Below are 55,953 nucleotides of genomic sequence, written 5' to 3'. Positions count from 1 at the left end.
GGACTTCATCGGGGCGTTTCAACTGGACCCCACGCGGCAGCTGATCGGCTCCATCTGCGGCGGCGCCTTCATCCTGGCGCAACTGGGCTTGCTGCCGGGGCGGCGGGCCACCACCCATCCCGATGCGCGCAACGCACTGCGCGCGGCCGGAGTGGAGCCGGACGAGCGGCCGTTCATGAGCGTGGGAAACGTGGCGACGGCGGGCGGTTGCCTGGCCGCGCTGTACCTGGTCGGCTGGGTGGTCGAACGGCTGTTCGGAGCCGGAAAAAGCCTGGAAACGCTGCGGCCGGTGTTGCCAGCCGGCCAGTATGAGCTGTACGAAAAAATCATCGTATCGAGCATTCGGCAGGGCCGGGAAGAGACCGGCGGCTAAGCCAGGCCGGCCAGCAAATGATCCCACAGCCGCGTGGCGACCGGGCCGTGGGCGATGTCGCGGCGGCGCGCGATTACCAGCTCCAGCTCGCTTTCGCGGAAATGATTTCCGGCGATCGACAACAGCCGTCCCTGCGCCAGGTCCTCGTCCACCAGGTAGCCGGGCATGTGGCCCCAGCCCATGCCCTGCAGGATCACTTCGCGCTTCATGAACTGGTCGGCGACGGTGCAGCGGCGCGCGCCGTCCACCACGAAGTAGTCGCGCGGTGGGCTGTCGCGCGCGCTGTCGCGGATGATGCATTGCACGTAAGGCCGCATCATCTCCGGCGTGATGCCGGCGTGCAGCGGGAAATCCAGGAAGCCGGGCGCGACCACCGGCACCAGCTTGACGCGCTGCCACGGCCGCGCCTCGAAGCGCATGTCGGCCTGATCGATGTGGTGGAAGATCAGGTCGGCCTCGCCGTTGGCCAGACGCTCCCACGGTCCGGACAGGGCTTCGAAATGCAGGTCCAGGCGGGTCGCCGGGCACTGGGCAAAAAACTGCCGCAGCAGGCGCAAGGTGGCCGGCAAGGGGCAGAGGTCGCCGATCACCACGGCCAGCCTGACCTCCTCGCCCAGCGCGATCTGCCGTGCCTGCATTTCCATCTGCCTGGCGCTGTCGAGCAGCTGCCGGGCCTGCTCGACAAAGGCCTGCCCGGCGGCGGACACGGCAACGCGATAGCCGCTGCGGTCCAGCAGCGCCAGCCCCATTTGCCGCTCCAGGCTGGCAATCGCGGCAAACACGCTGGGATGGGAGCGATGCAGGCGCACCGCCGCCTTTTGGAAGCTGCCCAGCTCGGCCACCGCCAGGAAACATGCCAACTCGTGCAGGGTAAAACCGACAGAGTTCATAAATCCTACAAAGATAGACGGAATTATTCAATTTTATCCGAATGTGTTCTTCCCTACAGTGAGGCTTCGATCATCAACAGGAGAACCCTCATGCGCGCCATCCACATCGCCCAGTTCGGCGGTCCAGAACAGTTGCAACAGATTCAGCTGCCCACGCCGGTGCCGGCCAGCGGCCAGGTGCTCATCCGCGTCCGGGCGTTTGGCCTCAACCGAGCGGAGAGCTATATGCGGCGGGGCTTGTGGGGCGAGGTCGCCAGGGTGACAGGCATCGAATGCGTCGGCGAGGTGGCCAGCGCGCCGGGCACCGATTTGCGACCGGGCCAGAAGGTCGCCGCCATCATGGGCGGCATGGGGCGCAGCATCAACGGCAGCTATGCCGAGTATGTCTGCGTTCCCGCCACCAATGTGGTGCCGCTGCGTTCGTCGTTGCCGTGGGCGGAGCTGGCCGCCATCCCGGAATCGTATGCGACCGCCTGGGCCTGCCTGCACGACAACCTGGAACTGCGGCCCGGACAGACCTTGCTGATACGCGGCGCCAGCTCCGCGCTGGGCCAGGCGGCCAGCAATATCGCGGCGCACATGGGCGCGCAGGTGATCGCCACGACGCGACGCCCGGTGGAGCTCGAAAACGTACTGAAGCAAAATGGCGCGCGCGACATCATCGAGGAGCAGCCCAGCGTGACCGGCGCCGTGCGCGCCATTGCCCCCGCCGGCGTCGACGCGGTGCTGGACCTGATCGGCAACACCACCCTGCTCGACTCGCTGGCCGTCGCGGCGCGGCCGGGGCGGGTTTGCCAGGCGGGATTTCTCGGCGGGCTGGAAGCGCTCGGCAATTTCCTGCCGCTGCAGCACTTGCCGCCGCGCGTGCAGCTGAGCTTTTTCGGCAGCTTCGCGTTCGGCACGGCCGGGTTCGAGCTGGACCGCTTGCCCTTGCAGGACATCGTTGAACGGGTGGAACAAGGGCTGTACCACGCCCGTCCGGCTGAAGTGTTTGCCTTTGACGACATCGTGCAAGCCCACCGCTACCTCGACGCCGGAGCGGGACTGGGCAAGGCGGTAGTGCAACTCGACCAGTAGCCTGACCTTCCATTCCATGCTAACATGTGAACACCTATTCACTTGTTAGCATTATGAGCTGCCAACACGACTATTCCGTTTGCGATCCCGCGATTGCCCAACTGGCCGATTTGTTCCATCTGCTGGGCGATCCGACACGCCTGCGCATCGTGCTGGCCTGCGTGACGGCGCCGATCGCCGTCAGCGACATCGCTTCCTCGCTGGAGCTGAGCAGTTCGCTGGTCAGCCACCACTTGCGTTTGCTACGCGCAGCGCGCATTGTCAAGTCTGAGCGCCAGGGCAAACAAGTGTTCTATTCCGCCGCCGACGCCCATATCAGCGGCGTACTCAACGATATGCTCGAACATATCGCAGAACCTTCCAACGGGAACGAAGCATGAGCAAGCACCACGATCACCACGACCACGACCACGATCACGACCACCACGATCACGGCCATGACCACGCGCCGGCCAAGGGCAAAGCCAAGGCCTGCAGCCACGATCACGGGCACGACCATGGCCACGGCGGCCACCATCACCACCACGGCGATCCGAACACCATGGGCCGCGCCTTCGCCATCGCCATCGTGCTCAACACGGTGTTCGTGGCGATCGAATTCTTCTACGGTTTCCTGGCCAACTCCACCGCGCTGATGGCCGACGCCGGCCACAACCTGTCCGACGTGCTGGGCCTGATGCTGGCCTGGGGCGCGGCCATCCTGGCCAAGCGCATGCCGAACGGCCGCTATACCTACGGCCTGCGCAGCACCTCGATGCTGGCGGCGCTGTTCAATTCCATGCTGCTGATGGCGGCCTGCGGCGGCATTGCGTGGGAAGCGGTGCAACAACTGGTGCGCCCCGAACCCGTGGCCGGCCTGACCGTCTCGGTGGTGGCTGGCGTGGGCATCCTGGTCAACGGCTTCTCGGCGTGGTTGTTCATGTCCGGCAGCAAGGACGACATCAATATCCGCGGCGCCTACCTGCACATGGCGGCCGACGCCGCGATCTCGCTGGGCGTGCTGGTGGCTGGCGTGATCGTCCGCTACTCCGGCTGGAACTGGCTGGACCCGCTGGTCAGCGTGGCCATCGTCGCCATCATCGTCTACAGCACCTGGTCGTTGCTGAAGCAATCGATGCGCATGATGCTAGCCGCCGTGCCGGACAACCTGGACCACGCCGACGTCGAACAATTCCTGCGCGCCCAGCCCGGCGTGACCGACGTGCACGACCTGCACATCTGGTCGATGAGCACCACCGAGAACGCACTGACGGCGCAGCTGGTGACGCCCGGAGGCCATCCGGGCGACGCCGCGATGGACGCCATCAGCGCGCAGCTGAAGGAAGAATTCTCCATCGACCACAGCACGCTGCAAGTACGGCTAGGCACCACCGCGCACGAGTGCAGCCTGCAAGAGCAGCCGCACTAAGGCAGTTTAGTCCGCCAGATTGGCGTACAGCGCCGTGCTCAGATAGCGCTCGCCAAAGGACGGGATGATCGTCACGATGATCTTGTCCGCATTCTCCGGCCGCCGCGCCACCTGCAGCGCCGCCCACAGCGCGGCGCCGGAGGAAATCCCCACCAGCAGCCCCTCCTGGCTGGCTGCCAGCCGCGCGGTCGCGAACGCATCGTCGTTCTTCACGCCGATGATCTCGTCGTACACCTTGGTATTGAGCACGGCCGGCACGAAGCCCGCGCCTATGCCCTGGATCGGGTGCGGCCCCTTGGTGCCCTTGGCCAGCATCGGCGAGGCTTCCGGCTCCACCGCGATGCAGCGGAACTCCGGCTTGCGCGCCTTGATCACCTCACCCACGCCGGTAATCGTGCCGCCGGTGCCGACGCCGGCCACCAGGATGTCGACGCGGCCGTCGGTGTCGGCCCAGATTTCTTCGGCCGTGGTGCGGCGGTGCACATCGGGATTGGCGGGATTGTTGAACTGCTGCGGCATCAGGTAACGCGGATCGCGTTCGGCCAGTTCCTCGGCGGTGCGGATCGCGCCCAGCATGCCCTCGGCGCCGGGCGTGAGCACCAGCTCGGCGCCGTAGGCGCGCAGCAGCATGCGGCGCTCGCGGCTCATGGTGTCCGGCATGACCAGCGTGCAGCGGTAGCCGCGCGCGGCGCACACCATCGCCAGCGCGATGCCGGTGTTGCCGCTGGTCGGTTCGAGGATGATGGTGTCGGGACGGATCTGGCCGGCCGCTTCGGCCGCTTCGATCATGGACAGGCCGATGCGGTCTTTCACGCTATGGGCCGGGTTGCAGTATTCCAGCTTGGCCAGTACTTGGGCGGTGCTGCCCTTGGCCAGCCGGTTCAGCCGCACCAGCGGGGTGCGGCCTATCAGTTCGGTTACGTCGTTGGCTATCTTCATCAGGAACCTCCGAATGGGACGGAGGTTCCAGTCTACGCCTTTATTTTACGTCCACCAGCTCGACATCGAAGATCAGCGCGGAATTCGGCGGAATGCCGCTACCCGGCGTCGGCCGTGAGCCGTAAGCCAGTTCCGACGGAATAATCAGCGTGCGTTTGCCGCCCACTTTCATGCCCTGGATGCCCTGGTCCCAGCCCTTGATGACGCGGCCGGCGCCCAGCACGAAGTCCAGCGGCTCGCCGCGCGGAATCGACGAATCGAACAGCTTGCCGTGCATGGCCTTGGCCAGCGGACGATACAGCCAGCCCGAGTAGTGCATGTAGACGGTGGCGCCGGTGGTCGCTTCCTTGCCGGTGCCAAGCTTGGTGTCGGTGACGATCAGCTGCTCGGCGGCCGGGCCGGGCGTGGCCGAACCCACCACCATCGGTGGCGGCGGCGGCACATCGGCTGGAGCGACCGGCGCGGTCGGGGTCTGCGCCTGGGCCACGGAGGCCGCCAGCGCGCACAGCATTGCTACTAATACGGAACTACGCGTCATGGTTTTATTCTTTCGATGTGGTCTGTGGATAGCACGGTCCCCGTGCCAGCGCGCACCATGATAGCAAACCCGCATCGCCAGCTGCATAAAATCTAAATCAATCTAAATCGTTTCGACCGGCGCTACCGCAGGTTGCGCGCTGTCGGCCAGCTTGCGCAACACTTGGCTGGCGGCCACCATGCCGAAGGTGGCGGTGACCACCATGGCCGAACCGAAGCCGGCGCAATTGAGGCCGGTGACGCCGGCGGCGCGCTCGTCGCCGTCCACCGCGCACACTTCGCCCGACTCCGGGAACTTCAGCGGCTCCATCGAGAACACGGCGTCGACGTGGAACTTGGTCTTTTCGCCGCGCGGGTAGCCGTACTGGCTGCGCAGCACCTTGCGCACCTTCTTCAGCAGCGGCTCCTGCTCGGTTCGGGCCAGGTCGCGCACGGCGATCTGGGTCGGGTCGGTCTGGCCGCCGGCGCTGCCGATCAGTATCATCGGCATAGTGTGCTGGCGGCACCAGGCGATCATCGCGGCCTTGGCCTTGACGTCGTCGATGGCGTCGACCACGAAATCGTAGTTGCCGGCGCCCAGCATCTGCTCCAGGTTGTCCGGCGTGACGAACTCCTCGATCTGGTTGACCACGCAGAACGGGTTGATGTCGGCGATGCGCTCGGCCAGCGCGGTGATCTTGGCCTGGCCGACGGTGCTGCCCAGGGCCTGGATCTGGCGGTTGATATTGGACTCGGCGACGTTGTCCAGATCAATCAGGGTCAGCTGGCCGATGGCGCTGCGGGCCAGCGCCTCGACGATCCAGGAGCCGACGCCGCCGGTGCCGACCACGCACACGTGGGCGGTGCGGAAGCGCGCCAGCGCGCGTTCGCCATAGAGGCGGGCGATGCCGCCGAAGCGGCGTTCGAAGTCGACATCGTCGAATTGAGTAGGTGTTATGGAGTTCATGCCGACATTTTAACGGACGCCGCCGCGAAAATTATTTTAGAATGACTTTCCCACCCAGCCAGAGCGTCCTCCCATGAGCATTTCCCTGCACGACACCGCCCCCGACTTCAGCCAGCCGATAGCAGTCTTGAAACATTGCCACGACCGCATACGCAAGCAGCTGGAGACCCTGCAAAAACTGCTGGCCCACCTGCCCAAGCACGGCGCCGACGCCGAGGCGCAGAAAGCCGCCCAGGCGGTGCAGAAATATTTCAACAAGGCGGCGCCGCTGCACCACGACGACGAGGAACAAAACCTGGTGCCGATGCTGCAGGCGACCGCGCGCGACGCCGACGCCGCGCTGCTGGCCGAACTGGTGCCCGGCATTCTGGCCGACCACCAGCAGATGGATAAAGACTGGCATATAATTAATTCGCAACTTGAACAAATTGCCAACGGACAAGGTAGCGCCCTGTCGGCCGAGCAGGTGCAGCGCTTCTGCGACAGCTACGCCGCCCACATGGTCACCGAGGAAACCAATATCGCGCCGATGGCCAAGCGTTTGTTCAGCCCCGAGCAGATGGCGCAGTTGGGCAGCGCGATGCAGGTACGGCGCGGCATCACGCCCGACCTGCCGCAAAGCCAGGTGCCGGAGCAGCAGCAGGTGGTGGTGGCCGATGCGGTGGCCGACGGCGTGGTACTGGCCGACCTGCGCCTCGATTACGGCCGCGCCAGTTTGACGGAGCAGGACGTGCTGGACGATCCGATCGCCCAGTTCGGCAAGTGGTTTGAAGAAGCCATGCGCGCCAAGGTCAATGAACCGAACGCGATGAGCGTGGCCACGGTGGACGCGGAAGGCAAGCCCAGTTCGCGCATCGTGCTGATCAAGCAGTACGACGCGCGCGGCTTCACCTGGTACACCAACTACGGCAGCCAGAAGGGCCGCCAACTGGGCGACAACCCGCACGCCGCGCTGCTATTCTTTTGGAGCGAGTTGGAACGCCAGGTACGGATAGAAGGCAAGGTCGTCAAGACCTCCGCCGACGAAAGCGACAAATACTTTTACAGCCGGCCGGTGAAGAGCCAGATCGCGGCGATCGCCTCGCAGCAAAGCGCGCGCATCGCCAGCCGGGAACAGATGGAAGCCAATTACGATGCGGCCGCGGCAGTCGGCGGCGAGCATCCGGTGCGGCCGGAAAACTGGGGCGGCTATCGCCTCGAGCCGGTGCGCATCGAGTTCTGGCAGGGACGCCGTTCGCGCTTCCATGACCGGATCGTGTATGTGAAACAGGCAGATGGAAGCTGGGTGAAGGAGCGCCTGCAGCCGTAAGCAGACCGCCTCGTCGCAGAACACCAGACCATCGCTTGCGGTGGTCTTTTTATTTCTGGACTCGGAGGTGTGACTGTGTTCGTACAAAACCGTCTCAGTAGCTGGATCGCCGGCATCCGCCAGCAAATCGCGCTGCCGCTGCGCATCGAATTGTGGAACGGCCAGCAGGTCGACTTTTCCAGCGAGGCGCCGCGCGTGACGATACGCCTGCCCAATGTGTCGGCGGCGCGCTACCTGCTGACGCCGTCGCTGTCCAACCTGGGCGCGGCCTATGTCGAGGGCGCGATCGAGGTCAAGGGCCGCGCGCACGACATGATCGCCATCGTCAACGCGCTGGCGCGCACCACGCTCAAGGCCGAGGGAAAGTTCGCCCGCATCGTGCGCAGCATGGGCCACAGCAAGCAGCAGGATGCCGAGGCGATCCGCTACCACTACGATGTATCCAACGAGTTCTACCAGCAGTTCCTCGATCCGGCCATGGTGTATTCCTGCGCCTACTTCGAGGACGGCGACGAGGACCTGGCCAGCGCCCAGGCCAAGAAGATCGACCACATCCTGCGCAAGATCGAGCTCCGGCCCAACCAGACGCTGCTCGACATCGGCTGCGGCTGGGGCGCGCTGGTGATACGCGCGGCGCAGCAGTACAAGGCGCGCTGCATCGGCATCACGCTGTCGGAAAACCAGTACGAGCTGGCCAAGGAGCGCGTGCGGCGCGCCGGGCTGGAGCAGCTGGTCGAGATCCGCCTGCAGGATTACCGCGACGTGCGCGGCCAGTTCGACCGCATCACCAGCGTCGGCATGTTCGAGCATGTGGGCGTCAAGCATTTGCCCGAGTACTTCGCCGCCATCCACAAGCTGCTGGCGCCGGACGGCGTGGTGATGAACCACGGCATCACCACCACCGATCCGGACAACGGCGAGACGCCCTACGGCGGCGGAGCCTTCATCGACAAATACGTGTTCCCGCAAGGCGAGCTGGCGCACATCGGCCATGTGCTGAAGACTATGCAGCAGGGCAAGCTGGAAGTGTCCGACGTGGAAAACCTGCGCCGCCACTACGCCCGCACCTGCGCCATCTGGACCGACAATTTCGAGGCCAACACGGAACGCGTGCAGGCGCTGGCGGGCGACAAGCGCTATCGCATCTGGCACGTCTACCTGGCCGGGTGCAGCTATGCGTTCGAGCAGGACTGGATCAGCCTGTACCAGATCGTCGGCCGCAAGGCGGGCCAGCGCAGCGCGGCGCTGCCGTGGTCGCGCCGGCATATGTATCCACAGCCGGTCACCGTCGGCGCGCACTATGCGCTGACCGACGACGGCCTGCCGGCGTTCACCGTGCTTCAGGAGGATGGCGGCGTGGACATGGCGTCGATGCCGCCGGCGATCAAGTCCTTCAGCGCCACGTAGACTTGCTGCAAGGCCGGCTCCAGCCGGCCGGACGCCAGCTGCCATGGCTGGCCGGCGTGCAGCGCGGCCGACAGCTGCTCTGCCAGCGCCACCGCGCGCGCCGCGCCGAAGTTGACCAACACGCCCTTCAGGCTGTGCACCGCGCGCGTGCTGCGCTGCATGTCGCCCGAGGCCAGCGCCGCGCACAGGTCCTGCCACAGCTGCGGGCCGTCGTGCAGGAACAGCGCGGCCAGTTCCAGCAGCAGTTCGGCGTCGCCATCCAGCCTTTGCAAGGCGCCGCGCCAGTCCAGCAGTTGCTGGCCGCTGTCCGGCTGGTAGCGCAGCAGCATCTCGCGCAGTTGCTGGCTGTCGACCGGCTTGGCCAGGTAGTCGTCCATGCCGGCGTCCAGGCAGCGCTCGCGGTCGCCGCTCATGGCGCGCGCGGTCATCGCGATGATCGGCACGTGGCCGCCATGCGCCGATTCGCGCAGGCGGATCTGGCGGGTGGCGGCCAGGCCGTCCAGGCCCGGCATCTGCACGTCCATCAGGATCAGGTCGTAGCCGCCCTGGCCGGCGCGCTCCAGCACGGCCAGGCCGCTGTCGACCAGCGTGACGCGGTGGCCCAGCTTTTCCAGCAACCGCATCGCCAGCCGCTGGTTGACCGGGTTGTCCTCGGCCAGCAGCACGCGCAGGCCGCCGCGGGCGGATGCAGGCGCAGGCGCGGCTGGCGGAAGATCGCCTTCGCCGACCAGCAAGCCGTTGTCGTGGGCGCTGCGGTTCAGGTTTTGTCCCGGCGCCAGCACGGCCAGCGGCGGCAAGGGCGCGGCCTGCGCCACGCCGGTATGCAGCAAGGGCACGGTAAAACTGAACACACTGCCCCGCCCCGGCGCGCTGTGGACGTCGATGCGGCCCTGCATCAGGATCACCAGCCGGCGGCAGATCGCCAGCCCGAGGCCGGTGCCGCCGTACTCGCGCGTGGTCGAGCCGTCGACCTGGGCGAAGGCTTCGAAGATCATGTGCTGCTTTTCCGGCGGCACGCCGATGCCGGTGTCGCGCACGGCGAACACGATCTCGCTGCGGTCGTCGTGCTCGGCGGCGATCGACAGTTGCACCGTCACGCCGCCCTCGCCGGTGAACTTGATGGCGTTGCCGACCAGGTTGAGCAGCACCTGGCGCAGGCGGCCCGGATCGCCCTTCATGATGCGCGGCAGTTCCGGCGGAATCTCGGCCGCCAGCGCCAGCCCTTTCTGGCGCGCCCGCAGGCTCATGGCGCGCAGCGTGTCGCCGACCAGCTGGCGCAGGTCGAACGGCACTTCCTCGATGTCGAGCTTGCCCGCTTCGATCTTGGAAAAATCCAGGATGTCGTCGACGATGTGCAGCAGCGCGTCGGCCGAGGCTTTCACCAGCACCAGGTCGGCGCGCTGGTGGGCGTCGATGTCGGACTCCAGCACCAGCTCGGTCATGCCGAGGATGCCGTTCATCGGCGTGCGGATCTCGTGGCTCATATTGGCCAGGAATTCGCTCTTGGCGCGGCTGGCCGCCTCGGCCGATTCGACCGCGTGCTGCATGGCGGCGCGGGCGGCGCGCTGTTCGCTGATGTCGATGAAGTAGCCCAGCATGTAGGACAGCCCGCCGCTGTTGATGACCTTGCGGCTGACCAGCACGTCGAGCGGCGGATCGAAGGTGGCCATGCGGCGCTCGGTGGTGACCATGCGGCCGCTGGACCAGGCCAGCTCGTCCTCCTCGTGGGTGGCGGCGGCCCAGCGCGGTGTGGCGAATTCGTCGACCGTGCGGCCGAGGATTTCCGCCCGCGAGCGCTGGGTGAATTCCTCGAAGCGGCTGTTGAAGCGCAGGAAGCGGCCGTCGCGGTCCTTGAGGAAGATGGGGATGGGCAGCTGGTCGAGGATCTGCTCGGTCAGCTCCTGCTGGTCGCGGGCGGCCTGGTCTTCGGACGGCGCCCGCAGCTGCACCTGCAGGTCGGCGTGCAGCTCGCGCTGCAGGCCGGCCAGGCGCGCGGTGCGCTTGTCGCGCCAGGTGCCGACGTTGCCGCGCTGCTGGCGATTCTCCTTGCGCAACAGCGCGTTGGCCGAGCGCAGCTGGAGCACTTCCGCCTCCATCTCGGCCAGCGCGGCCAGTTGCGGCTCCAGCAGGCGCGCCAGTTCCTGGGCGTCCGAGTTGTGCAGCGCTTGCCGTATCAGGGCGACGTGGCGGTCCTGGTCCATGGCCGCGTCAGGCCGTCAGCGCGGCGGCGCCGGGCTCGTCGCGGAAGCGGGCACGGATGGCCTGCACGTCGTCCCAGCGCTGCAGCAATGCCTCCACGCAGCGCGGATCGAAATGGGTATTGCAGTTGTCCAGCAGGTGCTGGCGCGCGTCCTCCATGCTCCAGGCCAGCTTGTACGGGCGCACGCTGGTCAGCGCGTCGAACACGTCGGCCACGGCGACGATGCGGCCCACCAGCGGGATGGCCTCGCCGGCCAGGCCGCGCGGATAACCCTGGCCGTCGTAGCGTTCGTGGTGGGTCAGCGCGATCTCGGCCGCCAGCTTGAGCATGCGCGCCTGGCAATCCTTGAGGATGTTGTAGCCGATCTCGGCGTGCTGACGCATGACCACCATCTCTTCCGGGTTCAGACGGCCGGGCTTGAGCAGGATGTGGTCGGGCGTGCCGACCTTGCCGATGTCGTGCATCGGGGCGGCGTTCAGCACGTCCTGCTGCTGTTCCTCGGACTGGCCCAGCTGCTCGGCGATCAGCCGCGAGTAGTGCGCCATGCGCTGGATGTGGGCGCCGGTTTCGGGGTCGCGGTATTCGGAGGCGCGGCACAGCAGCATGATGGTTTCCTGCTCGCGCGCGCGCAGCTCGGCGGTGGCCTTGGCCACTTCCTCGGCCAGCCAGGTGGCGCGGTGCTGCAAGCCCAGCGTGGCGCTGCGCAGCGCCAGCATGTTGCGGGTGCGGGCCAGGAACTCGACCTTGTCGATCGGCTTGATGAGGAAATCGCTGGCGCCGTTTTCCAGCGCGCGGTGGCGCACGTCGACGTCGACGCTGGCGGTGACCATCAGCACCGGCGGGCGCTGGTCGGGCGGCGCTTCCAGCCGGGCGATCAGCTCCAGGCCGTTCAGGTCCGGCATCATGAAGTCGACGATCAGCAGGTCGTAGGGATGGGCATTGCACCAGGCCAGCGCCTCGCGCGCCGACTGGAAGCTGATCGTGCTCACGTCTTTCAGTTTATCGACCAGGCGCGACATCAGCACCAGGTTGATATGGGTATCGTCGACCAACACCACCTTCATGCATGTCCCCTTGTTTTATTTTAAGCGATGCGCATAGGTGCTCTTGAACTTGGCGACCTTGGGCGCGACCACGAAGGCGCAATAGCTTTGCAGCGGATGCTGGCTGAAGTAATCCTGATGATAGGCCTCGGCCGGATAGTAGGTCGAGGCCGGTGACAGTTCGGTGACGATGGGCGCGTCCCAGACCCCGGCCATTTGCGCGATCACCTGGCGCGCCGTGGCTTCCTGCTGCGGCGACTGGTAAAAAATCACCGAGCGGTACTGGGTGCCGACGTCGTTGCCCTGGCGGTTGACGGTGGTCGGGTCGTGGATGGTGAAGAAGATTTCCAGCAGGTCGCGAAAACAGATGACGGCGGGATCAAATTGCAATTTCACCACCTCGGCATGGCCGGTGTCGCCGGCGCAGATCTGCTCGTAGGTGGGGTCGGGCTGGTGGCCGCCCGTGTAGCCGGACTCGACATGGACAACGCCTTTGACGCGTGCAAACACCGCCTCGGTGCACCAGAAGCAGCCGCCGCCCAGATAGGCCGTTTCGAGCGCCGTGCCTGGCGCGGACTGACTAGTCATGACTCCCTCGCGTAGAAGAATGCCCACGGGTTCACTGTAACGCAAACCACGGCAATACGCTATCGCACGGTAAACTTTGGCATAATGGCTGAAAAGTTACAGGTCCACCATGCACACTCGTTCCCCCCGCGCCGACCAGCGCCCCTTCGATACCAGCCATTTTCGCCAGGCGCTGGGCCAGTTCGCCACCGGCGTCACCGTCATCACCACCCGGCTGGCGGACGGCAGCTTCCGCGGCCTGACGGCCAGTTCCTTCAATTCGGTGTCGCTGGACCCGCCGCTGGTGCTGTGGAGCCTGGCGACCACGGCCAACAGCATGGCCATCTTCACCGGCAACTCGCACTACGTCATCAATGTGCTGTCGGCCGACCAGGCGCACCTGGCCAAGCAGTTCGCCACGCGCGGCATCGATCCGTGGGAAAACACCGAATACGAGCTGTCGCGCACCGGCCAGCCCATCCTCAAGGGCGCGTCGGCCTGGTTCGAATGCCACAACCGCAGCCGCTACCCGGAAGGCGACCACGTGATTTTCGTCGGCGAAGTCGAGCTGTGCGAGTTTTCCCCCTCCCCGCCGCTGATTTTCCACAGCGGCCAGTTCGGCAGCCTGGGCTAAAAACGGAAATTGGTGTCGCCATTTGAAAAGCCGTTCCGGTGGCCGCGGCATAGAATGCGGGCAGCCTTCACCAATTTTCATAATGAGAGACCACTATGAGCCAAGCCCGCGCCCAATTCCACTGGGATGATCCCCTGCTGCTGGACCAGCAACTGACCGACGACGAGCGCATGGTGCGCGACGCCGCCGCCGCGTATTGCCAGGACAAGCTGGCGCCGCGCATCCTGGACGCCTTCCGCCACGAGAAGATGGACACCACCATCTTCCGCGAGATGGGCGAGCTGGGCCTGCTGGGCCCGACCATCCCGGAACAGTACGGCGGTCCCGGCCTGAACTACGTGGCCTACGGCCTGATCGCGCGCGAAGTCGAGCGCATCGATTCCGGCTACCGTTCGATGATGAGCGTGCAGTCGTCGCTGGTGATGGTGCCGATCTACGAGTTCGGCACCGAAGAACAGAAACAGAAATACCTGCCGAAACTGGCCACCGGCGAGTGGATCGGCTGCTTCGGCCTGACCGAGCCCAACCACGGTTCCGATCCGGGCTCGATGATCACCCGCGCCAAGAAGGTGCCGGGCGGCTACTCGCTGAGCGGCGCCAAGATGTGGATCACCAACTCGCCGGTCGCCGACGTGTTCGTGGTCTGGGCCAAGGACGATGAAGGCGCGATCCGCGGCTTCGTGCTGGAAAAAGGCATGGCCGGCCTGAGCGCCCCTGCGATCCACGGCAAGTTCGGCCTGCGCGCTTCGGTGACCGGCGAGATCGTGATGGACAATGTGTTCTGCCCGGAAGAGAACGCATTCCCGGACGTGCGCGGCCTGAAGGGTCCGTTCACTTGCCTGAACTCGGCACGCTACGGCATCGCCTGGGGCGCGCTGGGCGCGGCAGAAGACTGCTGGCACACCGCGCGCCAGTACGTGCTGGACCGCCATCAGTTCGGCCGTCCGCTGGCCGCCAACCAGCTGGTGCAGAAGAAGCTGGCCGACATGCAGACCGAGATCACGCTGGGCCTGCAAGGCTGTTTGCAGCTGGGCCGCATGAAGGACGCCGGCACGGCGGCGGTGGAAATCACCTCGATGATGAAGCGCAATTCCTGCGGCAAGTCGCTGGACATCGCCCGCGTCGCGCGCGATATGCTGGGCGGTAACGGCATCTCGGACGAGTTCGGCATCATCCGCCACATGGTCAACCTGGAAGTGGTCAATACCTACGAAGGTACGCACGACATCCACGCGCTGATCCTGGGCCGCGCCCAGACTGGTATCCAAGCGTTCCAGTGATATTACCGACGTAAAAAAACCGCTGCGGCTGCAAGGCCCCAGCGGTTTTTTTTATGCCTTCGAAGCCTTAGAAGCCTTTGAAGTTGTAGCCCACGCTAACACTGACCGCCAGCGGATCCAGGCGCACGTCCTGGGTCTGGCCGGTCGAGAAGTGCACTACGGTCTTGAGCTTGGTCTTGATGACGGTGGCGTCGACAAACCATTTCTCGTTGATCTTCACGGTGCCGCCGATCTGGTAGCTCATCGCCCACTTGTCGTCCAGCTTGAAGGTGGTGCCCGGGCCGCCGGTGTTGAGCAGCGCGGTCAGCTGGCCGGAGCCGGTCTCTTTCTGGAACATCGCGTAGGTGAGGCCCAGGCCCACATACGGACGGAACATCGAGTTGGCCGGCAGGAAGCGGTACTGCACGAAGGCGGTCGGCGGCAGCACTTCCGACGTGCCCAGCTTGCCCGTGCCCTGGATGGAACCGGCGCCGACCAGGTCGTGCTTGTACGGCAGGCCCAGGTCCAGCTCGGCTGCGATGTTATCGGTCACCATGTAGGCGATCGCGAAGCGCGGCTTGGTGTCCGAGCCGACGTCGGCCTTGGTGCCCGGCAGCGCCGGCGCCGACACATCGCCCGAATCCACTTTCGGCGTGATCTTGTTGATGCCCAGCGTGCCCAGCCAGGTGCCCTGGGTCTGTTGCGCCGATGCGGCCGAGGCTACCGTCAGTGCGGCGGCCAGCGCCAGCAGTTTTACCGTGTTCTTCATATCGTCTCCTGATTTATTGTGTTGTGAGTCCGGCAGCCGCCCGCCCGGAGGCGGCGGCTGCCTGCGACGACTGAATTACAGCCAGCCCTTGACGACCAGCTTCTCGGCCACGTAGCGGGCCAGCAGCAGGTTGTTGAACGGCGTCGGATGGACGTCGTCGGCGAAGGACCAGTGGCTGATGTCGCCGGCCTTGACGTTGCCGGCGTTGCAGGTCAGCGAGCTGCCCAGCGGGTTGGTCGGCGCGGTCAGATCGCAGGCAGGCTCGGACACGTTGGTCAGGCCGTATGGGCCAGGATTGGTGGCCTGGTCATGGCTGACCGAGAACACGTCGACGATCAGCACTTTCGATTCCGATGCCAGGCCGGTGGTCAGCGCGCCGTTGAAGGCGCTCACCATGGCGTTGATCAGGGCCTGGGTCGATGCCGGCTGGCCGCGGCCCGACGGCGTGGTGGCCACGTCCGGCAGGTTGTTCACGGTGACGTAGTTGGCGCCGTTGGCGATGATCTTGGTCTTGACCAGGGCGGCCAGTTCGGCGCCGGCGGTAGCCATCGCGACCACCAGATCCGGACCGTGGGCGGCGGCATAGTCGGCCCCGGCCTTGGCGCCGGCGGCGTTGCCGGCGGCAGTGCCGGCGGCGGTGGCGTCGGCCGTGGCCTTGGCGACCATCGGCTGCCAGACGGCTGGCGTAGCGACCGACGAATTGCCCGGCTGGACGGCGGCGGTGCCGATGGCGACCTGGGTGATGGAGTTCTGGGTGCTGCCGCTGCGGGCCGCTTCCGTTTGCGCTGCCAGGCCGATGGCGGCGGCGGCGGCTTGCGGGGTGGTGGCGCCGGCGGCCAGCTGGCCTACCAGGCTGGTCACGTAAGCGGCTGCGCCTGCCGCAGCGCCAGCCTTGGCGCCGGCGGCGGTGCCGGCCGCGGTGGCGTCGGCACTCAGCTTGGACAGGTTGAACAGCGCGTCATTGCCGCCGGCCATGACGAACACCATTTCATCGCCCTTGAACTTGCCGCCAACGGCTTTCAGGTGGTTGTCGATCTGGGTGGTGACGGGGATGGTCAGCGCGCCCAGCGGGCTGCCGGTCAGCTTGTTGCCCGGACCGACAGGGTTGGTCACGCGGGCGCCGCCCTGGGCGTAGCCGTAGCAGTTGGCATGGGCCACTGGCGCTACCGAGAAATTCTTGCTGGCGTCGCCGTCGAGGCCGGTGAGGGCCGCGCACGGGGCCGCAACGCCCAGCTGGGCGGCGACCAGTTCGGTCCAGTTCTTGCCGGTCAGCGTGGAGACGGAGGCGGAGCTGTCGCCATTGATCGTAAATTTGCCGCCCTTGAGCTGGGCTACCGCGCCGACGGCGTAGGAGCCGACGTCGGACAGGCTGTCGCCAAACGACACCTGGCTGCTGTACTTGTTCTTGATGGTTTGGTCGCCGGGCTTGGGATCGGTTCCGCCGCAACCCGCAAGAACGGCCAGGGTCATTGCCGCAAGTGCAAATTTAGTATGACGCATGTTGTCTCCTAGAAAAATTTTTTTATAGTGTGATACGAACGGCCGTGCTATTCGCAACCCAACTAATATGCCAGCCTTAACCGCGAATGTATAGGGGAGCACATAAAAACCCCCCTCATTTGTGGCTAAAAAGAACGGTTGCTCGGCTGTATTTTCATAGAGACAACTTACGGCAAAATCGATTTCACCGGCTTGGTGCAGAATCGAAGAAGTTTCTTGCTTCGCGCATACAGAATGGCGCCACCAGGCCGGCGTGATAAGCGTCGTTGACGGCCTTGTCGGCGGCCGTTGACGAGCCCGTGCTGGCCAGCACGGAAAGGCGCAGCACCTGCTTGGCGGCGGCGAATTCGGCGCGCGTGGCGCGATACGGCACCAGCAGCGCCGAGTCGTCCACGTCCAGCACCGTCAGCAGGCCGGAAGACATGGCGTGGGCGGTGAGGTAGTCATTGGTGGCGTCGGTATTCGCGAACGGCACCACCGGGTCTTCGTTGCCGCCGCACAGGAACAGCGGCACGGTCGGCGTGTAGGTGCGCAGGTCGTTCCTCAACAGCCATTTGCGCAGCGGCTGGGCCGGCGAGCACGCCAGTGGCGCGCCGCGGCTGGCGTTGCAGGGATTGGCCTTGAGGTCGGCCAGGTAGCCGTTGCGGTAGCTGGTCTTCATCAGGTGGTCGACGCCGAAATAGGACGCGTAGCCTGGCGCCTGCGGCAAGGAATCCTGCGCGAACAGCACGTCGTTCGGCAGCTTGCCGGCCGCGACCAAGTCGCCCAGGCCCTGCGTGCCCGGCAGCAGCGTATCGATGCCGGTGGCGTACTTGGCTTCGTAGATGTCGTCCAGGCTGTTGTAGATGGCGGCGCCGGCGCGCTGGCCGGCGTTGATCAGCATCGGCAGGAAGCCGCTGGAACCCATGGTCGGCGCACCGCCGTAGATGGCGTCGCCGAATTGCAGCAGCGCATACGGGCCGGACATCGGCGCCGCCGCCGTCACCGTGAATTCGCTAGCATACTTGATCTGCATCGCGCGCTGGGTGGCCAGCGCCACGAAGCCGCCTTGAGAGTAACCACTCACCATCAGCCGGCTGGAGGCGTTGGCGCTGATGCTGCCGAACACGCTGCGGGCGGCGCGCAAGGCGTCGACCATGTCGTTGGATTGCTGGTCGGCGTCCAGGTAGGCATGGTAGGGCAGCGACGAGCCGGCATAGCCGGCGTAGTTCGGCGCCACCACGATGTAGCCCTGGGTGGCGAACATCGCCGCCACCAGCAGCGCCTCGGTGCCGGACAGGTTGGCCATGTCGGTGGTCTTGCGCGGCGACGTGCCGTGCGCGTACAGCATCACCGGACGGGCGCCCTGGCAAGCCGCGTTGCTGCCGGACGGCACGATGATGGCGGTGCTGGCGTCGGTGTCGGCCGCCACCGAATCGACGGTGTGGTACTTGAGGGTGTAGGTGGTGATGGCGCAGGTCGGCGTGCCGGTCATGGAACTGCCGAGGGTGATGGCGCCATCGACCAGTTTCTTCATGACGGCCGGATCGATGGTGTTGGCCATGGCGCCGCCGCCGATGGCGGCCGGCACCAGCGTGGCGCCGCCGATGGGCACGCCGCGCAGCTGGACCGGCGGTTGCGTCACCACATTGCCGCCGGTCTGGTTGCCGGCGGAACCGCCGCCGCCTCCGCAGCAGGCCAGCAGGACGGCGAGGGAAATCAGGCAAAAACGGGCGGCGTTGAACATGATGCATCCTTGGATAAGCTGCAGGGCGCAAGAGCGGCCTCTGCTGGTAGGTCAAGGTCGCCGGGCTTTTTTTGGACCGGCAACGCTTTAGCTTAGCAGATAAGCAATCCCATCGCACCACCCTGTTGCGATGGTCACACAGCTCATTTTTTCAACAATGACGCGATGATACCGGCCGAGCCGAACACCGAACGGCGCAGGCGATCGTTGACGCCCAGCCACTCCGCACCCTGCGGCGGGGTCTCCACCAGGATCAGGTCGGAGCCGGTCTGGTCCATGCCGCGCAGCGCGGCGTAGAGGCCGTAGGCGTAGCCGGCCGGATCGGCGGGCAGCATGCATTGCGACTGCGGCAGCGCCGGCAAGGCGTGGCTGATCAGCGCCACCTTGACGCCGCGCGCCTGCAACTGCGCCAGCGCGGCCGTCAGCTCGGCTTGCGCCAGCATGGTGACCGGGGTGCGCGGCGCGTAGTGCGATTCCAGCGTGCCGGAGGCGCGCGGCGCGGCCTGGTCCGGCGCGGCCGGCAGCGCGCCGATGACGTCGGCGATCTGCTGCGCGCTGATGTGGCCGGGACGCAGCAGCACCGGGCCATGCGTGGCCAGGCGCGACAGGTCGACGATGGTCGATTCGATGCCGACCTGGCTGGCGCCGCCTTCGAGCACGGTGGTCAGCAGCGCGCCGCTGCAGGCTTCGCCGTCGGTGGCGCCGTCGTCCTGCTCGTCCAGGCCGAACTCGTCGCGCACGTGCTGCGCGGTGGTCGGGCTGACGTTGCCGAACTTGTTGGCCGACGGCGCCGCCACACCGCCCTTGCCGCCCTTGAAGGCGCTCAGCAAGGCGATCGCGACCGGATGCGACGGGCAACGAATGCCGACCGTATCCTGGCCGCCGGAAACGGCGTCGGGAATGTGGCTGGCGCGTTTCAAAATCAGGGTCAACGGTCCCGGCCAGAAGGCGGCGACCAGCTGGCGGGCTTCCTGCGGAATATCGGTGACCCAGTAGTCGAGCTCGGCGCCGGGGGCGACGTGCACGATCACCGGATGGTCGTTCGGACGGCCCTTGGCCTGGTAGATGCGGGCCACGGCCGCCGGATTCTCGGCGTCGGCGCCCAGGCCGTAGACGGTCTCTGTGGGGAAGGCGACCAGGCCGCCCTCCTCCAGGATCGCCGCCGCCGCCGCGATGGCGGTGTGATCGGCTACCGTTGCGGCCTGCGGCTTCACGGCGCGATACCGAGGATGGCGCAGGCGGCGTTGAGCTGCTGCTGCGCTTGCGCCAGCGTCGGCGCGATGAAGGTCAGGTGACCCATCTTGCGGGCGCGGCGCGGATCGTCCTTGCCATACAGGTGCAGGCAGGCGCCCGGCAGCGCCAGCACCTGGTCCCACGCCGGCTCACGGGTGGCGTCGGAGTCGTCGGTGAACCAGACGTCACCGAGGATGTTGAGCATCACGGCCGGCGAATGCTGGCGCACATCGCCCAGCGGCAAACGCGCCATCGCGCGCACCTGCTGCGCGAACTGGCTGGTGACGCAGGCGTCCATCGTGTAGTGGCCGCTGTTGTGCGGACGCGGCGCCATTTCGTTGACCACCAGGCTGCCGTCGGTGAGCACGAAGAATTCGATGCACAGCACGCCGACATAACCCAGCTCGGCAACGATGGCTTGCGCCGCCTGCTGCGCGATCTTGGCGCTGGCGTCGCACACGTTCGGGCCGGGCACGGTGGTGGTGAACAGGATGCCGTCGCGGTGGACATTCTCGGCGATCGGATAGACCACCGATTCGCCGTCGGCGCCACGGGCGGTCAGCACCGAAACCTCGTAGGCCAGCGGCAGCATCTTCTCCAGCAGGCAGGTGACGCCGTCCATGCTGTCGAAGGCGGCGCGCACGTCCTCGCGGCTGCGCACGCGGACCTGGCCCTTGCCGTCGTAGCCCATGCGCACGGTCTTCAGGATGCCCGGCAGCAGATCGTCGCCGATGGCGGCGATGTCTTCATGCGAGGCGATCACCTTGTGCGGCGCCGGCATCACGCCCGACTTGGACGCGCAATCGACGAAGAAGCGCTTCTCGGCGATGCGGTCCTGCGCCACCGACACGCCGTGCGCGTTCGGCGCGACAAACACTTGCTGCGCCAGGCGCGACAGGCTGTCGGCCGGCACGTTCTCGAACTCGGTGGTGACGGCCAGGCATTGCGCGGCCAAGGCGTCGAGGCCGGCGGCATCGCTGTAGCCGGCTTCAACCAGGCGCTGCGCGACCTGCCCTGCGGGACAATCGGCCGCCGGTTCCAGCACGGCCACTTGATAGCCCATGCTTTGCGCGGCCTGGGCGAACATGCGGCCCAGCTGGCCGCCGCCCATCACACCCAGCCAGGCTGGCGGATTGGCGGCTGGGAGGATAGGTGAAAACAATTTACTCATTTATTCCAGCGGTAAAGTCATGGCCTTGGCGGCTTCGGTTTGCGTGACACGGAATGCTTCCAGCTTGTCGGCCAGCGCGTCGTCGTTGGCGGCGATCATCGCCACCGCGGTCAGCGCGGCATTGGCGGCGCCGGCTTCGCCGATGGCGAAGGTCGACACCGGCACGCCCTTGGGCATCTGCACGATGGACAGCAGCGAATCCTCGCCGCGCAGGTACTTGGACGGCACCGGTACGCCCAGCACCGGCACGATGGTCATCGCGGCCACCATGCCAGGCAGGTGGGCCGCGCCGCCGGCGCCGGCGATGATGGCGCGCAGGCCGCGAGCGCGGGCGCTCTTGGCGTAGGCGTACATCTCGTCCGGCATGCGGTGCGCGGAAATCACTTGCGCTTCAAACGGCACGCCGAACTGCTTGAGGATGGAGACCGCGTTCTGCATCACGTCCCAGTCCGACGACGAACCCATGATGACGCCGACCAATGGCTTGTTCTGATCCATGTTATGCCTTCAGCTTCTGGCCGGTCAGGCGCTCGATGGCTTCGAAGTACTTGGCCTGGGTCTTGTCGATGACGTCGGCTGGCAGCGCCGGCGCCGGTGCGGTTTTGCCCCAGGTCAGGGTTTCCAGGTAGTCGCGCACGAACTGCTTGTCGAACGACGGCGGCGACATGCCAGGCGCGTACGAATCGGCAGGCCAGAAGCGCGAGGAATCGGCGGTCAGCACTTCGTCCATCAGGTGCATGACGCCGTTGTCGTCCAGGCCGAATTCGAACTTGGTGTCGGCGATGATGATGCCGCGCGTGGCGGCGTAGTCGGCGGCGGCCTTGTACAGGGCGATGCTGACGTCGCGCATCTTGGCGGCCAGTTCGGCGCCGATGCGGCTTTCCATGTCGGCAAAGCTGATGTTCTCGTCGTGCTCGCCCAGGTCGGCCTTGGCGGCCGGGGTGAACAGCGGCTCTGGCAGCTTCTCAGCCTGTTGCAGGCCGGCCGGCAGCTTGATGCCGCAGATGCTGCCGGTGTCCTGGTAATCCTTCCAGCCCGAACCGATGATGTAACCGCGCACCACCGCCTCGACCATGATCGGCTTCAGGCGCTTGGCGACCACGGCGCGGCCTTTGACCTGCTCGACTTCGTCGGCGGCGACCACCGATTCCGGCGCCACGCCGGTCAGGTGGTTAGGCACGATGTGGCCGAGTTTCTCGAACCAGAAATCGCTCATCTGGTTCAAGACCATGCCCTTGCCGGGGATAGGCTCGTTCATGACGACGTCGAAGGCCGACAGGCGGTCGGTGGTGACGATCAAAATCTTGTCGTCGCCGACTGCGTAGTTGTCGCGGACTTTGCCGTGGCCGAGCAGTGGCAGGGAATGAATGGAGGTCTGGTAAAGGCTGTTCATAGCGGGAGGTGGATAGACTAGCGGTATAGAAAAGCGAAAACCGGCGCAGGGAAAACCTTGCTAGCCGGTCAAGAGAGATGGACCGATTCCCGAGAGAATCAGTCCGTTCCAAAACAGAATTTTACTTCACAATCTGCGACAGCTCGCCGGCCTTGTAACGCTCGGCCATTTTTTCCAGCGGGATGACTTTGATTTTCGACGCCTGGCCTTCGCAGCCGAACGACTGGAAGCGGGCGCGCACGATCAGCTCGGCGGCGGCGCGGGCTGGCTTGAGGAAGTCGCGCGGGTCGAACTTCGACGGGTTCTCGAACAGGAACTTGCGGGTGGCCGCGGTCATCGCCAGACGGATGTCGGTGTCGATGTTGATCTTGCGGACGCCGTGACGGATGCCTTCCTGGATCTCTTCGACTGGCACGCCGTAGGTTTCCTTCATGTCGCCGCCGAATTCGCGGATGATGGCCAGCAGTTCCTGCGGCACCGACGACGAACCGTGCATCACCAGGTGGGTGTTAGGGATGCGCGCGTGGATTTCCTTGATGCGGTCGATGGCCAGGATGTCGCCGGTCGGCTTGCGGGTGAACTTGTAGGCGCCGTGCGAGGTGCCGATGGCGATCGCCAGCGCGTCGCACTGGGTGCGCTGCACGAAGTCGGCGGCCTGGGCCACGTCGGTCAGCAGTTGTTCGCGGGTCATGGTGCCGTCGGCGCCGTGGCCGTCTTCCTTGTCGCCCTTCATGGTTTCCAGCGAACCGAGCACGCCCAGTTCGGCTTCCACCGTGACGCCGATGGCGTGCGAGAACTTGACCACTTCGCGCGACACTTCGACGTTGTAGTCGTAGGAGGCGACCGACTTGCCGTCCGCTTCCAGCGAACCGTCCATCATCACCGAGGTGAAGCCGGAGCGGATCGCGGCCTGGCAGACCGCCGGCGACTGGCCGTGGTCCTGGTGCATGACGACCGGGATGTGCGGGTAGGCTTCGACGGCGGCGTCGATCAGGTGGCGCAGGAAGGCTTCGCCGGCATATTTGCGGGCGCCGGCCGAAGCTTGCATGATGACCGGGCTGTTCAGGGCGTCGGCCGCGGCCATAATGGCCTGCACTTGCTCCAGATTGTTGACGTTGAATGCAGGGATGCCATAGCCGTTTTCAGCGGCGTGGTCCAGCAATTGGCGCATGGATACGAGGGACATGGTAATACTCCAAACAATAAAAAAACCTGGTTGCCGGAGCCACATGCCACCCTCGTTCCGCGAGGGCGGCGCTACCGGACTTACTTGGTAAATTCTCCAACCTTGACGATCTTCAGCGCATTGGTGCCGCCGACCTGGCCCATCGGCTCGCCCCAGGTGACGACGATCATGTCACCCTTCTTGGCGATGCCGTACTCGACCAGCAGATCCTCGGCCTGTTTCAACACTTCCGCGCTGCCGGCCTTTTGCAGCAGATTGTAGGCCTTCACATTGCGGTACAGCGCCACCTTGCGCTGGGTCGTCACGCTCGGCGTCAGCGCGAAGATCGGCGTGTCGATGTTGTGACGGCTCATCCACAACGCGGTCGAACCGGACTCGGTCAGCGCCACAATGGCCTTCACCGCCAGATGGTGCGCGGTGAACAGCGCGGCATAGGCGATCGACTGGTCGATCCGGGTGAAGGTCGCATTGAGGAAGTCGGCGTCGAGCTTGTTGTACTCGGACTGCTCGGCTTCCACGCAAATGGCGGCCATCATTTCCACCGTTTCAATCGGATAACGACCGGAGGCGGTTTCCGCCGAGGTCATCACCGCATCCGTGCCGTCCAGCACCGCGTTGGCCACGTCCGATACTTCGGCGCGGGTCGGCACGGCGTTGAAGATCATCGACTCCATCATCTGGGTCGCGGTGATCGCCAGCTTGTTCGACTCGCGCGCCATGCGGATCATGCGCTTCTGCAGCGCCGGCACCGCCGCGTTGCCCACTTCCACCGCCAGGTCGCCACGCGCGACCATGATGCCGTCGGAAGCGTCGAGGATCTCCTGCAGCACAGGGATCGCTTCGGCGCGCTCGATCTTGGCGATCATCAGCGGCTTGTGGCCGAACGGCTCGCCGGCGATATTGGCCAGCTGGCGCGCCATTTCCATGTCGGTCGCGCTTTTCGGGAACGAGATCGCCAGGTAATCGCACTGGAAACTCATTGCCGTCTTGATGTCTTCCATGTCCTTGGCGGTCAGCGCCGGCGCGGTCAAGCCGCCGCCCTGGCGATTGATGCCCTTGTTGTTGGACAGTTCGCCACCGATTTTCACGGTGGTGTAAATCTCATGGCCGACGATCTTGTCGACCACCAGCACGATCAGGCCGTCGTTCAGCAACAGCTTGTCGTCGGCGCGCAAATCCTGCGGCAGCGCCTTGTAATCCAGGCCGACGCGTTCCTGGTTGCCCAGTTCGCCGTTTTCGCCCCATTTTGCGTCCAGGATGAATTTATCGCCGTTCGCAAGGTCAATCTTACCATTTTCAAACTTGCCGACGCGGATTTTAGGACCCTGCATGTCGGCCATGATCGCCACTTCGCGGCCGCATTCGGCTGCCGCTTCGCGCACCAGGCGGGCGCGGTCGATATGGTCCTGGGCCTTGCCATGCGAGAAGTTCAGGCGCACGACATCAACGCCCGCACGTATCATTTTCACCAGGACATTGAAGTCAGTGGAGGCTGGGCCGATCGTTGCAACAATTTTGGTACCACGGGACATAGTATTCCTTGAGCGTTGGGTCATGCGAACAGTCTCCGCAAATGCGGCGGAGACCCGGAAAAGCTGCGCTGTTTTGTGTTGCTGGGGCCCAAAATTTGTAGCAAAGCTACAAATTTTCACCCCTTATCAGGCATTAACTTGATTTTACTGTTAATTTGCTACACCGCACGACCGTGCTTTTATATCTATTATTTTTACTGCGCCGCAGCACGCTGCGTCAAAATCTCCACCGCAGGCAGGGTCTTACCTTCCAGGAACTCCAGGAAGGCGCCGCCGCCGGTCGAGATGTAGCCGATCTGCTCGGTAATGTTGTACTTGGCGATCGCGGCCAGCGTGTCGCCGCCGCCGGCGATCGAGAAGGCCTTGGAATTGGCGATGGCCAGCGCCAGCGTCTTGGTGCCTTCGCCGAACTGGTCGAACTCGAACACGCCGACCGGGCCGTTCCAGACGATGGTGCCGGCGGCGCCGATCTGCGCGGCCAGGATGGCGGCGGTTTTCGGGCCGATGTCCAGGATCATGTCGTCGTCGGCCACGTCGGCCACATCCTTGATGGTGGCGACGGCGGTTGGCGAGAATTCCTTGGCGCAAACGACATCGACCGGGATCGGCACCTGCGCGCCGCGCTGGGCCATGATCTCGATGATGGCCTTGGCTTCTTCGACCAGCTCGTTTTCCACCAGCGACTTGCCGATGTTCAGGCCGACGGCCTTCATGAAGGTGTTGGCGATGCCGCCGCCGACGATCAGGTTGTCGACCTTGTCGGCCAGCGCCTTCAGGATCGACAGCTTGGACGACACCTTGGAACCGGCGACGATGGCCAGCAGCGGACGGGCCGGGGCGCCCAGCGCCTTGCCCAGTGCGTCCAGCTCGGCGGCCAGCAGCGGACCGGCGCAGGCGACCGGCGCGAACTTGGCGATGCCGTGCGTCGAAGCTTCCGCGCGGTGCGCGGTGCCGAAAGCGTCATTGACGTAGATGTCGCACAAAGCGGCCATTTTCTGCGCCAGTTCGTCGCTGTTCTTCTTTTCGCCCTTGTTCACGCGTACGTTTTCCAGCAATACCACTTGGCCGGCTTGCAAGCCTTCCAGGCCGGCGCCGTCGACCCAGTTCTGTTTCAGCTCGACCGGCTGGCCCAGCAGCTCGGCCAGGCGCGCGGCGACCGGCGCCAGGCTGTCTTCCGCTTTGAACTCGCCTTCGGTCGGACGGCCCAGGTGGGACGTGACCATGACCTTGGCGCCGGCGGCCGCGGCAGCCTTGATGGCCGGTACGGAGGCGCGGATGCGCGTATCTTCGGTGATATTGCCGCTATCATCCTGCGGCACGTTCAAGTCGGCGCGGATGAAAACGCGCTTGCCTTGCAGCGCATTCTGGGCGATGAGATCTTGCAGACGGATGAAGTTCAAAACAGCGGACATGGCTACCCAAGGGTCGAGTTGAAGAAAGAGCGCTATTTTACCGCAAGGACGGGGTGATTTAACTGTTATTAAAATACATGGATCAGCCGTAAAGCCGTGTAAAAGGCCATGCCGAACACAATTGTCTGCAACATATTGCGCCGCAGCAAATAAAAGATCGTAGCAACGATACCTGATACCAATTTGAGATTACTCAAATCCAGCAGCGGATGGCTGTCCATCATGATCAGGTCCGGCGCGACGATGGCCGCCAGCGCGCAGGCCGGCGCATAACGCAGCATGTCCTGCACCCGCGGCGGGATGGTGATGTGCTGGCCGATCAGCCAGAACGAGCTGCGCGTGGCGGCGGTGGCCAGCGCCAGCACGCCGATGATGATCCAGACTTCCCAATCAGCCATGGTTTTTTCTCCATTTTTCGACGCCCTCTTCGATCGCCATCGAGGTCAGCATGCCGACCAGCACGGCCAGCAGCAGGCCCAGCTTGTACGGCAGGCCGGCCGCCAGCACCGACACCGCGCCGGCCACCAGCACGCCGCACAGCGCGGGACGGCCCACCACCAGCGGGATCATCACGCAGATGATGGCCAGGGTGCCGGCAAAGCCCAGCCCCCATTCGGCGGGCACGGCGCTGCCGAGGAAGATGCCGGCGATCGAGCCGACCTGCCAGGCGGCCCAGTTCGGGTACAGCAGGCCTTTCAGGTAAGACAGCTTGCCCACCTGCGGCGCCTCGCTGGGGTATTTGTGCAGGAACATGGCGACCGTCATGTCGCCGGCCACGTAGCCGAGCACGAAGCGCTTGCGCCACGGCAGTTGGGCGAAATGCGGCGCCAGCAGGGCCGAGAAGATGACAAAGCGCAGGTTGACCACGAAGGCGGTGGCGAAAATGACCCAGATCGGCGAGTGCGAGGCGATCAGCGGCAAGGCCGCCAGCTGGGCCGATCCGGCGAACACCAGCAAGGTCATGCCCAGCGCCTGCGGCACGGTCAGCCCGCTTTTGACCATGGCGATGCCCACCACCAGGCCCCAGGCGCCGATGCCGAACAAGGTGGGAGTACCGGTCTTCAAGCCTTCGCGCCACGAGGGTTCATGGTGCTCGGCGACGTAGGGCGGGGGTGGTGCGCTGCTCAATTCGGTCATGTGCGTAGTCGTGTGTCATTCCCGCCACATAGCGGGCCGCACCGGGGTTGTAGAGGCGCTATTTTACCGATGATTTTTGCTCAATGCGCGAATCCGTTAAAATCGTGGTTTTCCTCAGCCTTTCGGAGCACACGAATATGACCAACGCCCACACGTCCGCCGCCACCAACGCAGTTGAGCTCGAGGGCAAGGACTTGCCGGCCCACTGCCCTAACCCGGCCATGCCGCTGTGGTCGTCCCACCCGCGCGTGTTCCTGGAATTCAACCACGACGGCATCGCCAAGTGCCCGTACTGCGGCACCGCCTATCGCCTGAAGCCGGGCACCGTCGTCGCTCACCACTAACATAACCCGCCAGCCACGCGCCCCGGAGCCAGCATGCCCACCAAGCGAGTCAAGCAGTTGAATGGCAGTGCCGCCGAGACCGAATCGGCGTTTTACGACGCGCTCAACCGCGCCGACCTCGATGCGCTGATGGCGCTGTGGGCCGACGACGACGAAATCGTCTGCGTGCATCCGGGCGGGCCGCGCCTGATCGGCCATGCGGCGATCCGCAGCTCGTGGGCGGCGATCCTGGAACACGGCGGCCTGCACATCGTGCCGTCGCAGTTGCATGAAACCCACAACCTGATGAGCTCGGTGCACACCTTGGTCGAAGGCACCACCGCCGGCGGCGAGGCGGCGCACCTGGTCGCCACCAACGTCTACGTCAAGACGCCGCGCGGCTGGCGCATCGTGCTGCACCACGTGTCGGTCGCGCCGGGACCGGCGCCGGCCGATACCCACAGCCAGATCCTGCACTAAGTTTCCTCATGAAGTACAGCGCGCCCTTCTGGCTCCCGAGTGGCCACCTGCAAACCATCTATCCCGCCACCTGCATCGCCAAGCCGGCGGTGCGGTTCCGGCGCGAGCGCTGGGAAGCGCCGGACGGCGATTTCGTCGATGTCGATTTTGTCGACGGCCAGCCGGGCCAGCCGTTCGTGGTGCTGTTCCATGGCCTCGAAGGCTCGTCCGACAGCCACTACGCGCGGGCGCTGATGGCCGACGTGGCCGCGCGCGGCTGGTCGGGCGCGGTGCCGCATTTCCGCGGCTGCTCCGGCGAACCCAACCGCGCGCCGCGCTTCTATCACTCGGGCGACGCCGCCGAGATCGACTGGATCGTGCGCCGCCTGCACGGCCGCAGCAGCGGCAAGTTCTACGCCGCCGGCGTCTCGCTGGGCGGCAACGCGCTGCTGCGCTGGCTGGGCGAGTCGCAGCACCAGGCCGACTTTGTCGACGCCGCCTGCGCGGTGTCGGCGCCGCTGGACCTGGCGCAGGGCGGCGTCTCGCTGTCGAGCGGCTTCAATATGATTTACACGCGCATGTTCCTGCAGACGCTCAAGCCCAAGTGCATCGCCAAGCTCCAGCAGTTCCCCGGCCTGTTCGACCTCGACGCGCTGCACGCCGCGCGCGACCTGTACGCCTTCGACAACGTGGTGACGGCGCCGCTGCACGGCTACCGCAACACCGACGATTACTGGGACCGCGCCAGCGCCAAGCACGTGCTCGACGACATCACCGTGCCGACCCTGGTGCTGAACGCGAAGAACGATCCCTTCCTGCCCGGCCGCCACCTGCCGCAACGGGCCGCGCCGAACGTGGTGCTGGATTATCCGGCCGAGGGCGGCCATGTGGGCTTTGCCGTCGGCGGCATGCCGGGCAAGCTGCACTGGCTGCCGCAGCGCCTGATCCATTTCATGCAAGGCGTGAGCGCCACCAACGACTCACTGGCAGAACAACATGGATGACATCGTCAAGCAGGCGCTGGCCAAGTGGCCCAACGTGCCCTACTGCTACGGCTGGCTGGGATTGGATGCGCGCGGCAACTGGCGCATGCGCGACGAGCGCGCCCAGCACCTGAACCTGCCCGGCGACAAACTGCACCACGCGGCGCTGGTCGCCTTCATCGTGCGCAACTACGCTGCCGACGAGCGCGGCTGCTGGTATTTCCAGAACGGTCCGCAGCGCGTGTACGTGCAGCTGGAGGCCACGCCCTACATCGTCCGCACCGATCCCGCGCAGGGCTGGTCCCTGCACACGGGCGCGGCGCTGGGTCCGGTCGAGCAAGCGGTGCTGACGGAGACTGGCGCGCTGGTCTTGCGCAGCGGAGATGTGGTGGCGCAGCTGGACGACCGCGATTTCGCGCACGTGCTGCCACTGCTGAAAATGAACGGCGCCGCCGTGGTCGATGAAGACCTGCTGGCGTGGATGGAAGGTTCGGCGTCCGGCGCGCTGACGCTGGACGGCGTGGCCGTGCAGCGCGTGGCCGCCGCCGAACTGCCGGCGCGCTACGGCTACGTCAACGCACCGTCCGCACCGGCATAGGATTGGACTCCGGGCGCAGGCGGTCGAGCGGATTGCCCGAGACCGCGCCTTCCGGGCCGCTGCGCATCTCCGCCTTGAACGCCGGGCGCGAATCAGCCTCGCGCAAATCCTTCTTGCCCTTTTCGCCCAGCTCCTCGCGGCGGCGCGCCTGCAACTCGCGCTCGCGCGCATCGATCACGGCCTGGTCGTAGAAGGAAGCGTCGGGCGCCTTGCGCGCATAGCTCAGCTGGTCCAGCGCCGACAACACGCCGCCCTGCAACACATACGATTCCGCCAGCGCGATATGCTGCAAGGCCAGCTTGCCCTGCTTGGAGTACGTCTGCGCCAGCAAATCGTAGGCATCGGGATCTTCGCGGTACAGCTGCACCTGGTCGCGCAGATAGACGGCCGCCTGCTCCAGCTTGCCGGCCGCGATCAGGGCTTCGCCATATTGATGCGCGATGCCGCGCGACAGCGGGAACTGCATATGCGCCGCTTCCGCCTCGGCCAGTCCCTTGTCGATCATGGCCTTGTTGTCCGGCTGCGCCAGCTTGATCTCGATCGAGGTGCTGACGAAAATCGAATCCGGCGCTGGCCGCGCGGCCACGCTGAAGGTGCCGGCGGCGGGCGGCTTGTCGAAGGTGGCGCGCGCCTTGTCGAGCCAGACCTGGGCTTGCGCGGTCTCGCCTTTTTTCAGCGACAGGAAAGCCATGCCGTACTGGCCGGCCGTGACCTGCTGGCGGTTTTCCTGCTGCATCTGGCTTTCAAAAAACACCTTGGCCTCGGCCAGGCCGGACGAGCTCGGGTCCTGCAACACGCGCGCGCGCGAACGCACCAGGTAGAAGTCCAGGCTGTCCTGGCGCTGCTTGTAGGGCTGCTCGCGGATGCGGGCCTGGATGTCGGCGATGCGTTCGGTGGTCAGCGGGTGGCTTTGCAGATAGGCCGGCACCAGGTCGCTGTAGTTGCGGGTCGCGGTCTGCATGCGCTGGAAGAAGGCCACCATGCCCGAGGTGTCGAAGCCGGCCGCGCCCATGATCTGGAAACCGATGCGGTCGGCCTCGCGCTCGGCATCGCGGCCGAAATTGAGTTGACGCTGGATGGCCAGGCCCTGCCCGGCCGAGAACACGCCAATGGCCGCGTCGCCGCCGGCCTTGGAGGCCAGCGCCGCCAGGATCATCGCCGCCAGCGGGATCAGGGCGTCCTGCTTCTGCTGGCCGATCGAGCGGGCGATGTGGCGCTGCGCCACGTGGCCGATCTCGTGGCCCAGCACCGAGGCCAGCTCGGACTCGGACTGCGCCGCCAGCAGCAGCGCCGAGTGCACGGCGATGAAGCCGCCGGGCAGCGCGAAGGCGTTCAGCTGCGGATCGCGCACGGCGAAGAAGTAGTAGTCGAAGTTGGCCTCGCCGCGCGCGCCGGGACGGGCCGCGACCAGCGCGTTGCCGAAGCTGTTCAGGTATTCGAGGATGGGGCCGTCGTCGAGGAAATCGTGGTCGCGGCGGATGTCGCGCATGATTTCCTCTCCCAGCTTGCGCTCCATCAGCGGCGACAAGTCCTGGCGTTCGGTATCGCCGAGCGCGGGCAGGTTCGGGATCTTGGCGGGCGCCAGAACGTCTTGCGCCATGGCCAGGGGCATGGCGACCAGCAGCGCGGCGGCGACTACACGCATGCGCAGAGAGCGGGGGGAGCGTTTTGTATTCACGATGATATGATACCCGCAACTTGGGCGCTCACGCACAGCGTCCGCCGACGAATTATTTTGTTACGTTTTAAAGCCCACCATGACCATCGAAAACTCCGCGCCTGCTGATCAACTGACCCACTTCGACGGCTCCGGCCAGGCGCACATGGTCGATGTCGGCGCCAAGGCCGAGACGCACCGCATCGCGCTGGCCAGCGGCAGCATCCGCATGAAGCCGGAAACGCTGGCCATCATCACCGGCGGCACGGCAAAAAAGGGCGACGTGCTGGGCATCGCGCGCATCGCGGCCATCATGGCGTCCAAGCGCACCAGCGACCTGGTGCCGCTGTGCCACCCGCTGGCGCTGACCCGGGTGACGGTCGATTTCGAGACCGATGTCGCCAATTCCAGCGTGCACTGCAAGGCCCAGGTGGAAACCTACGGCAAGACCGGGGTGGAGATGGAGGCGCTGACGGCGGTGCAGGTCGGCCTGCTGACGGTGTACGACATGTGCAAGGCGGTGGACCGGGGCATGGTGATGACCGACATCCGCGTGATGGAAAAGCATGGCGGCAAGTCGGGGGATTGGAGTGCGACAAGTTAAGTGATTGATCTGGCTGAAGAATTTTTAACAACCAGATCGGCACTAGCTGATACCCCCGCTTCTTGCAGCAGTGGAGCATGTCGTAAATTTTGCTTAAAACTAGTTCTTGTCACACTTCTGTCACAACGGAGTGTACATGGCATCAATTCGGCAACGTTCGGGCGTATGGCAAGCTCAAGTAAGACGCTTCGGGTATCCGAGCGAAGTAAAGTCCTTCTCCAGCAAAGCAGAAGCGCAAGCATGGTCCAGAGCCATTGAAGCGGCAATGGACCAAGGCGCGTATCAAGCGACACATTCAGCCAGAAACATCCTCCTTTCTGACCTGCTGCAACGCTACGGCGAAGAGGTTAGCCCCACCAAGCGAAGTGAGAAACGCGAACGGCAAACGATTCAATTCATACTACGCCACAAGATGGCTGCATACAGTATGGAAAAGTTGACGCCTGCCGTAGTTGCCAGCTACCGCGACGAACGCCTCAAAACGGTTGCTCCGGCTACCATCATTAGAGAACTGAGCATCCTATCAAGCGTCATCAGTCATGCTCGTAAAGAATGGGGCCTACCAACGGCAAACCCTTGTGCGCTGGTCCGCAAACCCTCGACACCTCAAGGCCGGACCCGTTTACTCACCGTAGATGAAGAAGCCCGTCTGATCGCAGAACTACAGCCGGTGCGCCGACGCAGCCCTTGGATGGCTCCACTAGTCTTGCTTGCGCTGGAAACAGCAATGCGACGCGGCGAACTACTGTCAATGCGATGGGAAAACGTCAATCTGCAAGCCCAAACAGTGTTGCTGCCAATGACCAAGAACGGTACAGCAAGGGTGGTGCCATTTTCCCGGAAAGCTGTCGCTGTATTGCTGACGCTTCCCTACGCTGAAACTGGGCCAGTATTCCCGCTCTCGTATATGGTGGTGAACAACTGTTTCGTAGACGCCTGCAAACGCGCTAAGATCGTTAATCTCCACTTTCACGACCTCCGGCATACGGCAACCAGCAAACTCGCTGAGAAGCTTCCTAACGTCATTGAACTGGCTGCGGTCACGGGGCATCAAACGATACAGATGCTTAAGCGGTACTATCATCCCAAGGCGGAGGTTCTTGCCCAAAAGCTGGGATAGGTGCTTCATTTGCAACACAGATACATTGTGATTTTCTTCTTGTACTTCGACGATGCAGTCGCAAACTTGTTGATAGGTGTCATATCGAGCCATTTTCTTGCAACATTCGTGAGCATGCCTGCAACAATTTGCGTACATTGGGTAGCGCCAGTACTGTATAGTTGCAAAAATATCCGTTATGCTGTAGTGCGTGTTGCTGAGCGACATGAGATACTTTTTAGAAGTCACGTCGATTTTTATTCGTTATTCGCAACATTTTCAATTAAGTCATTTTCTGGAACCACAATGAAGAAAGTTCGTATTCCTGAGGAATATACACAGCCGATTATTAGCATATCGGAGCTTAATGATGCCTCGGTTGATGAGATTGTGACTTTGTTTGAAGCCGAGTCTAGTGCACTATATGACGCTGGCTTTGTTGGAAGAATTGCAAGCAAGATAACCAAGACAGATAAAGCTCTCGCCGAGAGCATAATCGACGCGGTGCATTCGATGTATCCCAGTTCATATTTGGGAGAAGGCTATAGCATTGAAAGGTTTGCGACTGCCATTATAAAAGATTTGATTAGCGAAGATTCCGATTCAAAACTTTCCGCTGACTCGATTGCCAAATTAAAAAATAACTTAATAAAGCTTTTGAGTGTTAAGTCTTTGGCCGTTTCATGCAAGGGGACTGGGCTTTCTTTGGAGAATGTCAATAATTTCGTCAGCGCCCAAGTGATAACTGATATTCGACCAGTTTTTGACGATGAAGTCACTGAAATCGCTGCGACATTGATGGTACAAACGCTTACCATCGAGTATATGAGCTTCCCACATGGCAAGACTCAGTTTTCCGTTGCTTTAGATTCCGTGGATATACGGGCGCTCATGCATACATTGCAGAGAGCAGAAAAGAAGGCCGAAGCGATTAAGAAAAAAATGGCAGCAGCGTCAGTTTTGGTGTTGAACCCATATGATCATGAGGCGGATGAATGATTGCACTCGCTGAACGAAAGAGAGAATTGGTCGATTTAAAAGCGTCCAGAACACCAAGCTCCTCCACCGCGCACCCTTACGCTCAGAATGTATCAGGAGGGACTGCACGCGGAATTCGTATAGATCAGCGAAGTGATAAGTCAAAACATTTATTGGCATTAGCTCAAGAATTTTATTTTGAAAATGTTAAGCATGATAGAGATTATCTTGAAATAACTCATCAAATACACAATCCTTGGATTGTCGAATACTCGCCGCACCTTCCGGCAATTGATTTTTTTGAAACCCAGGTACATCATACAGAGGTAGTTCATGCAGATGCTCGTGAGGACACTACTGAGAGAGTATTTATTGAGAATCTGCAAAAATGGCGATCTGAAACTAAGTTCATTTCCTCAACAGAGAAAATTATTTTGCATCGCTCCTACCAGCGTATTATCGGTTTGGGGAAAAAGGCATTACCTTTCATCTTTTCTGATATTGAAAATGGATGCACCCATTGGTTTTGGGCATTAGAAGCTATTACAGGTATTGACCCTGTTGTAGATGATCACATTGGTGATATGGATGCGATGGTTCAAGATTGGCTTAACTGGGCTACAATAAACGGATATAGGTAGATAAAAATGGTATCGGAATTGACGGATAGTGGAGGCTTTCCTTTGGTCAACAATAATAATACAACGATAACTAGCTCACTAACCGATCGTTATAATTGCATTGCTTGGGCTGCAAAAGATGAATCTAATTGGTGGTGGCCTCAGCCAATTACCAAGAAGAATTTTTGGCCAGCAGGTCTTCCTAGAAGCACAACCGTTAACTCTTTTGTAATTGCATTTCAATCTCTCGGATATGAGCAATGTACTTCTGGGGATTTAGAGGTCGGTTTTGAGAAGGTTGCGTTGTATGTGGATTCAGCTTCAGTTCCTACACACATGTCACGTCAGTTAGATAGTGGTCTATGGACTAGTAAAATGGGGGAATGGCATGACATTAGTCATGAAACGCCGGAAACGCTAACTGGCGATGTTTATGGCTCTGTGCACTTGTTCATGAAACGCTCAATTGCCGCCAACTAGTGGTGAAATTGCTTTCTGCACATCGATTTAAAGATACGGTAGACGCTGGCGATACCGATGTCGCATGCTGCAATATCTTACTTGGTCACACCCTTGGCATGCAAAGCTAGCACCTTAGCTGCCTTGGCTCGATCGGTTGAAGCACAACCAGTGTACTTACCTTCAGCCTTCTAAGCTGAGGGTCGCAGATTCAATGGCCAAAATACTCAATAAAAACAAGGTAGTACGATCAATGGGTTTGCGGCTTACAATCCTTTGGATGGTCCTTGTAAGTGCTGTGTAAGCGGAATCCAATTGCATCAACTCATGCTAAATGTGTAGCGAAGCTACTTTCATTGGCGTTCTGGCATTGGCGTTTATCAATTCATCCACTGTGATATCCATCTTCTTGCAAAGAATTGACAGTTCTTGCATTGATACCTTCTCACAGCGCACTTCCACAGAGTTCACCAACAGCTTAACGGTGAAGGTGTCTTTTCCGTTCTGCTTCAGCACCTCTGTTATCGCTGCAACCTGTGCGAAGGCGACCGCCTTGTTTCCCATCATGCTCATACTCAAATTACACTCCTTCAAAGTGTGGTTTGGTACACTGTATATAGACACAGCGCTGTTCACAAATACAGTACATCAATCCTCGGTAAAAGTCTACCGACTATTTGTGATGGGAACGGTCAGCACACGCAACGCTTCTGCGTAGCTGCCGGGAGCCGCTACGGGCATCTGCTGCGTTGCTGCAACCAACAGCTTCTTCTCTTATCCGATGGCGGGCGCAAACTTCGTTCGCCTTGCCTTTTGGTATGCCTGACACTACAATTAGTATGTACTTTGTTAAAAAGTACTAGATGTTGTGTTTTTTGTGTTTTGGAAATTAATTCGATTCAGCATCTTTTAAAAGGAAGCAATATGAACGAAGAACCAAAAATCTCGATTAACAAGCTTGGCGAGTACATGACCGCCACTGCTGCTCGACGCAGGCAGATTGTCCGCGATCAGAAGAATCCACCCGTATTCAAAGCTGCGCGTTATAAGGCTGCACGGGAAGTTATCGTTGGCTTCATCGAAAGCGGGATGGTCGATGACGGAGCGCCGTTAGCGAAGGCTGCCGAACTGCGGGCGGACACGTCCGGTTCCGATTTTGCCGTTCAGGACCGTCAACTGTCTGCGGAAGCGATTGAGGACTTCTTGCCGCTTGCAGAAGAGTTGGAAGTAGCAGACGTTTCCGTTCAGTCGGGCTATGCCTTCGCTTCCGAAACGGTGGACTTTGGCGGTACGAAGGTATCGATGCGACCTGATGCGATCCTTAAGAACAAGGAAACGGGCGACGTCGTTGGTTGCGTGAAGCTGAACTTCTCCAAGTCGGCCCCTATTCTGGAGCAAGCCGGGGCTTATGTGGCTACAGCTTTGCGCGCCCATCTTGAGGCCAATGCAAAAGATCCAAAAAGCGTCGATCCGGCGCTGTGTTACGTCGTTGATGTACCGACGGGGACGGTATCTTCGGCACCGGCAGCAAACAAGCGGCGTCTTAGCGATCTTGCCGCCGCAGGTGAAGAAATAGCGGCCCGGTGGGCAAGTGTGTAAATTTGACGTAACTGCTGACGGTCCCCAAAACCTAAAAAATTTTGCAAGGTAGAGGGGCTGCCTTAACGCGCAACCAGTCGTACAGAAACGGTAGCTGAACGCAGTGAAATATCTTCAGGGTTTCGGATCGGGTGTGGAAGGTCAGGAGGTCCAGCGGGTTGCTAAACGCGCGGGGAACCGGGGAGAATTCGCTACACAGGTTTCAGAAATATCTGCGGGGGGCGCTGCTGGCGTTGATGAGCAGGGTTGCACTGCCTGCTGAGTGATCGAGACGCTACGGGCCTCCTATCGCATCCTATGCTGCACAGTAGCGCTTGACGGTAGCGGGGGAAATGTCGAAGTGTTCCGCTGTAGCCGCGATGCTCTTGCCGTGTTCAGCACGCCATGCCTTTACGGTAGCTGGGTCTAAGGTCTTGGCACGGCCCTTGTATCGTCCGTCGTCCGCTGCCTTGGCTACTTCAATGCCCCGCTTCTGCATCTCCTTGCGGTTGATGTAGTCGGCTTCGCCCTGTGCGGCCATGAAGGCCAGCACTGCATCACGAGTAGCCTTGAGCATTGGCTCGGTGGCCGTGCCGTCAAACTCCATGCCGTTCAGGGTGCAGACTACCTTGACGCCCATCTTCATCAGGGTTTGCATGACAGTGTGCAGTTCGTCGTAGCGACGGCTGATACGGTCCAGCCAGCGCACGTACAGCACTCCACCATCAGACAGTTTGTCCATGACCCGCTTCCACTCCGCACGGTCCATAGGGGCTACGTGGTAGCCGCTTACACCTTCGTCAATGTGCGTGTGCTTGGCTGGCACGCCGTGCTTGGTAGCGTCCTCGTACTGGCTGGCGCTGGTCTGTCCCTCGGTGGTGCTGATGCGTCCGTAGTAGATGGTCTTCATGGTGACGTTTGGCTCAGTTGGGTATATAGCTCAATAATACATGATGGCTCACTTACAGTCAACCCTATTGAGCTAGGCTGGTAGCTCATTTGACTAGGTGCTTTCAGGTATACCCTGTTGAGCCATCTAAAGGTGAGTAACACATCTGCCAACTTGAGTAGTTGCTTGCTGCTCACAAAGCCCTCACACTAGGGCATCTTATGCTGAGAGGAACGATTGTGAACGAGAAGTTTGTAAGGCGATTTCAGGAGCTACTGGATGCTTCTGCCAAGCTACCTTGGGCACAACAACAGGGAGGCGGTCCAAGGTATGTCCCGGATGGAAAGTGGCAAGGGTGGGCGACGAGTTCACTCAGCCTAATTAGCGCAGTCTTCGGCGACCACTCGCCGCAAGCCAATGCGTTTAGGACAGCCTGTAACAAAGCACGAGTGGGCTATGAGCATGAGGTTACGCCGTTATTCTCGCTATTCCGATCAGCCAAAGAGGATTTTGATGGTGGCTACGTGTTCAATGTCGAGCTTCAGGTTTCTGGCGAGGTTTTCGGTGACTTCGTTGGCTTGGCCCGGCAATCTCTGACTGATGGACATAAGGATGTCGCTGCGGTCTTAGCGTGTGCTGCGCTTGAGGATGCCCTCAAACGCTACGCGGCAGCAAACAACCTGCTAGTAGACGGGAAGACTATGACAGAGGTCGTCAATGCATTAAAGACTGCCGGACTCGTGGCAGGGGCGCAGAAAACATTGTTGGATGCCATGCCTCGGATTAGAAATTTGGCTCTTCATGGGGACTGGGCCAAACTAAGTGAGCCCGACGTAGCAAGCGTACTAGCCTTCGTTGAATCGTTCCTGCTAACCAAATTTACCCCATAGCAGCTTGATACTCGTGGTAAACAGATAGCCATTGTCTTCTCTTGTATGGCTTTGCGGCTGCTCAAACAAGACGCAATAGTTCACGGAAGACGTGGAAGAAATCTAAATGCCCCCTTCGGCATCTATATACTTATATATAAAGAGCTTTATCAAAAGCATGCATTAGCTGCATTATAGGGCCTTCCCCTTGAAGAATCAGGGCTCTTCACGGGGACGGCATTGCACTAACTAAGCATCAGACTGCATTAGCCTGCACCAGACCACCTCTATCAGTCGCGCTACTGTCGTCGGCTTGTATAGCCACCACTTCGCTTGGTGTGAGCTTGGGACTGCGCTTCACATCAGGCTGCCAAACATCCACCTGAGCAGTCCGACAACCGGGAACGCTCCTGCGTGCCAGCTTATAGCCCAGCCCCCTCATCACCCGCTCAATGGCTTCTTGCGATACGTTATCGCAGCCATTCTCTTTCAATGTACGTAACAGACGTTCATTGTGGAATCGCGGTACTTTCCTCACTAATTGCGTCAGGATATCCTTGAAATCTCCAACTGAAAGGCCAAGCATTCGCCGTAACGCAGGGGTCTGCGCGGTTGAGCCCGGCTTGAATCCGCTCAGATCACGATCCATGAAAAAGTTGTAGATGAACGCATCGGTGCTGGGCTCCCCCATCCACTCGTAAAATTTCTCAAAAAATCCCTTGGACTCATCCAGATCAACCTTCATTTGGGACCGGTCGCAAACATAAAATCGACGATCTTGCCCATCAAATTCGAAGGGCGTGTCCTTGTTCGAACAAATCAGAATTCTGGCGTACACTTCTCGCTGCACGATCTTCTGAACAAACTTCAGTTCGACCGCCAACGTCTTGGCCGACATGATGAACTTCAGAGTCTCATAGGTGTCAGACTTGGCAGGAGCATCGTCAAAGCAAACAAGTAAATGATCCGGGAGGACCTCTGAGAACTTTGCCAAGGCCGGAGCATATTGCTCCCGCTGCCATACATGGTTATAGCCGAGTGCCTTCCTCACCAGCGTGGTCATTGTGGACTTGCCAGTACCATGATCGCCAGACATGATCACTCCCCATTCGGGCCGACGAGTAGGGTTCTGAATGATATCTGCACACCAGTCGAGTACTACCCGCTCATCCTCACGGTTCATGAAAATGCGATCCAAGAACTCTCTGAAGATCGCAGGCATCAGAAGCTGCAACACCCTTTGAGGCTTATATGGAATGTAAGTATTAGCTAGGGTGATACCGGGATGGGTATCGAAAAACCGCTCCGGCACAGGCCGAAATGCCGAGCCCAACACGTTCGGCATTACCGTCGTAAGCCGCTTTCCAAGGATCTCCTGGAACCGTGCGAAGTCACCTTCGACGCGAACATTATTTTCTCTGGCCCACTTCGGGAATCGTGCCACGAAGTGATCGAGCCCAGCGTATCGGTTGCTTAGTGCATGGAAAGCTTTGACTGGAAAGCCGGACGTGTCAATGCACCATGACTCATCTCTGAGGGCGTCAGCGTAACGGCGGACAGCCTGCTTTGGAGAGAGCGACTCGTGGGCATCAAGGAGGGAGTTGATCCCGCCGCTTGGCGCTGTAGCTAAGCGAAGTGGACTTGGCGAGTTTGCTGAAGGCTGGCTATGGCAGCTGGAGACTAGCGCGAGAGGGGGGAACAGCGTGGTTGTAGGAGCCGGTTCAGCAGGAGTTGCGGCAGAATTTAATTGCAATTGAGTCATCTATTCGTTCCTTTCGATGGTATGGGTAAACGTCAAAAATGTAGACGGTAAAGTTTTTCATAGTGTTGCTTTCAAAGTTAAAAATCCGAACGGTGCAAACGAACTGCACGTAGTACGGGCGTCAAATGCCAGCATCAGAGCTGACACGTCTTTGCTTCAGTCGAAGTGATCCGGGCGAACGGAAGCGACTTCAGTGCTTAGAAGCGGGTAAATTAGTTGATGGGAAGGGTGATGCAGGCAGCCCAGATGGGCAGGAATGCAGAATTTTTGCTGAGTAGTTGGAATTTACTTCCAATATTATTATGATATTAAATATTTTCATTCGCTCCTTCATGGTTGTTAGGGAGACGTATTGTTCCACAGTAATTGCGAAATGTCAAAAGTGTTACCACTTCTAAACGGTAGGTTTAGAACTAGGAACAGGCTCTCCATATTTTCGTGTGTAAACCTTCGATTTCTTTAAGGGATTATTGTGTTGGGAATTGAGATGCCTATGTCATAGAGAACGATAATATTTCCATAGGGCGATGTTAATTTTTTACAACAAGATTCCTCCTTGGGAATTTTATAAATTTAGTGATTTGCCTAACCATTTTTTGATTTTCTATTGAATGGATAGATCAACCGATCAATGATTTCTATTGATGGTTTCGTATGCATTTCCCTACTTCTTCGGTATGCTCGGCCCATCCTTTATGTGTTTTAAACCACTGCTCCATTTGCTCCTTTGTAGCCCCGCATTCATTCATAATACGTGCTGATTCCGCGTCTTTTTGAGCTCTTTCTTGTTCTGGTGACTGCATCGCAACTCGGATAGCAGCCACTGCAAACAACGTAACCGACACACCAATCAAGAATATAACTAATTTCTTAAAATTTCCGAAGTTTTTAAATGCAGGAGTGAAAATTAAGGCTAACGGTATGACTATTGCCAGAAAAAGCATCACGTAGGTTTTCCTTTTTATTTAAGTTAACTATTGACAGACTTAGCATGGTTCACAGCTTCTTGCAGAGTGTCGTAGTCGTATCCGCCGATAGTATAGATGCTGCCTTTGAGACTGATGCCATATTGTCGCATCGCTGCCTTTTCATCCAATTGTGCATCTGATTGAATAATTTCCGGTTGTGTATGATGACAATATCTGCAAATCTTTGCTTCAGCTTTGATCAGTTCAGCGCAAGCAGGGCATTTTTTCATTCCATCAGATAGTTGAAGCTTCTCCAGTTCTTGGCTATTCGGTCGAATAATAATTGAATGCGGGAGAGCTACAATAAATAATGCTGCACCGTAAAACCACCATGTGCCAAAGGAGCGTCCTTTGCTATGTGCGATTGAAGCAGGGACTAAGCCAATCAATACTGCAATGACAAGAATTTCCATTTGATTTCCTATCGGCTGTAAGTTTTACCATTTGTTGATATGTTATATAGAAACTCACTATAGGGGAGTCGAGCGTAAACGGTTGATTTCGATGCTACTGCGCCGAGCGTAATTACACGGCACATAATACTAACGCCACCTTGAATTCGTTCGCACATGGCATCAGCACTGTCGATAAATTCTGTTTTGTTAAGGCGCGCAATTATTAGAGTCCTCCCTTCAGGAATAGCGCCAATCGGTTGGACTACGAATATTGTGATTTGTGTGCTAACTATAAGTAAAACAGCGGAAAGTATTGCGATTGAGATAATCCACACTCGTTTTTTTTTCATTTGATCTCTCTTCTCTGGTTATTGATCAATTCGTACTGCACTCCCCTGTTAAGCGGAGCGTAGCATTATTGAAACGTGGAAATTCTATCCAATACTATCCGCTTGCCTTCGTTTCAACTATTGGTGGACACAAGCAACATAGAACTTGGTCAATTCAGGAGTACCGCCCCCTACGCCTCCGCCAGTCGAAAAATCAAGCGCTATGCCGCTGCTCGCCCAGACTCGACCTATCACCCAGCCCTGTGGGTTTGGCATTTCCTTGTATAGGTTTTGTAGCTCAATATAGGTGGGAAGTCTCCATCCAGCTTCTTTATTAAAATTGTCGATGACTCCGTTTTTGCTGCCATTGCAGAAATAGCCTGCTCCTTGATCCAGTGGGATAGTGGTCGAACCGAGTGGGACATAGAAATACGTTTGGGACGATGTGGACGACCATGTAAGCCCGCCTTGCTTGAAGTATGTGTACGGCGCTGGGCTAGAACTCCCAGCCCCATCACTACCGCCCCCGCCACCGCATCCGGCAATAGTTAATGCAAAAATGACACCGGCTATTCGTTTCATCTATTACCTTTATTTTTAGTTAATTTGCGGTTCATGAACCGTCGAACAGCATAGCATAGGGTGGGACGATTGATGAATGCCCAATCTTTCTCCTCAGCGTCACGCCCCTGCTTTAATTGCCCTTGGTGGAGCCATTCGCAGACTCAGACAAGAGCGAAAAATGAGTCAGGAGCAGCTTGCATTGGCGGCCACTGCTGATCGTAGTCATCTGGGCAGGATTGAACGTGGTGAAAACGAAATTGCAGTGCTGCTGCTAGTTCGGTTAGCCAAGGCACTGGGTGTGTCCGTCGCCGATGTGATGGCCGAGGCTGGGCTTTAGCTGACGGCTATTTTGGTGGGTCTAGATTTGAGAAATAGCGAGACAAAAATGAACGATGATCTGATCTCTAAAATAGTAGTCGAAGCGATAAAGTCGCATGACAAACCGCTTGGCGATTTGCTGGACATGCTTTCATCATCATCATCATCATCATCATTGCCAGAGCAATGGAAGCAGGCCGGTGAAAAGCTGCTGGAACTGGCAATAGAAGTTCCAGCCTTCGACGCTCAAATCATTTACATCATGGCCTGTAGTTGTTTTGAGCGGTTTGTATATCTCAGCCGGTTACAGAAAAAAGAAGTGAGCAATTGACAAATTGGCCGTACACTTCGCCCCAGACAGGGCAAAAATCCTGTCACATTTTTGTCCCAGTTCGTGGGGCAAGAACTCAAAATTTAGCGAAATCTAGCGATCTGCTGAGACCGACCAATTCTGCTGAAATCCGCATACAGCAAGGCTTTCAAGCCTGCGGCTGCTGGTCCTCAAAGACCAGAAGCACACCGTGTACGACATGTGCAAGGCCGTTGACCGGGGCATGGTCATGACCGATATCCGCGTGATGGAAAAGCATGGCGGCAAGTCGGGCGATTGGAGCGTAACGAGCTAACTAACTGATTCGGTTAAGGAATTATTCACGACCGCATTAGGACGTGACCTTACCACCCTGCTCGACAATCTTGCAGGCCGGTATCGAAACGAAGCTAAAAACAGTTCTTGTCCCACTCCTGTCCCAGTGGAGTGAACATAACGCATTCGAGAGCTAATATACTGTCCAGCGCAATTAGCCATGCACGCAATGAGTGAGAACTACCAACGGCAAACCCTTGTGCACTGGTCCGCAAGCCTAATACACCTTCAGGCAGGCCCCGACTCCCCATCATTTCTTGCACGTCCCATCATATAAAAAACCGCAGTAATCTCTGATTGCGACTCTAGATTTGCGCTGCATTGCTGTCTTGAATTCGATGCAGGCGTTTGCTGTGCTCAACGGGAAACTGCAATGTGCGTATCTTGTTGTGCTACCGTTGTATGCGTAGTTCAGCACTTAATTAGTTCTTGATTTTTCCTGTATCAATAAGTTGCAGTAATTCCACTAACAAGAGAGAGTCCAAGTCAACTCGCGCCTGACGGGAGTTTACATATCGTCTTAGTGCAGCGACCAAGTCATGGGCATGGGATGGCATGTCTTCAGCAAGTTTGATCTCGATCGATTGATCATTCATTACGCTAAGCGTCAACATCCTGCCTGCAGCATCATAAGCGACGTATTCATTATTTCTAACATCAATTTCTTCGATATTTCTCCTCGCCTCATCAAGCGACCAATAAAGAGAGACGTCCCCGTTTTCATCAAAGACCAATGGCATCTTCATATCAGAACCTGTCACAGAAATTTTTATCGGGAGACTTTTTCTCCCACGGACGATGCCGTCCTATACCTTGTCCAGGGGGAGTATTTCCATCAGCATCAGGCGTTCCTCGACGATGATAATGAGGAAACTTACCGTATGGATTCCCTGTCCTATTTCCCCAAGGGGCAATCCTTATGTCGTTACCGATACTTAACTCGGGCCCGCGCTTGATACCAATAGCCGTTACTACAGTACCTGCGACCAGTCCACTCACGTATGCACCTGAAGAAAAATCTACAACACCATTTGTTCCCATCGCACTGCGAACCAAAGTGGTTAATCCCAAAGAAACACCGTCACCAAAGCCTGCGGCGGCATCTACCACGCTTTGATTGATTGGATCACCCCATGCCCATAAGCCGTAAGGATCAACATATATCAGTGGGTTTCCATTAACGTATGCAAATGTATTGATACCACCAGCAAGTCCAATTGGATCACTTTGCGAATATCGTCCTGTTTGCGGATCATAATCCCTGAAGTAGTTGTAGTGGGTATTAGTCTCTCTGTCAAACAACTGGCCCGGGAAGCGTACGTTGTAACTAAACACATTAGTTCCGCTTGGGGTTTCGTTCGGCCCCGCGATGCCGAACGGATCGCTGGCTATCCAGGTCCATACGACATTGCCGGTACTTGCCTCCGTAATGACCCGAGGAGCATTAATGTGGTCCGCATAAACGTAATACACCGAGTTACTAACCACTGCCGGAGTACCGATGGTGTTTTGCTTAAGGACAGAAACGGGCATATCACCCAAAAATATGGTCTCCTGTACCACCGCGCCGGAAGCATCGTACTCGCCCAACAGATGCCCAGCCTCATCGTACACATATTCGTTACCACCGGTTGGCACCAATGTCCCCGTTTTGCTGACGCGTTGCCCCAGCCCATTGTACAAATAGCTTGCCGTTACCCCCGTCCCGGCGCTGCTTTTCAAACGGCCGCGGTCACTGTAAGTCAAATTGGTCGTGCCGTTCGTAATCAGATTGCCGGCTAAATCATATTGGTTGCTCTTTGCCGGATACGGGCCAGTGGATGCAGTTAGTCGGTTGCTCGTGGCACTGATGGTATTGATGTACGAGCCGCTGCCCAGCGTGAACTGCGTGCGATTGCCGTTTGCGTCATAGGCATAGGTCTGGCTTCCTGTGCTATCAGTGAAAGAAGTCAGGCGACCTAAACCATCGTACTTGAAATTTTGATCATACAACGATGCGCTAGCATTGCCGGTATGCGTGAAGGAACTGATCGAGTTGGCCGCATCATAGTTCACAGTGCGAAGTACACCTGGGACCGTTGCAGCCACATTACCCAGAGGGTAGCTTGTGATTCGCCCATCCAGGTCGAAGGTGCGCGCATATTTGTTAGGCGCCGTTTCGCTATTATTTCCCCAGAGCCAATCACGTACCTGGCCGATAGGGGCATAATTGATTTGATCCAGAAGAATAATAGCCGTCCCGGTATCGGTGTCGCCGTTGCCAAGGGATGGATTGAGTGTGACTTTGCTGATGCGCCCTGCCTCATCATAGCTGTAGCTGACGCGATTCCCGCTTGGATAGGTCAGACTACTCAACTTACCGCTGGTGCTATAGGAATAGCTGACTGTACGACTGACGGTGCCTGTGGCACTGACTGTACTCTGGACTTTATTGGTGATACGTCCCATCTGATCATAAGCGTAGTTGGTTTGTCCCGACTCATCGGTCATGCGCGTCAGGCGACCAATCGCGTTCGGTGCGCCGGAACTTCCACCGTCGTATTCAAACGTTGTGGCAGTGCCAGTACTGAAGGTAATGCCAGTCACTCGGTTCAGAATGTCGTAGCTATAGATTGTTATCTTGCCGCGGGCATCGGTGCTGGTGAGCACATTGCCGGCATCGTCATAGGTTCGACTACCATTACCCGAGTCCGGGCTGCTCAAGTTTGACTGGTTGCCCAAGCCAGTGATCGTATAGTTTGTGGATAAGCTGCGCGGATCGCTGACTGTGGCGAGTTGATCTAATCCATCGTAGCTTAAGTTGATTGTTGGCCGGGCGACGCCCGTGGCGGGAGTGGGGAGTATCTGCTGCTTCACTCGGTTCAGTGCGTCGTAGTTGACGTTCGTAACTTGTCCCAAAGGGTCTGTCGCCTGAATCCGATTGCCGACAGGGTCATATAAAAAACTGCTGGTCGTATTCTGAGTTTGGGCAATCGCTGTAATGCTAACGAGGCTGCCCAAAGCGGTGGCACCCGCGAACACAATATTGATCGTGCTGGGGATAATGCGCTTAACCATGGAGCGACTCATTGCACACCTCCAGTTTGCTGCTGTAGTCGATTCAGCGCGTTATATACCCTGGTCGTTTTTCGCGTAAGCACTCCATTTGGGTCATTGACACTCTCAGTCGTGCGATTACTCATTACATCCAAGGTGTACGCAACACTATTTCCAAGGCTGTCGGCCACATTAGTCAGCCGATGAGCGCCATCATAGGTATAGATAATTGTGGAGTTGTCTGGCCAGGTTACTTGCGTCAGCTGGCCAGCATCGTCATAGGTGTAGCTTGTGGTTTCACCGCCAACAGTACGGGAAGAAAGCCGGCCACGCAGCGTATAGGTCAGGTCCGTGACAAGACCGTTCGGGTCCGTGATTCTACCCACGCGCCCGTTCAAATCGTAGTTCGACAGTGCCGTGGTATGGCCTGCCGCGTTCGCGACAGATGTTAGGTTGCCTTGTTCATCATAGGTATAACTGGTGACATCATTGACGTCTGTTCGCGGACTCTTCTCTGTCAGCATCTGGCCAAATTGGTTATAGGTATAAGTCCATACCCTCGCCGCACCGACCATGGTGGCGTTGACGCCTGAGGCTCCGGTTGTATCGCTGGTTGCCCGAACCGATTTGGTCAAAACATTGCCACCAGCATCGTAAGTGAAGACCGTAAGTCGTTTGGGCTCTGCAATTTTTAAAGGTAAACGCCAAGTCGGATGCCAAGCTGTTGAGATTGTCCGGGCATTTATCGTCCCCGCTGCTTCAACACGGGTTAATTCGAGATTACGCGTTAAGTCATAAGTGTATGTCGTCCTGTTGCCGTTGAAGTCGGTCGTTGATGCCACATTACCGTTTGCGTCATAAGTGATGGATGTAGAGACATATCCTGTCGTCGGTGATGGTTGGGTCACGCCGGAACTTTTAACAACGCCCAACACGCTGGTGAAGTTATAAGCTCGCATTGTTCCCAACGGATCGGTAACGTATGTTTTTTGATATTTATAAGGATATGAAAAAGTGTATTTTTCGATCCCAACGGCGTGCTCGGTAGAAATAGCTAGTCCAGAAGCGAAATATGAAAAAGTAGCATACCTGGAATTTTTTTCATCGATGATTCCGGTCAATGCAAACGGTTGATTCGTATTCGCAGTATTTGCTGGCTCGTTATAAACGTAGCTGCGAATTTTCCCATCAGGATAAGTGACAGAAATAAGATTTTTGTAGGCATCATAGGAATATAGATAGATCCCATCCATCGGATCTTTCATTGTTACCATTAGACCATTTGCGTTATACGTGAAGTTTAACTGTTTACCAAAAACATCCGTTACGCTAAGGAGTAGCCCCGCTGATGGCGCGATAGAGATTGGAGTATTGACATCGCTGTATGTAAATGTGGTTTTTTGACCGTTGCGACTAGTAGAGCTCAGCAATAAGCCATTTAAATCATAGTTTTCAACGGCATCCGTATCGCCGTTTACCACATTCCAACCGCTTGGCACGCCATTCGAATCCACCATAGGCGACACGCGATCATTGACATCAGGTTTAGGCAGATAGGAATTATTACTACTCGCGTACAGCATCATGCCACCAGCTCGTCGGATGGCAAAATCGTTTGTTGTGCCAACGGAGACATATGCAAAGCAATAGGGTATTGTTTTCTTTCCCATCAAACCAGTTCCCATGAGACAGCCAGGACCACTTTTGGCATAAGGAGTTGGAGTTTGCAGACTGGCCGCGAACGACTGATAATTATTTTCCCATCGATTGGTATTGCTGCGATATATGCGCGTGAAATAGAGCGTTCCAGCCGAATTAGAGTAATCCGTTTCTATTTGCTCTTTTACTCCGGTAGCAGGAATTATCGGATTGCCCACCTTTGGATCAGAAACCATACTTGAATCTCTTCCATTGCAATCGCAATTTGAAGGTGGCTTTATTGGTGGGGGCGGGGGAGGTTCTATGGGATCTGGGCCGGAGCAAAGCCCAGAACCAATCCGTAGATTATAAGGAACAAAACCAGGAGGGCAATTGAAGGTTATTGGACCTCCAATTGCTGATGTGGCCTGTGTTATCTTGGGCGGATTAGGCGGATCAAGATAGGTTACCGTGTAGTGTATGGTGCCTCGCCAATACCAAGAGCTTAGGGTGGGCTCAAAATATTCAGTCTCATATGAGCCACTACAGGGGGAATAGTGGCCGTTGCAATTATCTAGAGCAACTGCATTCGTTACACTGCCGCCGTCGGCGAAATATTCGCCTGCACCTAGATAAACCTTCTGGGCTTGGACATACGACGTCGCGCTTGCTTGGGAGGTAAAAATTACCGGTAGCAATAAGGCAAGTAATAGTGCCAGAATGGCTTTGTAGTGCGGCCACGCTTTGACTACGGATTCAGGTGCAATTGGGGTATATTGGGGGGTTCGCATAGCCGCATTCACAATTAATGAAGGATGAGAATGGTTTCCACATGGAAACACACCACCCGATTATGGCATGGATTTGGGGCTCAATTCTCGCCAAAAAACACGTACCAGATTCCTTGGCCGACATTCGCGTGACGGACACTTTGTTGCCCCGCGCCTCTTGATAACCCCGCAGTAAACCTCCAAAATGCAACGATTTTCAGCGCCATATCAACGTCTTGAGACAGTTGTACGACCAATTAGCAACCCATCCTATTGTCTGATTGTTACCTTTGTTTGGTGGGTATATAATAAATGTCACTGAAGTAATCTTTTGACGTAGGCCTCACCGTACCCGCCTCGCGCATACGAGAAAGAATTTGAATGAGCAGCAACCCTCCACCGAGCGAAGCCAAGACTCAGGAATACGAATTCGAGCAAATGAATCTGCAGGTGGGCGGCAGGATTCAGTTCATTACTCACCGCACGATCAAGCCGATCCAGCACTTCTCCACGCTGATCGGCTGGGCCAAGGATGAGTACATGATCGTCAAGGTTCCGTTCGAGAATGGCGCACCGATCGCCCTCAACGACGGCGACAAGCTGACCATCCGCGTCTTCTCCGGCGTCAACGTCTGCTCCTTCTCCTGCGTGGTGCAACGGGTGTTTCCCCGTCCGCTGTTCTATGTCCACCTGTCGTTCCCGCAGTCCATCCAGGGCACCAGCCTGCGCGCGGCGATGCGGGTCAAGGTCGACATTCCGGCCCAGGTGACTTCCCCGGGCGGCACCAATTCCGTGTTCCTGGTGAACCTGAGCGTCTCCGGCGCGCTGATCGAATCGGCCAAGAAGCTGTCGGACGATGAGGCCGAGGTCGGATTGTCGTTCTACCTGATCGCCCAGCCCGGCAACCGCCAGGTGCGCATCAATCCGAACGCCACCATCCGCAACATCAACGTGGTCAAGCCGGCCACCGGCGACAAGCCCGAGGTGTTCACCTACGGCGTGCAGTTCATCGACCTGGATCCGGTCCATTACACCATGCTGCAAAACCTGACCTACGAGGCGTTGATCGCCGACCGCCAGAAAATCGTCTGATACGCCCTTCCCGGAAGAGGTACGAGGATATGCGAGAATTTTATCGGGTATGCCTCCGTGGCGCAGTGGCACTCGCCGGTGCGTTGCCCATGCCTGCGCATGCGGATGCCGGCTATGTCCGCAGCGGCGCCAGCGTGATCGTCTCCGATGCGGCGGGCGCCAGCCTGCGCATCACGCCTTACGGCCCCCATGCGATCCGGCTGCAAACGATACGCAAGGGCGAGGACTACTTTCCCGACAATTACTACGAGATGGTCGAGGCGCTTCCGCATGGCGGCGCGCTGCAGGTCAGCGAACACGGCGCCACGCTGGCGTTGCAGCTGCCGGGCGCAGCCCCGCTGCGTCTCGTCATCGACAGGCAGACGCTGGCCGTCACCTACCTGATCGCCGGCGCGCCGGTGCTGACGGAGCAAGGCGGCCTGCAATGGCGCGACAGCAGCATCGTGCGCAGCTTCGCGCCTGATCCGGCGGAGCATTTCACCGCGCTGGGCCATGGCTACTACGGCCGCGCCCAGTCCATCGATCTGCGCGGCCAGGAACTGGGCCGCAACTACGGCAGCGAACAAATCCAGCAGGCGCCGCTGCTGGTGCCGTTCTACATTTCCAGCAAGGGCTACGGCGTCTTCCTGAACAGCACTTTCAAGAACCGCTTCAATTTCGGCGCCGAGGGCCGCTATGAATTCGGCATCGACACGCAAGGTTACGCCGGCCGCATGGATTACTATTTCATCGCCGGCCCGACGCCGCGCGAGGTGCTGACGCACTATGTCGAGCTGACCGGCAAGCCGCGCCTGCCGCCCAAGGCCATGTTCGGCCTGGCGCTGTCGGACAAGTCGCACGACCACGACGCGGCCACGCCCTCGGACGAAGCCTGGTGGAAGCGCAAGGTCGGCGAGCACCGCGCCGCCGGCTTCCCCATCGACCACATCGTCAACGACAACCGCTGGCGCGCCGGCGGCGGCAAGCGCTGCGAATCGTATCTGGAATGGGATCGCGGCCGCTATCAGCAGCCGGCCGAATATGCGCAATGGCTGAAGCAGAACCACCTGGTCACGACCATCGACGTCAACCGCTGCATTCTCGAATTCAGCGAAGGCTGGAAGCCCGAGTTCAATGTGCCCGGCGTCGCGGGCGTCGACTTCGCCACCAGCGCGCCGGACCAGACCAACCCTGCCTTCCGCCAGTGGTTCTGGGACGTCCTGTACCGCAAGTCGCTGGACCCCGCGCTGCACTATCCGGGCGATGCGCTGTGGATAGACGAATTCGACGAAATGGGCGGCGCGCCGGCGGATGCCAAACTGGCCGACGGGCGCAGCTTCGCCGAGATGCGCAATTACTGGTTCTTCCTGATTGCGCAGGCCCTGGTGCGCGACGGCTGGGACAAGTCGGCCATCACCCAACGTCCGTATGTGTGGGTGCGCGGCATGACGGCAGGTGCGCAACGTTATGCCTCGCTGTGGAGCGGCGACATCAAGCCCAACTTCGACGAAATGAAGATGCAGATCCGCGGCATGCAGCTGGCCGGCCTGTCCGGCTTCCCGTACTGGGGCCATGACGCTGGCGGCTTCTACGATTGGGACGCAAAACAGGGGCCGGACGCCGCCCTCTACCAGCAATGGGCGATGGGCTTCGGCGCGTTTGCACCGATCTGGAAGCCGCACGGCATGGGACCATCGCGCTGGCCGCTGGACCGCAGCGCCGGCGAACAGGCGGCGGCGCGCCAGTTTGCGCAAGCCCGCTATCAGCTGATGCCATACATTTACTCGGCGGCGCATGAGGCGGCGGCCAGCGGCCTGCCGATGGCGCGCGCCATGCTGCTCGACTATCCGCATGACGACGCGGCTTGGCGCCACGACCTGCAATACATGTGGGGGCCGTCGCTGCTGGTCGCGCCGCGCACCAGCCGCGATGACGCGACCGAAGTCTGGCTGCCGGCCGGCGCCTGGTACGATTTCTGGCAACCGCAAGCGCCGCAGCACGTGGCTGCTGGCGGAACGGTGATCAGCGTCGGCGCCGAGCGCGGCTTGCTGCCGGTGTTCGTCAAGGCCGGCGCCATCCTGCCGCGCCAGGGCTATACCACCAGCACCGCCGGCGCCGACAAGCAACGAATGCTGCTCGACATCTACACCGGCGCATCGGGCAGCACGCTGTTGCAGGAGGACGATGATGTCAGCGAGGCGTATCGCAAACAAGGCCAGCTGATGACCACCGCCATCCGCTGGGATGACGCCCATCGCAGCCTGAGCATCGGCGCCGCGCGTGGCAGTTACCGTGGCGCGCCATTGCTGCGTTCATGGCGGCTCACACTGCATGGCGCAGGGACCAACGCCTGCTACCGCGTGAATGGCAAGCGTTATAGCGCAACGCTGGATGGATCGGGGCAGCTGGCGACGCTACAGCTGCCGCCGGCCACGCTCAGTCGAACGACACGCATCGTGCCCTGTACTTAGTGCCCAAATGAAAACGGCCCGGTCGAAAATTCGACCGGGCCGCAGGGGTAGACCTTGAATATTAAGGGCCTACGTTGTTCTTGGTCAGCGCTGCCGACGCTGCGGTGTTGGTGACGTCGGTGGTCACGACCCAGGTGACGTTGGCTGCACCGGGGGCAATGGTAGGGGTGAAGGTAGCGGTCAAGCCGTCGATGTTTTTGCCGACGCCGGTGGCGAATTTCTCAACAATCACGCCATCGGTAACGGTGGCGCTGACAACTTCCTTGGTTGGGGTGAAGTTCGGTACGCCTTTGACGCCGGCGTTACAACCGGTCAGATCGCCGCCACCTTCCTGGGCGCACAGTGCCACCGCAGTCTTGATCGAGTCGATCGCGCCCTGGGCGTTGGCCATCTTGGCTTTCACGGTGTAGTCGCTGTACGCTGGAATCGCGACCGCGGCCAGAATACCGATAATGGCAACGACGATCATCAGTTCGATCAGGGTGAAGCCGGCCTGGGCTTGTTTCTTCATCATTTTCATGGATTTCATTTTCGACTCCTGGGGTGTGTTGAACATCAAAATTTGGTAGGACACTTAGCTATGAGCAATTGGTGTGCCAGCCTGTTTTTTGGGTCAAAAACCACAAAATATGCCAAAAACTGTCGCTTTGGGTCGCCCGGACTGCCGTTTTTTGTCAGTCGGCAGGCCGCAATTTGTCAGCCAGGGCCGCCGCTGACAAATATTGTCAGGCGATGCGGAAGGCCATCTGGGTTCCGCTGAGGTCGATCACGTCGCCGTGATTCAAACGCTGGGCCTGCTTGCCCAGGGCGATCCCATTCACCAGCGGCGGCTGCGCGCCTTCCTGGTGGGTGATGGTGTAGGCGTCGGGCTGGCGATGGATCACCACCACCTGCACGCCGGCGCGGCCGAGCGTGGTCTGCGGCTTGGTCAGCGCCATCTGCTTGCCGGCATTGTTGCCATTTAATACTTCGATTTGCGCCAGCACGGGCTCCGCCGCCATCATGGGCCGCACGCCGTCGGCGACGAACTCGACCTGGAACTTGGCCATTTTGATCACATCCTGGTGTTGCAGGAAGTGTTTGCCGATGCGGTGGCCGTTGACGAAGGTGCCGTTGGTGCTGTGCAGGTCTTCCAGGAAGGAGTCGTCCAGGATGGTGACGATGACGGCGTGGTCGCCGCTGACGGCCGGATGCGTCAGCACGATGTCGTTGCGCGGGTGACGGCCGATGGTCATCCGCTCTTTGCTCAGTTGTACTTGCTGTTCTATCTGTCCATCCCGCGAGATGAGGATCTTCGCCAATCTGGTCTCCAAAACAAAAAAAGGGGAGCGCTGGGCTCCCCTTCATTATTCCACATTCAAGCCGGCTGTAATTACAGCATTGCTTTCAGCAGACGCGCCATTTCGGACGGGTTCTTGGTGACGGTGATGCCGCAAGCTTCCATGATTTCCAGTTTGGCTTGTGCGGTGTCAGCGCCGCCGGAGATCAGCGCGCCGGCGTGGCCCATGCGCTTGCCCGGAGGAGCGGTAACACCGGCGATGAAGCCGACGACCGGTTTTTTCATGTTGTCTTTGATCCAGTAAGCCGCGTTGGCTTCGTCTGGACCGCCGATTTCGCCGATCATGATGACCGCGTCGGTATCAGGATCGTCGTTGAACATCTTCATGACGTCGATGTGCTTCAGACCGTTGATCGGGTCGCCGCCGATGCCGACTGCCGACGATTGGCCCAGGCCCAGTGCGGTCAGCTGACCGACTGCTTCATAGGTCAGGGTGCCCGAACGCGAAACCACGCCGATGCGGCCCTTGCGGTGGATGTGACCTGGCATGATGCCGATCTTGATTTCGTCCGGGGTGATCAGGCCTGGGCAGTTAGGGCCCAGCAGCAGGGTCTTGGAACCTGCTTTAGCCATGCGGTCTTTCAGAGCCATCATGTCGCGGACAGGAATGCCTTCGGTGATGCAAATGGCCAGGTCCAGTTCGGCTTCGACAGCTTCCCAGATCGCAGCGGCAGCGCCTGCTGGCGGTACGTAGATCACGGAAACGTTGGCGCCGGTTTCTTTTTTCGCTTCTGCAACGTTAGCGAAAATAGGAATGCCTTCGAAATCTTCGCCGGCTTTCTTCGGGTTCACGCCTGCGACGAAAGCATTTTTGCCGTTCGCGTAGTCGCGGCAACCGCGGGTGTGGAATTGACCGGTTTTGCCGGTAATACCTTGGGTAACGACTTTGGTATCTTTATTGATCAGAATGGACATGTTGATTCCTTAATTAAGCTTGACCGGCAGCGGCGGCGACTACGCTCTTCGCTGCATCTTCCATGGTGTCGGCTGCGATGATAGGCAGACCGGAATCGGCCAGCATCTTCTTGCCCAGGTCTTCGTTGGTGCCCTTCATGCGCACCACCAGCGGCACGTTCAGCGACACGGCTTTGACCGCGGTGATCACGCCTTCGGCGATCACGTCGCAACGCATGATGCCGCCGAAGATGTTGACCAGGATGGCTTTCAGGCCTGGGTTTTTCAACATGATCTTGAAGGCTTCGGTTACTTTCTCAGCCGTGGCGCCGCCGCCTACGTCCAGGAAGTTGGCAGGCTCGCCGCCGAACAGCTTGATGGTGTCCATGGTGGCCATGGCCAGGCCGGCGCCGTTCACCAGGCAGCCGATGTTGCCGTCCAGGGAGATGTAGGCCAGGTCGAATTTCGATGCTTCGACTTCAGCTGGATCTTCTTCGTCCAGATCGCGGTAAGCGACGATTTCTGGTTGACGGAACAGCGAGTTGGCGTCGAAGTTGAACTTGGCGTCCAGAGCGATGACCTTGCCCGAACCGGTCAGGATCAGCGGGTTGATTTCGGCCAGCGACGAGTCGGTTTCCCAGTAGGCTTTGTACAGGCCTTGCAGGTTGGTGACGGCGTCGGCGATCGAACCTTCCGGCACACCGATCTTGGCGGCGATGCCAGCGGCTTCAGCGTCGGTCAGGCCGATCGATGGATCGATGGCGATCGAGTGCAGCAGTTCTGGGTGGGACTCGGCAACTTCTTCGATGTCCATGCCGCCTTCGGAGGAAGCCATCAGCACAACGCGCTGCGATACGCGGTCGGTGACCAGCGATACGTACAGTTCTTTCTTGATGTCCGCGCCTTCTTCGATCAGCAGGCGGCGTACTTTCTGGCCTTCAGGGCCGGTCTGGTGCGTGACCAGCTGCATGCCCAGGATCTGCTCGGA

Annotated in this window: 55 protein-coding genes and 1 pseudogene (2 of these 56 running past the window's edge); 24 read left to right on the top strand and 32 right to left on the bottom strand. The window is 59.7% G+C overall.

The features are described from left to right. Positions 1-373 carry the 3' portion of a DJ-1/PfpI family protein gene (locus tag D0T21_RS18085; RefSeq protein WP_116992171.1) on the top strand. The gene continues 242 nt to the left of window position 1, outside the view, so the window shows 373 of its 615 coding nt (coding positions 243-615); its start codon lies off the left edge, out of view; the stop codon is at positions 371-373. Here D0T21_RS18085 and D0T21_RS18080 read toward each other — a convergent pair. Then, on the bottom strand, positions 370-1,263 hold the full coding sequence (locus D0T21_RS18080) for a LysR family transcriptional regulator (protein WP_116992170.1): 894 nt from the start codon (positions 1,261-1,263) through the stop codon (positions 370-372). The two genes, D0T21_RS18085 and D0T21_RS18080, sit on opposite strands and share 4 nt — an antisense overlap. A gap of 90 nt (positions 1,264-1,353) precedes the next feature. On the opposite strand from D0T21_RS18080, the gene D0T21_RS18075 reads away from it, so the two are divergent. From D0T21_RS18075 to D0T21_RS18065, 3 genes are read left to right on the top strand one after another with little or no spacing between them, the layout of a single operon-like run. Continuing rightward, positions 1,354-2,340: a zinc-binding dehydrogenase gene (locus D0T21_RS18075; RefSeq protein WP_116992169.1), complete on the top strand. Its 987-nt coding sequence runs from the start codon at positions 1,354-1,356 to the stop codon at positions 2,338-2,340. 53 nt (positions 2,341-2,393) lie between these two features. Continuing rightward, complete coding sequence (locus D0T21_RS18070) at positions 2,394-2,720, top strand: helix-turn-helix transcriptional regulator (protein WP_020700974.1); 327 nt, start codon at positions 2,394-2,396, stop codon at positions 2,718-2,720. Beyond that, positions 2,717-3,748, top strand: a complete 1,032-nt coding sequence (locus D0T21_RS18065) for a cation diffusion facilitator family transporter (RefSeq protein WP_116992168.1) — start codon at positions 2,717-2,719, stop codon at positions 3,746-3,748. Before D0T21_RS18070 ends, D0T21_RS18065 begins: the two co-directional genes overlap by 4 nt. A 6-nt stretch (positions 3,749-3,754) precedes the next feature. On the opposite strand, the gene cysK is transcribed toward D0T21_RS18065, so the two are convergent. The 3 genes from cysK to tcdA all read right to left on the bottom strand — a co-directional run bounded on the left by cysK (position 3,755) and on the right by tcdA (position 6,170). After that, positions 3,755-4,687, bottom strand: coding sequence for a cysteine synthase A (gene cysK / locus D0T21_RS18060; protein WP_116992167.1), 933 nt, complete (start codon positions 4,685-4,687; stop codon positions 3,755-3,757). 40 nt (positions 4,688-4,727) lie between these two features. Next, the gene (locus D0T21_RS18055; RefSeq protein ID WP_116992166.1) at positions 4,728-5,198 is read right to left on the bottom strand and encodes an FKBP-type peptidyl-prolyl cis-trans isomerase; all 471 of its coding nucleotides are present in this window, start codon (positions 5,196-5,198) and stop codon (positions 4,728-4,730) included. 129 nt (positions 5,199-5,327) lie between these two features. Beyond that, positions 5,328-6,170 carry a tRNA cyclic N6-threonylcarbamoyladenosine(37) synthase TcdA gene (gene tcdA, locus D0T21_RS18050; RefSeq protein WP_116992165.1) on the bottom strand — a complete coding sequence of 281 codons (843 nt, stop codon included), beginning with the start codon at positions 6,168-6,170 and terminating at the stop codon, positions 5,328-5,330. Positions 6,171-6,243: 73 nt separating this feature from the next. Here tcdA and pdxH point away from each other — a divergent pair, with 73 nt between their 5' ends. Together pdxH and D0T21_RS18040 are read left to right on the top strand one after the other, a co-directional pair. Next, positions 6,244-7,479, top strand: coding sequence for a pyridoxamine 5'-phosphate oxidase (gene pdxH, locus D0T21_RS18045; RefSeq protein ID WP_116992164.1), 1,236 nt, complete (start codon positions 6,244-6,246; stop codon positions 7,477-7,479). A 75-nt stretch (positions 7,480-7,554) separates the two neighbouring features. Beyond that, entirely contained in the window at positions 7,555-8,886 is a 1,332-nt protein-coding gene (locus D0T21_RS18040; RefSeq protein ID WP_229211535.1) for a cyclopropane-fatty-acyl-phospholipid synthase family protein, read from the top strand. On the opposite strand, the gene D0T21_RS18035 is transcribed toward D0T21_RS18040, so the two are convergent. From D0T21_RS18035 to msrA, 3 genes are read right to left on the bottom strand one after another with little or no spacing between them, the layout of a single operon-like run. Continuing rightward, on the bottom strand, positions 8,820-11,087 hold the full coding sequence (locus D0T21_RS18035; RefSeq protein WP_116992163.1) for a hybrid sensor histidine kinase/response regulator: 2,268 nt from the start codon (positions 11,085-11,087) through the stop codon (positions 8,820-8,822). The genes D0T21_RS18040 and D0T21_RS18035 overlap by 67 nt on opposite strands. Positions 11,088-11,094: 7 nt before the next feature. Beyond that, the gene (locus D0T21_RS18030) at positions 11,095-12,150 is read right to left on the bottom strand and encodes an HD domain-containing phosphohydrolase (RefSeq protein ID WP_116992162.1); all 1,056 of its coding nucleotides are present in this window, start codon (positions 12,148-12,150) and stop codon (positions 11,095-11,097) included. A 15-nt stretch (positions 12,151-12,165) separates the two neighbouring features. Continuing rightward, positions 12,166-12,717, bottom strand: coding sequence for a peptide-methionine (S)-S-oxide reductase MsrA (msrA, locus tag D0T21_RS18025; RefSeq protein ID WP_116992161.1), 552 nt, complete (start codon positions 12,715-12,717; stop codon positions 12,166-12,168). Between the two features lie 109 nt (positions 12,718-12,826). Between msrA and D0T21_RS18020 the strand changes: the two genes are divergently transcribed. Together D0T21_RS18020 and D0T21_RS18015 are read left to right on the top strand one after the other, a co-directional pair. Next, positions 12,827-13,330, top strand: a complete 504-nt coding sequence (locus D0T21_RS18020; protein WP_116992160.1) for a flavin reductase family protein — start codon at positions 12,827-12,829, stop codon at positions 13,328-13,330. Between the two features lie 95 nt (positions 13,331-13,425). Next, complete coding sequence (locus tag D0T21_RS18015) at positions 13,426-14,610, top strand: acyl-CoA dehydrogenase (RefSeq protein ID WP_116992159.1); 1,185 nt, start codon at positions 13,426-13,428, stop codon at positions 14,608-14,610. A 67-nt stretch (positions 14,611-14,677) separates the two neighbouring features. On the opposite strand, the gene D0T21_RS18010 is transcribed toward D0T21_RS18015, so the two are convergent. The 12 genes from D0T21_RS18010 to D0T21_RS17955 all read right to left on the bottom strand — a co-directional run bounded on the left by D0T21_RS18010 (position 14,678) and on the right by D0T21_RS17955 (position 27,648). After that, positions 14,678-15,358: an OmpW family protein gene (locus D0T21_RS18010; protein WP_116992158.1), complete on the bottom strand. Its 681-nt coding sequence runs from the start codon at positions 15,356-15,358 to the stop codon at positions 14,678-14,680. Positions 15,359-15,433: 75 nt separating this feature from the next. Further along, entirely contained in the window at positions 15,434-16,858 is a 1,425-nt protein-coding gene (locus tag D0T21_RS18005; RefSeq protein ID WP_116992157.1) for an SGNH/GDSL hydrolase family protein, read from the bottom strand. A 184-nt stretch (positions 16,859-17,042) separates the two neighbouring features. Then, on the bottom strand, positions 17,043-18,584 hold the full coding sequence (locus D0T21_RS18000) for a S9 family peptidase (protein WP_116992156.1): 1,542 nt from the start codon (positions 18,582-18,584) through the stop codon (positions 17,043-17,045). A 143-nt stretch (positions 18,585-18,727) separates the two neighbouring features. Beyond that, positions 18,728-19,798: an L-threonylcarbamoyladenylate synthase gene (locus tag D0T21_RS17995; RefSeq protein ID WP_116992155.1), complete on the bottom strand. Its 1,071-nt coding sequence runs from the start codon at positions 19,796-19,798 to the stop codon at positions 18,728-18,730. Then, entirely contained in the window at positions 19,795-20,988 is a 1,194-nt protein-coding gene (locus tag D0T21_RS17990; RefSeq protein WP_116992154.1) for a 5-(carboxyamino)imidazole ribonucleotide synthase, read from the bottom strand. The genes D0T21_RS17995 and D0T21_RS17990 overlap by 4 nt, the downstream gene beginning before the upstream one ends. Continuing rightward, positions 20,989-21,486: a 5-(carboxyamino)imidazole ribonucleotide mutase gene (purE, locus tag D0T21_RS17985; protein WP_116992153.1), complete on the bottom strand. Its 498-nt coding sequence runs from the start codon at positions 21,484-21,486 to the stop codon at positions 20,989-20,991. Between the two features lies 1 nt (position 21,487). Next, positions 21,488-22,381, bottom strand: coding sequence for a phosphoribosylaminoimidazolesuccinocarboxamide synthase (locus D0T21_RS17980; protein ID WP_116992152.1), 894 nt, complete (start codon positions 22,379-22,381; stop codon positions 21,488-21,490). 121 nt (positions 22,382-22,502) lie between these two features. Next, entirely contained in the window at positions 22,503-23,567 is a 1,065-nt protein-coding gene (gene fba, locus D0T21_RS17975) for a class II fructose-bisphosphate aldolase (protein ID WP_116992151.1), read from the bottom strand. An 80-nt stretch (positions 23,568-23,647) separates the two neighbouring features. After that, positions 23,648-25,099, bottom strand: a complete 1,452-nt coding sequence (gene pyk, locus D0T21_RS17970; RefSeq protein WP_116992150.1) for a pyruvate kinase — start codon at positions 25,097-25,099, stop codon at positions 23,648-23,650. A 194-nt stretch (positions 25,100-25,293) separates the two neighbouring features. Continuing rightward, positions 25,294-26,511, bottom strand: a complete 1,218-nt coding sequence (locus tag D0T21_RS17965; protein ID WP_116992149.1) for a phosphoglycerate kinase — start codon at positions 26,509-26,511, stop codon at positions 25,294-25,296. Between the two features lie 68 nt (positions 26,512-26,579). Beyond that, positions 26,580-26,909, bottom strand: coding sequence for an AzlD domain-containing protein (locus D0T21_RS17960; protein ID WP_116992148.1), 330 nt, complete (start codon positions 26,907-26,909; stop codon positions 26,580-26,582). Continuing rightward, entirely contained in the window at positions 26,902-27,648 is a 747-nt protein-coding gene (locus D0T21_RS17955; protein WP_116992147.1) for an AzlC family ABC transporter permease, read from the bottom strand. Before D0T21_RS17955 ends, D0T21_RS17960 begins: the two co-directional genes overlap by 8 nt. 137 nt (positions 27,649-27,785) lie before the next feature. Here D0T21_RS17955 and D0T21_RS17950 point away from each other — a divergent pair, with 137 nt between their 5' ends. From D0T21_RS17950 to D0T21_RS17935, 4 genes are read left to right on the top strand one after another with little or no spacing between them, the layout of a single operon-like run. Then, positions 27,786-27,992: a zinc-finger domain-containing protein gene (locus D0T21_RS17950; protein ID WP_026334010.1), complete on the top strand. Its 207-nt coding sequence runs from the start codon at positions 27,786-27,788 to the stop codon at positions 27,990-27,992. Positions 27,993-28,025: 33 nt separating this feature from the next. Then, the gene (locus D0T21_RS17945; RefSeq protein WP_116992146.1) at positions 28,026-28,451 is read left to right on the top strand and encodes a nuclear transport factor 2 family protein; all 426 of its coding nucleotides are present in this window, start codon (positions 28,026-28,028) and stop codon (positions 28,449-28,451) included. An 8-nt stretch (positions 28,452-28,459) separates the two neighbouring features. Further along, entirely contained in the window at positions 28,460-29,434 is a 975-nt protein-coding gene (locus D0T21_RS17940) for a YheT family hydrolase (protein ID WP_116992145.1), read from the top strand. Beyond that, positions 29,427-30,011, top strand: a complete 585-nt coding sequence (locus D0T21_RS17935) for a DUF2946 family protein (RefSeq protein WP_116992144.1) — start codon at positions 29,427-29,429, stop codon at positions 30,009-30,011. Before D0T21_RS17940 ends, D0T21_RS17935 begins: the two co-directional genes overlap by 8 nt. On the opposite strand, the gene D0T21_RS17930 is transcribed toward D0T21_RS17935, so the two are convergent. After that, a complete protein-coding gene (locus D0T21_RS17930) occupies positions 29,986-31,656 on the bottom strand; it encodes a M48 family metallopeptidase (RefSeq protein ID WP_116992143.1) in 1,671 nt (556 codons plus the stop codon). The two genes, D0T21_RS17935 and D0T21_RS17930, sit on opposite strands and share 26 nt — an antisense overlap. Positions 31,657-31,768: 112 nt before the next feature. Between D0T21_RS17930 and moaC the strand changes: the two genes are divergently transcribed. The 5 genes from moaC to D0T21_RS31755 all read left to right on the top strand — a co-directional run bounded on the left by moaC (position 31,769) and on the right by D0T21_RS31755 (position 35,449). Beyond that, positions 31,769-32,272, top strand: coding sequence for a cyclic pyranopterin monophosphate synthase MoaC (gene moaC, locus D0T21_RS17925; protein ID WP_116992142.1), 504 nt, complete (start codon positions 31,769-31,771; stop codon positions 32,270-32,272). 136 nt (positions 32,273-32,408) lie between these two features. Next, the gene (locus tag D0T21_RS17920; RefSeq protein ID WP_116992141.1) at positions 32,409-33,392 is read left to right on the top strand and encodes a tyrosine-type recombinase/integrase; all 984 of its coding nucleotides are present in this window, start codon (positions 32,409-32,411) and stop codon (positions 33,390-33,392) included. Positions 33,393-33,677: 285 nt separating this feature from the next. Continuing rightward, positions 33,678-34,370: a hypothetical protein gene (locus tag D0T21_RS17915; protein WP_116992140.1), complete on the top strand. Its 693-nt coding sequence runs from the start codon at positions 33,678-33,680 to the stop codon at positions 34,368-34,370. Then, positions 34,367-34,990, top strand: a complete 624-nt coding sequence (locus D0T21_RS31760) for a hypothetical protein (protein ID WP_147328130.1) — start codon at positions 34,367-34,369, stop codon at positions 34,988-34,990. The genes D0T21_RS17915 and D0T21_RS31760 overlap by 4 nt, the downstream gene beginning before the upstream one ends. 6 nt (positions 34,991-34,996) lie before the next feature. Then, entirely contained in the window at positions 34,997-35,449 is a 453-nt protein-coding gene (locus tag D0T21_RS31755; protein ID WP_147328129.1) for a hypothetical protein, read from the top strand. A 309-nt stretch (positions 35,450-35,758) separates the two neighbouring features. Here the strand turns inward: D0T21_RS31755 and D0T21_RS17905 are convergent, their stop codons facing one another. Beyond that, positions 35,759-36,001 (bottom strand): hypothetical protein, encoded by a 243-nt coding sequence (locus D0T21_RS17905; protein WP_116994450.1) that lies wholly within the window; start codon positions 35,999-36,001, stop codon positions 35,759-35,761. Positions 36,002-36,352: 351 nt separating this feature from the next. Between D0T21_RS17905 and D0T21_RS17900 the strand changes: the two genes are divergently transcribed. After that, positions 36,353-37,027, top strand: a complete 675-nt coding sequence (locus D0T21_RS17900) for a hypothetical protein (RefSeq protein ID WP_116992137.1) — start codon at positions 36,353-36,355, stop codon at positions 37,025-37,027. Positions 37,028-37,322: 295 nt separating this feature from the next. Here D0T21_RS17900 and D0T21_RS17895 read toward each other — a convergent pair whose 3' ends face one another. After that, entirely contained in the window at positions 37,323-37,916 is a 594-nt protein-coding gene (locus D0T21_RS17895) for a recombinase family protein (RefSeq protein ID WP_116992136.1), read from the bottom strand. Between the two features lie 218 nt (positions 37,917-38,134). On the opposite strand from D0T21_RS17895, the gene D0T21_RS17890 reads away from it, so the two are divergent. Next, complete coding sequence (locus D0T21_RS17890) at positions 38,135-38,785, top strand: DUF4145 domain-containing protein (RefSeq protein WP_229211534.1); 651 nt, start codon at positions 38,135-38,137, stop codon at positions 38,783-38,785. A gap of 235 nt (positions 38,786-39,020) precedes the next feature. On the opposite strand, the gene D0T21_RS17885 is transcribed toward D0T21_RS17890, so the two are convergent. The 3 genes from D0T21_RS17885 to D0T21_RS32240 form a co-directional block, all read right to left on the bottom strand. Then, on the bottom strand, positions 39,021-40,526 hold the full coding sequence (locus tag D0T21_RS17885; RefSeq protein ID WP_147328128.1) for a primase-helicase family protein: 1,506 nt from the start codon (positions 40,524-40,526) through the stop codon (positions 39,021-39,023). 638 nt (positions 40,527-41,164) lie between these two features. Next, positions 41,165-41,473 (bottom strand): hypothetical protein, encoded by a 309-nt coding sequence (locus D0T21_RS31750; RefSeq protein WP_147328127.1) that lies wholly within the window; start codon positions 41,471-41,473, stop codon positions 41,165-41,167. 23 nt (positions 41,474-41,496) lie between these two features. Next, positions 41,497-41,907, bottom strand: a complete 411-nt coding sequence (locus D0T21_RS32240) for a hypothetical protein (RefSeq protein WP_199538552.1) — start codon at positions 41,905-41,907, stop codon at positions 41,497-41,499. A gap of 969 nt (positions 41,908-42,876) precedes the next feature. Here D0T21_RS32240 and D0T21_RS17870 point away from each other — a divergent pair. From D0T21_RS17870 to D0T21_RS17865, 3 genes and pseudogenes are all read left to right on the top strand, one after another. Next, complete coding sequence (locus D0T21_RS17870; protein ID WP_116992132.1) at positions 42,877-43,119, top strand: helix-turn-helix domain-containing protein; 243 nt, start codon at positions 42,877-42,879, stop codon at positions 43,117-43,119. Positions 43,120-43,167: 48 nt separating this feature from the next. After that, positions 43,168-43,431 carry a hypothetical protein gene (locus tag D0T21_RS31745; protein ID WP_147328126.1) on the top strand — a complete coding sequence of 88 codons (264 nt, stop codon included), beginning with the start codon at positions 43,168-43,170 and terminating at the stop codon, positions 43,429-43,431. Between the two features lie 187 nt (positions 43,432-43,618). Next, positions 43,619-43,726, top strand: a pseudogene (locus D0T21_RS17865) (cyclic pyranopterin monophosphate synthase MoaC); the annotation flags it as partial. A 442-nt stretch (positions 43,727-44,168) separates the two neighbouring features. Here the strand turns inward: D0T21_RS17865 and D0T21_RS17860 are convergent. Genes D0T21_RS17860 through D0T21_RS17850 form a run of 3 tightly spaced genes read right to left on the bottom strand, consistent with a single transcriptional unit; the run spans position 44,169 to position 48,677 of the window. Next, positions 44,169-44,492 carry a hypothetical protein gene (locus D0T21_RS17860; protein ID WP_116992131.1) on the bottom strand — a complete coding sequence of 108 codons (324 nt, stop codon included), beginning with the start codon at positions 44,490-44,492 and terminating at the stop codon, positions 44,169-44,171. A gap of 1 nt (position 44,493) precedes the next feature. Continuing rightward, the gene (locus D0T21_RS17855) at positions 44,494-46,803 is read right to left on the bottom strand and encodes an RHS repeat-associated core domain-containing protein (protein WP_158568021.1); all 2,310 of its coding nucleotides are present in this window, start codon (positions 46,801-46,803) and stop codon (positions 44,494-44,496) included. Between the two features lie 8 nt (positions 46,804-46,811). Beyond that, positions 46,812-48,677, bottom strand: a complete 1,866-nt coding sequence (locus D0T21_RS17850) for an RHS repeat protein (protein ID WP_158568020.1) — start codon at positions 48,675-48,677, stop codon at positions 46,812-46,814. Positions 48,678-49,571: 894 nt separating this feature from the next. Between D0T21_RS17850 and D0T21_RS17845 the strand changes: the two genes are divergently transcribed. Next, positions 49,572-50,282, top strand: a complete 711-nt coding sequence (locus D0T21_RS17845) for a flagellar brake protein (RefSeq protein WP_116992128.1) — start codon at positions 49,572-49,574, stop codon at positions 50,280-50,282. Positions 50,283-50,371: 89 nt separating this feature from the next. After that, positions 50,372-52,732 carry a TIM-barrel domain-containing protein gene (locus tag D0T21_RS17840; RefSeq protein WP_229211533.1) on the top strand — a complete coding sequence of 787 codons (2,361 nt, stop codon included), beginning with the start codon at positions 50,372-50,374 and terminating at the stop codon, positions 52,730-52,732. A gap of 61 nt (positions 52,733-52,793) precedes the next feature. Here the strand turns inward: D0T21_RS17840 and D0T21_RS17835 are convergent, their stop codons facing one another. The 4 genes from D0T21_RS17835 to sucC form a co-directional block, all read right to left on the bottom strand. Continuing rightward, a complete protein-coding gene (locus tag D0T21_RS17835) occupies positions 52,794-53,261 on the bottom strand; it encodes a prepilin-type N-terminal cleavage/methylation domain-containing protein (RefSeq protein WP_116992126.1) in 468 nt (155 codons plus the stop codon). 196 nt (positions 53,262-53,457) lie between these two features. Further along, complete coding sequence (locus D0T21_RS17830) at positions 53,458-54,033, bottom strand: FHA domain-containing protein (protein ID WP_116992125.1); 576 nt, start codon at positions 54,031-54,033, stop codon at positions 53,458-53,460. Positions 54,034-54,104: 71 nt separating this feature from the next. Continuing rightward, positions 54,105-54,986, bottom strand: a complete 882-nt coding sequence (gene sucD / locus D0T21_RS17825) for a succinate--CoA ligase subunit alpha (protein WP_116992124.1) — start codon at positions 54,984-54,986, stop codon at positions 54,105-54,107. A 13-nt stretch (positions 54,987-54,999) separates the two neighbouring features. Next, on the bottom strand, positions 55,000-55,953 hold the 3' portion of the coding sequence (gene sucC, locus D0T21_RS17820; RefSeq protein WP_116992123.1) for an ADP-forming succinate--CoA ligase subunit beta. It continues 216 nt past the right edge of the window; 954 of the gene's 1,170 nt are visible here — the last part of the coding sequence; the start codon falls outside the window, past its right edge; the stop codon is at positions 55,000-55,002.

The organism is Duganella sp. BJB476, assembly GCF_003416895.1.
Taxonomy (GTDB): Bacteria; Pseudomonadota; Gammaproteobacteria; order Burkholderiales; family Burkholderiaceae_D; genus Rugamonas.
The sequence above is the reverse complement of the archived record's forward strand: the minus strand, read 5'-3'. Positions and strand labels throughout refer to the sequence as shown.

Excerpts from the sequence above, each read along its gene's own strand:
- sucD (WP_116992124.1), bottom strand. The coding sequence starts at position 54,986 with ATGTCCATTCTGATCAATAAAGATACCAAAGTCGTTACCCAAGGTATT.
- D0T21_RS17835 (WP_116992126.1), bottom strand. The coding sequence starts at position 53,261 with ATGAAATCCATGAAAATGATGAAGAAACAAGCCCAGGCCGGCTTCACC.
- D0T21_RS18010 (WP_116992158.1), bottom strand. The coding sequence starts at position 15,358 with ATGAAGAACACGGTAAAACTGCTGGCGCTGGCCGCCGCACTGACGGTA.
- D0T21_RS17930 (WP_116992143.1), bottom strand. The coding sequence starts at position 31,656 with ATGCGTGTAGTCGCCGCCGCGCTGCTGGTCGCCATGCCCCTGGCCATG.
- D0T21_RS31745 (WP_147328126.1), top strand. The coding sequence starts at position 43,168 with ATGAACGATGATCTGATCTCTAAAATAGTAGTCGAAGCGATAAAGTCG.
- D0T21_RS18055 (WP_116992166.1), bottom strand. The coding sequence starts at position 5,198 with ATGCTGTGCGCGCTGGCGGCCTCCGTGGCCCAGGCGCAGACCCCGACC.
- D0T21_RS17905 (WP_116994450.1), bottom strand. The coding sequence starts at position 36,001 with ATGAGCATGATGGGAAACAAGGCGGTCGCCTTCGCACAGGTTGCAGCG.
- pdxH (WP_116992164.1), top strand. The coding sequence starts at position 6,244 with ATGAGCATTTCCCTGCACGACACCGCCCCCGACTTCAGCCAGCCGATA.
- D0T21_RS18070 (WP_020700974.1), top strand. The coding sequence starts at position 2,394 with ATGAGCTGCCAACACGACTATTCCGTTTGCGATCCCGCGATTGCCCAA.
- D0T21_RS18080 (WP_116992170.1), bottom strand. The coding sequence starts at position 1,263 with ATGAACTCTGTCGGTTTTACCCTGCACGAGTTGGCATGTTTCCTGGCG.
- D0T21_RS17960 (WP_116992148.1), bottom strand. The coding sequence starts at position 26,909 with ATGGCTGATTGGGAAGTCTGGATCATCATCGGCGTGCTGGCGCTGGCC.
- D0T21_RS17920 (WP_116992141.1), top strand. The coding sequence starts at position 32,409 with ATGGCATCAATTCGGCAACGTTCGGGCGTATGGCAAGCTCAAGTAAGA.
- D0T21_RS18005 (WP_116992157.1), bottom strand. The coding sequence starts at position 16,858 with ATGCGTCATACTAAATTTGCACTTGCGGCAATGACCCTGGCCGTTCTT.
- D0T21_RS17940 (WP_116992145.1), top strand. The coding sequence starts at position 28,460 with ATGAAGTACAGCGCGCCCTTCTGGCTCCCGAGTGGCCACCTGCAAACC.
- D0T21_RS18020 (WP_116992160.1), top strand. The coding sequence starts at position 12,827 with ATGCACACTCGTTCCCCCCGCGCCGACCAGCGCCCCTTCGATACCAGC.
- tcdA (WP_116992165.1), bottom strand. The coding sequence starts at position 6,170 with ATGAACTCCATAACACCTACTCAATTCGACGATGTCGACTTCGAACGC.
- D0T21_RS17885 (WP_147328128.1), bottom strand. The coding sequence starts at position 40,526 with ATGACTCAATTGCAATTAAATTCTGCCGCAACTCCTGCTGAACCGGCT.
- D0T21_RS17945 (WP_116992146.1), top strand. The coding sequence starts at position 28,026 with ATGCCCACCAAGCGAGTCAAGCAGTTGAATGGCAGTGCCGCCGAGACC.
- purE (WP_116992153.1), bottom strand. The coding sequence starts at position 21,486 with ATGGATCAGAACAAGCCATTGGTCGGCGTCATCATGGGTTCGTCGTCG.
- moaC (WP_116992142.1), top strand. The coding sequence starts at position 31,769 with ATGACCATCGAAAACTCCGCGCCTGCTGATCAACTGACCCACTTCGAC.
- D0T21_RS17935 (WP_116992144.1), top strand. The coding sequence starts at position 29,427 with ATGGATGACATCGTCAAGCAGGCGCTGGCCAAGTGGCCCAACGTGCCC.
- D0T21_RS17845 (WP_116992128.1), top strand. The coding sequence starts at position 49,572 with ATGAGCAGCAACCCTCCACCGAGCGAAGCCAAGACTCAGGAATACGAA.
- D0T21_RS17965 (WP_116992149.1), bottom strand. The coding sequence starts at position 26,511 with ATGTCCGCTGTTTTGAACTTCATCCGTCTGCAAGATCTCATCGCCCAG.
- D0T21_RS31755 (WP_147328129.1), top strand. The coding sequence starts at position 34,997 with ATGGTATCGGAATTGACGGATAGTGGAGGCTTTCCTTTGGTCAACAAT.
- D0T21_RS17840 (WP_229211533.1), top strand. The coding sequence starts at position 50,372 with ATGCCTGCGCATGCGGATGCCGGCTATGTCCGCAGCGGCGCCAGCGTG.
- D0T21_RS31760 (WP_147328130.1), top strand. The coding sequence starts at position 34,367 with ATGATTGCACTCGCTGAACGAAAGAGAGAATTGGTCGATTTAAAAGCG.
- D0T21_RS17980 (WP_116992152.1), bottom strand. The coding sequence starts at position 22,381 with ATGAACAGCCTTTACCAGACCTCCATTCATTCCCTGCCACTGCTCGGC.
- D0T21_RS17860 (WP_116992131.1), bottom strand. The coding sequence starts at position 44,492 with ATGAAGATGCCATTGGTCTTTGATGAAAACGGGGACGTCTCTCTTTAT.
- D0T21_RS17955 (WP_116992147.1), bottom strand. The coding sequence starts at position 27,648 with ATGACCGAATTGAGCAGCGCACCACCCCCGCCCTACGTCGCCGAGCAC.
- fba (WP_116992151.1), bottom strand. The coding sequence starts at position 23,567 with ATGTCCCTCGTATCCATGCGCCAATTGCTGGACCACGCCGCTGAAAAC.
- D0T21_RS18065 (WP_116992168.1), top strand. The coding sequence starts at position 2,717 with ATGAGCAAGCACCACGATCACCACGACCACGACCACGATCACGACCAC.
- D0T21_RS18000 (WP_116992156.1), bottom strand. The coding sequence starts at position 18,584 with ATGTTCAACGCCGCCCGTTTTTGCCTGATTTCCCTCGCCGTCCTGCTG.
- D0T21_RS18015 (WP_116992159.1), top strand. The coding sequence starts at position 13,426 with ATGAGCCAAGCCCGCGCCCAATTCCACTGGGATGATCCCCTGCTGCTG.
- D0T21_RS17895 (WP_116992136.1), bottom strand. The coding sequence starts at position 37,916 with ATGAAGACCATCTACTACGGACGCATCAGCACCACCGAGGGACAGACC.
- D0T21_RS18030 (WP_116992162.1), bottom strand. The coding sequence starts at position 12,150 with ATGAAGGTGGTGTTGGTCGACGATACCCATATCAACCTGGTGCTGATG.
- D0T21_RS17855 (WP_158568021.1), bottom strand. The coding sequence starts at position 46,803 with ATGGTTAAGCGCATTATCCCCAGCACGATCAATATTGTGTTCGCGGGT.
- D0T21_RS17850 (WP_158568020.1), bottom strand. The coding sequence starts at position 48,677 with ATGGTTTCTGATCCAAAGGTGGGCAATCCGATAATTCCTGCTACCGGA.
- msrA (WP_116992161.1), bottom strand. The coding sequence starts at position 12,717 with ATGACTAGTCAGTCCGCGCCAGGCACGGCGCTCGAAACGGCCTATCTG.
- D0T21_RS18075 (WP_116992169.1), top strand. The coding sequence starts at position 1,354 with ATGCGCGCCATCCACATCGCCCAGTTCGGCGGTCCAGAACAGTTGCAA.
- cysK (WP_116992167.1), bottom strand. The coding sequence starts at position 4,687 with ATGAAGATAGCCAACGACGTAACCGAACTGATAGGCCGCACCCCGCTG.
- D0T21_RS18035 (WP_116992163.1), bottom strand. The coding sequence starts at position 11,087 with ATGGACCAGGACCGCCACGTCGCCCTGATACGGCAAGCGCTGCACAAC.
- D0T21_RS32240 (WP_199538552.1), bottom strand. The coding sequence starts at position 41,907 with ATGGAAATTCTTGTCATTGCAGTATTGATTGGCTTAGTCCCTGCTTCA.
- D0T21_RS17870 (WP_116992132.1), top strand. The coding sequence starts at position 42,877 with ATGCCCAATCTTTCTCCTCAGCGTCACGCCCCTGCTTTAATTGCCCTT.
- D0T21_RS17990 (WP_116992154.1), bottom strand. The coding sequence starts at position 20,988 with ATGAGTAAATTGTTTTCACCTATCCTCCCAGCCGCCAATCCGCCAGCC.
- D0T21_RS17950 (WP_026334010.1), top strand. The coding sequence starts at position 27,786 with ATGACCAACGCCCACACGTCCGCCGCCACCAACGCAGTTGAGCTCGAG.
- D0T21_RS17915 (WP_116992140.1), top strand. The coding sequence starts at position 33,678 with ATGAAGAAAGTTCGTATTCCTGAGGAATATACACAGCCGATTATTAGC.
- pyk (WP_116992150.1), bottom strand. The coding sequence starts at position 25,099 with ATGTCCCGTGGTACCAAAATTGTTGCAACGATCGGCCCAGCCTCCACT.
- D0T21_RS17900 (WP_116992137.1), top strand. The coding sequence starts at position 36,353 with ATGAACGAAGAACCAAAAATCTCGATTAACAAGCTTGGCGAGTACATG.